Here is a 56,592-nt window from a genome sequence, read left to right on the forward strand (position 1 = left end):
TCGGCCCGGGAAATCGTCTCGATGCTTCTTCTCGAGGCGCGAGCCTGCCATCTGCAGCTCGGGACGCGGATCACGGGGCTTACGCATGACGGGACGTTCTGCGTGGAGACCGATCGGGGCGTTTTCCGTGCCCGCTGCGTGGTTCTGGCCACGGGCGGTCTCTCGATTCCCAAGCTCGGCGCGACCGATCTCTCCCTCCGGCTCGCGCGGCAGTTCGGGCTTGCGGTCGTTCCTCCGGCACCGGCTCTGGTCCCCCTGCTTCTCGAGACGCCCTTGCCCGATCTGGCGGGCGTCTCGCTTCCCGTGCGGACGCAGTTCGGCAAGCATGGCTTTACCGATGGCATGGTGTTCACCCATCGCGGTCTCTCCGGTCCCGCGATCCTGCAGATATCGTCCTATCTCGACGCGGCAGCCGACGGGATGCGTATCGACATGCTCCCGGGGACGGATGCGCGTGCGCATCTTCTCGCCGTCAAGCGCAGCCGTCCCCGCGCCGAGCCTCCTGCGCTGCTCGGCGCGCTGCCCCAGCGTCTTGCGCGCCATCTGATCGGACAGTCTTTGGGTGAGGACGCAGGCACGCTCGCCAATCTGCAGGACCGGCGTATCGCCGCCCTGGCCGGAATGCTGAGTGAATGGAAACCGGCCATCGCCGGAAACGAGGGCTACGCCAAGGCCGAAGTCATGCGCGGGGGGATCGATACGCGCGCCCTGTCTTCGCGGACCATGGAAGCGCGCGACGTTCCCGGTCTCTACGCGGTGGGCGAGGCGGTTGATGTTACCGGATGGCTCGGCGGGTATAATTTCCAGTGGGCCTGGTCGAGCGGCTATGCCGCCGGACGGGCCATAGCCGCACGGTCCTGACCCCCGGAGCGGTCCTTCGCGTCATCGCGAGGGATCGTCCTGCCCGCGTCGTCCGGAAGCGCCGCCGGGAAATGCCGGTACGCGATACGGGGGAGGAAATGACGAACCCGGGCGCTCGTGATGCGTCTTGGCAAGAAGACCGGCGTGCAAGGCGCGTCGTGACTGTCTTGCATCCGGGGAGAGGAAACCGATGACGAAATGTGTGGCCATACTGGCGACGAACGGTGTCGAGGCATGTGAGCTCGCCGAGCCGCGCAAGGCGCTCGAGGCGGCGGGGATCCGGACCGTTCTCGTCGCTCCCGAAAAGGGGACGATCCGCGCCATGGAGGCGGATGTGAATCCCGCAGGTACTTTTACGGTCGATGCCACGATCGGAGATGCCGCGGACATGGCGTTCGATGGCGTGATCCTTCCCGGTGGAACGACCAATCCCGACGCGCTTCGCATGAACGAGGCCGCCGTCGCTTTCCTGCGGGGGTTCGTCTCCGAGGGCAAGCCGATCGCCAGCATCTGCCATGGCGCATGGACTCTGATCGAGGCCGGCGGGGTCAAGGGCAGGACCCTGACCTCATGGCCCTCGCTCCAGACGGATCTGATCAATGCGGGCGGTACATGGGTCGATCGTGCCGTTGTCGTGGACAGGAACCTCGTCACGTCGCGCTGTCCGGACGATCTGCCCGGATTCTGCGAAGCAGTGCTCGCCCAGTATGGCTGACCCTCATGCGCGATGAGGCATCGCGCATTCTTACCCGGAACAAGCAGGAATCGACTTCCATGACGCAGAATCTTTCCCGAGTCAGGGCAATCGGCGGTCTCGCCGGACTTCTCTTCCTCGCCGCCTGCGAGGGAACGGCCGCGCCGGGGCCGACACCGCCTGGCACGCAGGTGGTCGGCTACGGCTATACCTGCAAGGCTGGCATCTATACCTGCAAGATGCCGACCCAGGTGCCTCTGGGCAATCCCTGTTCCTGCCCGGGAATCGGTGCGGCCTCCTATGGAAACATCCATCAGCCCTGAGGCTGAAGGACGCTTCCGCAAGGTCTTGCGAGCACGGGGAAAGCCGACGGGGGCGGCTTTCCTTATTCCTATTTTGTTCTTATAGACGGAACAAAGAGGGAGTCGCGTGTGTCGCCTGATTTCATGAGTGTTTTTCCCTGGCTCGTCACCGTCATGGCGCTGGCCAGCGCATTGTTCTTCTGGTCGCGCCTGTCGCGCAGGGCGGCTGACCGCGATCTTCTTTCGCGCATCTATATCCTGCTCGAGCGGGAGGCGGCCGGGCGGGCCGCAGATCTGGATTTCCAGAGAAACGCCCTGTACGAAACGGAGCGGTCGCTCGGCGCGCGCATCGAGCAGCAGCGCGGCGACCATGCCGAGCGTCTCGCGACGCTCGGTCATCGCCTGACCCGGGATCTGGCCGAAGCGCGTCTTGCCCAGAGCGAGGCGCTGCGCGACATGATGAAGGAGAACGCGGAGCAGCTGGCGCAGATACGCGCATCGGTCAGCGAACAGCTTCATCTTACGGTCGAAAAACAGATGCAGACCTCGTTCCAGCGCGTCGTAGAGCAATTCTCGGCCATGCAGAAGGCGATCGGGGAGGTCTCGGCGGTGACTGCCCAGATCGGCGATCTCAAACGCCTTTTCGGGAACGTCAGGACGCGCGGCGGATGGGGCGAGGCGCAGCTGCGCGCCATACTCGACGACATCCTTCCTGCCGGATCCTATGACAGCAATTTCCGGATCGGCGATGGCGGGGAGAGCGTCGAATTCGCCCTGCGCATGCCGGTGCGCAGCACGGTGCCGCCTCGTCTGGCGATCGACAGCAAGTTCCCGACAGAGGCCTATGAGCGGCTGATCGATGCCGCTGACCGCGCCGATCCGGGCGCGGAACGCATCGCCCGGCGCTCTCTCGAGAATGCGGTACGGCTCGAGGCGCGGAAGGTGTCTGAGAAATACATCCATCCGCCGCTAACCGTCGAGTTCGCCGTGCTCTATCTGCCCACGGACGGGCTCTATATGGAGGTGGCGCGTATCCCCGGCCTGATCGACGAGGTCGGTCGGCTTCACCGGGTCATCGTCATGGGGCCGTCCCTGATGCCCGCGTTGCTGCGCACGGTTCATCTCGGATATGTCACCCTGGCGCTCGAGGAGCGGACCGACGCGATTGCCCGGCTTCTGGGCCTGACACGACAGGAAATGCTGCGCATGGATGCCGTGCTCGACAAGCTGGCACGCGGCGCGGGTGCCATGAGCAACACGATCGAGGAAGCGCGCCGCCGCACGCGGGTATTGGGACGCAGATTACGGGGTCTGGACGGGCATCACGACAGCGAGGACCCGGAAACCCCCGACGAGCTTTAATCCGATTTTACTATCGAATTCTTGCGAGTTTGGGCACAGAGACGGTCATGACAACGGATACCGGCTTCTCTTCTGCATCGAGCGAAACCCCGACCAGGGCACGGCTTCTGTTTGTCGAGGATGACGACACCCTCGCGCGCGAGGTCGTCGAGGAGCTGACGGCACGCGGTTTTTCCGTAAGCCACGCATCGAACGGTCAGGCCGGGCTGGAAGCCGCGATCCGCGAATCCTACGATCTCATGGTGCTCGACCGGATGCTTCCCCTGCTGGACGGGCTGAGCGTGATCGAGACCCTCCGCAGCCAGAACGTGCAGGCACCTGTTCTCGTCCTTTCGGCGCTCTCGGCCGTGGACGATCGCGTAACCGGGCTCAAGGCAGGCGGGGACGATTACCTCACCAAGCCTTTCGCGATGGACGAACTCGTGGCGCGGATCGAGGCGCTCTTGCGCCGGCCCAACGATACGCGCGCGACCACCCTGCGCGTCGGACCGCTCTCGATGGATCTGATCGATCGTACGGTCACCCGCGACGGGCGCGAGATCGAGCTGCTCCCCCGGGAGTTCCGGCTGCTCGAATATCTGATGCGTCGCCCCAATCAGGTGCTCACCCGCACCATGCTTCTCGAGGATGTCTGGAATTACCGCTTCATTCCGCAGACCAATCTGGTGGACGTGCATATCGGCAAGCTGCGTCGCAAGGTGGACGCGACAGGGGAGACGCCCCTGATCCAGAGCATTCGCGGGTCCGGGTTCATGTTGCGTGTCCAGACCTGACAACCCGCGTTTCGGCGTCCTCCGGACAGCCACCTTCCGGCTGACACTGGCTTTCGTGGCAGCGATCATCGGAGGCATGATCCTCCAGATCGTCCTGCTCTTCGTGCAGATGACGCATTTCGAGTCGGCCCGTTCGAGTGCGATCCTGCATCGCGAGGCCGATATCCTCGTGCAGGAGACGCCCCAGCATCTGGAATACCAGGTGCGCGAGCGCGCGACCAACGATCTCAGGGTTGTCATCAACTGGGTGGGGCTGTTCGACGGTCACTATCATCATATTGCCGGCGATCTGAAAACCTGGCCCGAGGGGCTGCGCGTGGATGGCAAGGTGCATCGTCTCACCCTCTCTCCGGGAGATGACCTTCCTTACGAGATGCGGTTTCTGGCCGTCCGGGTGAGGGGCGGGCGGATTCTCGTTCTCGCCCATTCGCTGCATCTCCTGTCCGAGCTGCAATACATGATCCGTCGTGGCGCGCTTCTCTCGGTCTTTCCCATCGTCGTCTTCGCGCTCCTGACCGGCGTGGTGCTGAGTCACCGGGCGCTGGCCCGGGTCAAGACCATGCATGAGGCGATCGACCGGATCATGCAGGGCGACGTGCACGAACGTCTGCCCGCCGCCAGGGAGCGGGACGAGCTCGAGCGTCTCGCTGGCTCGGTCAATCGTATGCTGGATCGTCTCGAGCATCTCATGGACGAGGTGCGCGACGTGGGCAATGATATCGCGCACGATCTCAGAACGCCTCTGTCCCGCGTGCGCGCGCGGCTGGAGCGGGCGACCTCGAGCCCGCATGACGCCGATCACCTGAATGCGGTGATCGAGCGGGCCACCCAGGATCTCGATCAGTGCTTTTCCGTCATCACGGCCTTGCTGCGTATCGGCGAGATCGAGAATGGTCGGCGCCGTGCGGGATTTGCCCTTGTCGATCTGACCGATCTGGTCGCCGATATCGTGGATCTCTACGAACCGATCGCCGAGACGAACGGTCTGGTGCTGGAGAACGCCATGCCCATCGACGGGCCTCTCGTGGTGTTCGGCGACCGGGATCTGCTGATCGAGGTTCTGGCCAATCTTCTGGACAACGCGATGAAGTTTACACCCCAGGGTGGACGTGTCACTGTTTCGGCGGAGTCGGGGCCGGGGGCAATCCATCTGAGGGTCTGCGATACCGGGATCGGCATCCCCGATGCCGAGCGCGACGCGGTTCTCGGGCGTTTCTACCGGTCCGACAAAAGCAGGCATGTGCCGGGCAGCGGTCTCGGTCTCAGCCTCGTCATGGCAATCCTGAGGCTGCACGCTGCGGAACTCGCGATCCTGACAGGGCCGGGAGAGGGCGACCTGCCGGGATGCTGTTTCGATATGCGCTTTGCTTTCCCTGTCGGGGCCGAGACGGCGCGTATCGAGGGGTATGGAACTTAAAAGGAAATTTCCTTGTCGGATCTTGGCGGTCCTGTATCTCTGACCGTGATCGCGAAAAGGACCGACCCGGATTGAGACGCTGCGCGCCCGTCCGGGGCGTCAGCCCGGGCGTAGCGCAATCCGGGCTGCGCCATCGGGACCAGGAAGTGCGGATTTCCGGTCCGGATGCCGGATCCGGGCGCAGATGGCGGGATCGTATGCGAGGATGGGAGATGTCATGAGAGGGTGCAGGTGCGCTGAATGAATCAGGTTGTCGTTACCGCGCTCAAGCGGCCCTACACATTCGTCGTCCTGTCCATTTTCATCGTCATTTTCGGCGTCCGCTCGGTTCTCAGGACGCCGACCGATATCTTCCCCAATATCAATATTCCGGTTGTCGCCGTCGTGTGGTCCTATATCGGGCTCATGCCGGAAGATATGTCTGGTCGTATCGTCTATTACTACGAGCGTGCCGTTACCACGACCGTAAACAACATAGAACATATCGAGAGCGGATCGTATTACGGTCGCGGCATCGTCAAGGTGTATTTCCAGCCGGGAACGGATACCTCGGTCGCGCAGACCCAGATCACGTCGGTTTCCCAGACCGTGATCAAGCAGATGCCCACCGGCGCGACGCCGCCTCTGATCCTGACCTATAACGCGTCGCAGGTGCCCGTTCTCACGCTGCAGATCAATTCGGACAAGCTTGGCGGCTCCGAGCTGTACAACATGGCCTCGAATCTGATCAGGCCGCAGCTCGTCTCGGTCAAGGGCGTCTCGATTCCGAGTCCCTATGGCGGCCTCGCCCCCTATATCACGGTGGATATCGACCCTTCGAAACTCATGGCGCACAACCTCTCCGCCGTGGATGTGTCGAATGCCCTGAACAAGCAGAACATCGTCCTGCCCGCTGGCGACCAGAGGGTCGGCCCGTTCGATTACATGGTCCGGACCAACGCCCAGCCGCGCGAGGTCGAGACGTTCAACAACCTGCCGATCAAGCAGGTGGGCAATGCGGTGGTCTATCTGCGCGATGTGGCGCAGGTTCACCGCGGCGGTCCTCCGCAGACCAACATGGTTCTCGTGAAGGGACATCAGGCGGTCATGATGGTTATCATGAAAAGCGGCGATGCCTCGACACTCGACGTGGTGGCGGGGGTCAAGAAGCGCCTGCCTCAGGTGATCGAGACCCTGCCCGAAGGCACGTCCATCAAGGTGCTCACCGATGCCTCGGGCTTCGTCAAGGAATCGGTGACGGATGTGGTGCGCGAGATGTGTATCGCGGCGCTTCTCACCAGTCTGGCCGTTCTTCTCTTCCTCGGCTCCTGGCGCTCGACCCTGATCGTGGCAACCTCGATCCCGCTCGCCATTCTCTGCTCGGTCATCGGTCTCAGCCTCGCCGGACAGTCGATCAATGTCATGACGCTCGGTGGCCTCGCGCTTGCGGTCGGCATTCTCGTCGACGACGCAACGGTCATGATCGAGAATATCGATGCCCATCTCGAGACGGGCAAGGATCTCGAGATGGCCATTATCGACGCGGCCAACCAGATCGTCATCCCCACTTTCGTCTCGACCACCTGCATCTGTATCGTCTGGCTCCCGCTTTTCGAGCTGACAGGCGTTGCAGGATGGCTCTTCATGCCGATGGCGGAAGCGATCATCTTCGCCATGATCGCCTCGTTCATCCTCTCGCGCACGCTGGTGCCCACCATGGCGAGCTGGATGCTCGCGGCGCAGGTGGCCGCGCATGACGCCGCCGACCCGCATCGCGAGCCGGGTTTCTTCGGTCGGTTCCAGCGCGGCTTCGAACGCGGCTTCACCCGCTTCCGCGAGCGCTACAAGATCGTGCTTTCGGGGCTGATCGAAGAGCGGCGCAAATTCGTTCCGTTCTTCATGGTTCTCTCCCTTGCCTCGACCGGACTGTATTTCTTCGTCGGGGAGGATTTCTTCCCCGAGATCAAGTCGGGAACCCTGCAACTGCACATGCGTGCACCCATCGGCACGCGTCTGACCGAGTCCGGTAAGATCTCCGTCCTCATCGAGCGCAGGATGCGCGAGATCCTGCCCGGAAAGATCGAATCCGTTCTCAATAATTGCGGCCTGCCCTATTCGCAGCTCAATCAGGCATTCATTCCGTCCCCGACCGTCGGTACGGAGGATTGCGACATCACCGTCTCGCTCAATGACGAGGCCAGTCCCACAGCGGAATATCGCCGCAAGCTGCGCGCGGGGCTGATCGAGGCGTTTCCCGGAACCCAGATCACCTTCCAGCCTGCCGATCTGACCGCCAAAATCCTCAATTTCGGTCTGCCGGCACCGATCGACGTTCAGGTCGTGGGCCGCGATCTGTACGGAAACTTCGCCTTTGCCAGAAAGCTGCGCCGCAAGCTCGCGCTCATTCCCGGTATCACCGATGTGGCGATCCAGCAGCCGATGACGCAGCCGACCCTGAGCATCAACGCCAAGAGAAGCTTCGCGCTCGGCACGGGCATTACCGAACAGAACATCGCGCAGAATGCCCTGATCGTGCTCTCGGGCAGCGCACAGGTCGGGCAGGTCTATTATCTCAACCATTCCGGCGTATCGCAGCTCATCGACGTTCAGACGCCCGCCAATTATCTCCAGACACTCAACGATCTCGAAACCGTGCCGGTCGACCGGGGGGACGGGAATCCGACAAATGCCCAGCCGCAGCTTCTCGGTGCGCTCGCGGATATCGAGCAGACCGGCACGCCTGCGGAAGTCGCGCATTACAACATCATGCCGGTTTTCGATATCTATGCCTCGAACGAGAATATCGATCTCGGCACCGTTGCCCGCTCCGTGCAGAAGGTTGCGGATTCGATGCGTTCGGATCTGCCCCGAGGTTCCCATCTGGTCGTGCGCGGTCAGGCCGTGACCATGACCGACGCCTATTCGCAGCTGATCGTCGGCCTCGCGATGTCGATCACGCTCGTCTATCTGATCATCGTCGTGAACTTCCAGTCCTGGCTCGATCCGTTCGTGATCATCACGGCGCTGCCCGGCGCCCTGGGTGGAATCGCCTGGAGCCTCTTCCTGACCCATACCTCGCTTTCGGTTCCCGCACTGACGGGCGCCATCATGTGTATGGGAACGGCCACGGCCAACGCCATTCTCGTCGTCGCCTTCGCGCGCGAACGCATGGAGATCCACGGCGATGCGCTCAGGGCCGCGCTCGAGGCGGGATACGAGCGTATCCGCCCCGTTCTCATGACGGCGCTCGCGATGATCATCGGCATGGTGCCGATGTCCATGAGCAATTCCGACAACGCGCCGATCGGCAAGGCGGTCATCGGTGGTCTGCTGGTCGCCACCGTTGCGACGCTTCTGTTCGTCCCCTGTGTTTTTGCCATCGTCCATTACAGAAAGCCGCATGAGCGCGGAGAAGAGGGAACACACGCATGACCCAGCGCAACACGGCAGGAGCCGGTTCATCCCGTCGGCGCGGGCGCCTCGTCATCCTCCTGCTTCTGTGTGTGGCCGTCGTGCTCGCGGTCTGGGGGATTGTCGAACGTGCAGTGCATTACGGCACGCTTCAGGATCAGGCTGACGATCTGGCGCGTGCCCGCGTGACCCTGATCTCTCCCCAGCCCGGCCCTGCGACGCGCCATCTCGATCTTCCGGCCAATCTCGCGGCCTGGTATCAGGCGCCGATCTACGCGCAGGTCTCCGGCTATGTGAAGATGTGGTACAAGGACTATGGCGCCCATGTGAAGGCCGGCGATCTTCTGGCCGAGATCAGCACGCCGAGCCTCGATGCCCAGTACGAAGCCGCGAAGGCGAATTACAATGTCGTTCTCGCCCGCTACAAGCTGGCAGTGATCACGGCCAAGCGCTGGGCCGATCTGCGCGATACGCAGGCGGTCTCGCGTCAGGAAGTCGATGTGCAGGCTGCCAATGCCGCCGCCCAGAAAGCCCAGGTGGATCAGGCCCAGCATGAGGTCGAGCGTTACGAGGCGCTCGAGAACTTCAAGCGGATCGTGGCGCCCTTCGATGGCATCGTGACGTCGCGTCTCGTCAATGTCGGCGATTACGTCAATGCGGGTGGAGGCGACCTCAATTCCCGGGGCAATGCGTCCGAGCTCTTTACCGTGGCGGATACGCACCGGATGCGCGTCTTCGTTTCCGTGCCGCAGGATTATGCCGCGGTGATCTCGGACAAGCTCGATGCCGAGCTGACCCTGCCGCAATTTCCGCACCGGGTTTACAAGGCCAGTTTTCTGGCGACGGCGCAGGCATTCAACGCCGCGACCCGTACGGTCACGACCGAGCTCGAGCTGGGCAATGAGGACGGGTCTCTCTGGCCCGACTCCTATGCGACCGCACATTTCAAGGCGCCCGGAGATCCGGGGGTGCTGATCGTGCCCGTGAATTCCCTGATCTTCCGCGCGCAGGGGACGCAGCTCGCCACGGTGATCAACGACCATATCCACCTGATCGACGTGAAGACCGGGATCAATTATGGCATGACGATCCAGATCCTTGGCGGCATCGCGGCCAGTGACAAGATCGTGGCCAATCCGACGGCCGACATGCTGGAAGGCGACGCAGTGAAAGTTGTACCCTCGACACGCGGCTACAATGACGTGACGGCAGCGCCGCGCAAGAACGTGGCACCGAAGCCGCATGTCGAGCACGCCATACCCGAAGGGGATGACGGCGCAGAGGAAACCGGGGCACGCCGATGAGGCCGGGCGGGAGAAGGCGGGCATATGATGTCTGCGGGATGCTCCTTGCCGCGACCCTTCTGAGCGGGTGCGATCTCGCGCCGCGTTACGAGGCGCCGCATTTCATCTATCCCGATGGCTGGAGCGGCAAGGGGGTTCTCGTCGACGGGAAGCCTGCCGACGCCGTTCCGAAGGGAAAATGGTGGAAGGTCTTCAACGATCCGACGCTCGATGCGCTCGAGGAGAAGATGCTGGCATCCAATCCGGATCTGCAGGCGCAGGCGGAAGCGTTCACGCAGTCGCGCGACATCGCGCGCGAGACCGAGGCCCAGCTCGCGCCGCAGCTGAACGGTTCGGCCGGTATGTCGAACAACAAGACCTCACGCACCCGCCTGTGGCGCGGGACGTCGACCAACGCGCCCGTTACGGAATCGAGCGTCTTCTATAGCGGTGCCGCGACCTGGGAGCCGGATTTCTTCTCGCGCATCCGCAACACGACACGCATGCAGAAGAATCTCGCCCAGGCGAGCGCGGCCGATTATGCCAATCTGCGGCTCCTGCTCGAGGCGGAACTGGCCTCGAACTATCTCGGTCTGCGGGGGCTGGACGCGCAATATGTCGTCTATGACGATTCGATCCGGTACTATCGCACGGCCGTGAAGATCACCCGCCTTCGTCAGGCGGGGGCGATCGCGGCAGGGCTCGATGTCTCGCGTGCGGAAAACCAGCTTTTCGCGACGATGGCGGCACAGAGCAACGTCAGGGCGCAGCGTCAGGTGCTGGAACACGCGATAGCGGTTCTGGTCAATACGGTGCCGGGCAGCTTCCACATCGCTCCGACCGATCATCAGGTGCTGCCCTATGCGACCTTGCGCGTTCCTGCGGGCCTCCCTTCGCAGCTGCTCGAGCGCCGGCCCGATATCGCATCCGCCGAGCGCGATCTGGCCGCGAACAGCCGCGCGATCGGCGTGGCGCGGGCCGCCTTCTATCCGGATGTGACGTTCAGCCTCAATGGCGGCTTCATGAATAATGGGTTCGACCTCGCCAGTCTGGGGAACTCGCTCTGGAGCTATGGCGTACAGGCGGTCGAGCCGCTGTTTACAGGCGGGTTGCGGCGGGCTGCCCTGCAACGGGCATGGGCGCAATATCGCGAGAGTGCCGACCGCTATCGCGCGACCATTCTCTCGGCCTTTCAGGATGTCGAGGACGGGCTGTCCCAGACCAGCGCCTTTTCCGATCAGCAGAAGCAGCAGGCCGCTGCGGTCGACGCCGCACTGCGTACCCAGCGCATGACCATGGCGCTCTATACCGGAGGGCTGACGAATTATCTCGATGTCGTGGTGGCGCAGCAGGCCGCTCTCGTCGCCCGGATCGACGCCGTTCAGGCCCAGACGATCCAGCTGCAGGCGACGGTGCGTCTGATCCGCGCTCTGGGCGGAGGGTGGGACCGCTCCGCGCTTCCTTCCGTCAAGGCGATCAACCCGTTCGGGATATTGCAGTATGACGGGCTGCATCATCCCCGTCCGGCGGGGGACGTGGACACACGCACGCGGCCCGGAGACCTGGATCTGGGCGGCGACAACGCGGCGGAGTCGGGCACGAAAGGCTTGACAGTGCCCGCCCGGGAGCGTTAAGGGGCCGCTCCCATTCGGAACGCGGGAGAGGTCGTGCAGGGCAATGCCCCGGCTTGTGCCTCACTGGAACCGCGGTTCGGGCAAACCATCAAGGAGTCCCGGATATGGCCAAAAAAGTCGTTGGCTACATCAAGTTGCAGATCCCGGCAGGCAAGGCGAATCCGTCTCCGCCGGTCGGCCCGGCCCTGGGTCAGCGCGGCCTGAACATCATGCAGTTCTGCAAGGAGTTCAACGCCAAGACGCAGACACTCGAGCCCGGCATGCCGATTCCGGTCGTGATCACGGCCTATGCGGATCGCACGTTCAGCTTCGTCACCAAGACCCCGCCGAACACCTACTTCCTGCTCAAGGCCGCCAAGATCTCCAAGGGCAGCCAGACGGTCGGCAAGGCTGCGGCTGTCGGTTCGGTCACGACCGCGCAGCTGCGCGAGATCGCTGCCGAGAAGTTCAAGGATATGAACGCCAACGATATTGACGGTGCCGTGCGCATGCTCGCCGGCTCCGCGAAGTCGATGGGTCTGAACGTGGTGGAGGGCTGAACCAATGGCCAAGAACAAGAGGCTGAACGCGGCCCGCGCAACGGTAGACGATGCGAAGATGTACGACATCGACGCAGCTGTCGCTCTGGTGAAGAGCAATGCGAAGGCGAAGTTCGACGAGACGATCGAGATCTCGCTGAATCTCGGCATCGACCCGCGTCACGCCGACCAGATGGTCCGCGGTCTGATCTCGCTGCCGAACGGCACGGGCAAGACCCTGCGCGTTGGCGTGTTCGCCCGTGGCCCCAAGGCTGAGGAAGCCAAGGCAGCCGGTGCGGAAGTCGTCGGTGCGGAAGATCTGGCCGAGAAGATCCAGAACGGTGAAATCGAGTTCGATCGCTGCATCGCGACCCCGGACATGATGGCTCTGGTCGGACGTCTGGGCAAGATCCTCGGCCCGCGCGGTCTGATGCCGAACCCCCGTCTGGGCACGGTGACCATGGACGTGAAGGGTGCCGTTCAGGCAGCCAAGTCCGGCCAGGTCGAATACCGCGCCGAGAAGGCCGGTATCATCCATGCCGGCGTCGGCAAGGCCTCCTTCGAGGAAGGCAAGCTGGTCGAGAACATCAAGGCTCTGGTCGATGCCGTCCAGAAGGCGCGTCCGACGGGAGCCAAGGGCACCTATCTGAAGAAGGCGGCCCTGTCTTCCACGATGGGCCCGGGCGTGCGCGTCGACGTGGCGTCGTTCACGGCCTGATCTGAGAGATGACACCGCGCGGTCTTGCCGTGCGGTGGCGCAGGGGCGGGAGACTATCTCCCGCTTCCGAACCTGTCCGAGACCGGGCGTGCTGTTTTACGGAACGGCCTAAGGGATCCTGAGAGGGATCCGCGAGCGGGAGACGGGGCGCCAGCAGACAGGGCAGGGTAACCTGCCGGAATGCTGGGTTCCGATTGAATGGACAGGCGAGCGGTACTTTCCCGGTTTCGGGGAGGTGCCATGGGTAACCCGGTCCGGGAACCAAAATTTCCGGACTGACGAGGAGAATGGATTTGGACCGTCAGGAAAAACGGGCCTTCGTCGAATTCCTCGCCAACGTGTTCAACAGCACGTCCATGGTTGTCGTCACCGAAAACAAAGGTCTGACGGTTGCTGATGTGACGGAGCTGCGTCGACGCGTTCGTGCGGCGGGTGCGACGTACAAGGTTGCGAAAAACCGGCTGGCCAGCCGCGCTCTGGATGGGACCCAATTCGACGGGATTCTTCCGCTGCTGAAGGGACCGACCGCGCTTGCGTGGGCGGATGATCCGGTTGCAGTTGCGAAGGTGATCGTCGAGTTCGCCAAGACGAACGACAAGCTTGTGGTGCTCGGTGGCGCCCTTGGTAGCCAGACGCTCAATGCGGATGGTGTCAAGGCTCTTGCCGCACTGCCGTCGCTGGACGAACTGCGTGCGCAGCTGGTGGGTATGATTTCTACCCCCGCTACGCGTATCGCAGGCGTTGTCCAGGCTCCGGCCGGCCAGCTTGCTCGCGTCTTCGGCGCCTATGCCAAGACCGGCGAAGCCGCCTGAATTGTCTTACGCAGCGCCGCTCCTCTTCAGGAGCGCGGGTTGTGAATCGAAAACCAGTTACCATATAGGACCATCATCATGGCCGATCTGAACAAAATCGTTGACGAACTGTCCGCTCTGACTGTTCTCGAAGCCGCTGAACTCTCGAAGCTGCTCGAAGAGAAGTGGGGCGTTTCCGCTGCTGCTCCGGTTGCCGTTGCTGCTGCTGGCCCGGCTGCTGCCGCTGCTCCTGCTGAAGAGCAGACCGAGTTCACCGTGATCCTCGCCGAAGCCGGCGAGAAGAAGATCAACGTGATCAAGGAAATCCGTGGTATCACGGGTCTGGGTCTGAAGGAAGCCAAGGACCTGGTCGAAGGCGCTCCGAAGACCGTCAAGGAAGGCGTGTCCAAGGACGAGGCCGCCAAGATCAAGAAGGTGCTCGAAGACAACGGCGCCAAGGTCGAAGTCAAGTAATCAAGCTCACGACCCGCGCTTCGCCTTCACGCGAAGCCGGTTGTGGATTGAGACAGGTCAGGGCGGAAATCCTTCCGGGTTTCCGCCCGATTTGCCGTTGCGGACAAACCCTGTATAAGGGCCGGTTGTCACGCAACAGCTTTACGAAATCACGGTGCCGGTCGTTCCGGTCGCCCGCCATGGCAGTCTTCCTGTCATGTGGACGACCCGAAGGTCTGGTGCGAGAGGGCAGGGATAGATGAACGCAATCACCAAATCGTTCACAGGACGCAAGCGGATTCGCAAGAGCTTCGGGCGGATTCCCGAAGTCGCGCCGATGCCCAACCTGATTGACGTGCAGCGCGCGAGCTATGAGACGTTCCTTCAGATGAACGTGGCGCCTGACAGCCGTCAGCAGACGGGTCTTCAGGAAGTGTTCCGGTCGGTCTTTCCGATCAACGATTTTGCGGGACGTGGCCGTCTCGAGTTCGTTTCCTATGAACTCGAGGAGCCGAAATACGATGTCGAGGAGTGCATCCAGCGCGGCCTGACCTTCGCGGCGCCGCTGAAGGTCATCCTGCGTCTGATCGTCTGGGACGTCGATGAGGATACGGGCTCGCGCTCGATCCGCGATATCAAGGAACAGCCGGTCTATATGGGCGACATGCCGCTCATGACCGATAACGGCACATTCATCATCAATGGCACCGAGCGTGTCATCGTGAGCCAGATGCATCGTAGCCCCGGCGTGTTCTTCGATCACGACAAGGGCAAGACGCATTCTTCCGGCAAATATCTCTTCGCTGCCCGCGTCATTCCGTATCGTGGTTCGTGGCTCGACTTCGAGTTCGATGCCAAGGACCTGATCTATGTGCGTATCGATCGCAAGCGCAAGCTTCCGGTCACGACCCTGCTCTACGCGCTCGAGGGCGAGCATTCGATTGCAGCGCGCGCGGCGAAGGCCGCCGAAGGGGGCGACGTCGAGTCGATGACGGTCCGTGGCATGGATCAGGATGAGATCCTGGCCTATTTCTACGGCACCGTGCCCTTCACGCGCATGCCCAAGGGATGGGCGCGTCCGTTCGACCCGGAGGCGTTCCGCGGGCTCAAGCTGCTCGAGCCGCTTTACGATGCCGATACCGGCGAGGTGGTGGCCGAGGCCGATGCCAAGCTCACGGCGCGCATGTGCCGCAAGATCGCCGAAACGACGAAGGACGTGCTGGTCGGCCGCGCCGATCTTCTGGGCCGTTTCATCGCCCAGGATCTCGTCAATGAGGATACGGGCGAGATCTACGCCGAAGCGGGCGAAGAGCTGACCGAAGCGCGTCTCGAGGCGCTCGAGGAATCGGGCGTTACCGAACTGCCCATGCTCGCGGTCGATTCCTCGCACGGTCCCTGGATCCGCAATACGCTGGCCGTGGACAAGAACAATCGCCGCGATGAAGCGCTGATCGATATCTATCGCATCATGCGTCCCGGCGAGCCGCCGACTCCGGAAACGGCAGAAGCCATGTTCCAGGGCCTGTTCTTCGATGCCGACCGCTACGACCTCTCGGCCGTGGGGCGCGTCAAGATGAACATGCGTCTGGAAGTCGATGCGCCGGACACCATGCGCGTGCTGCGCAAGGAAGACATCCTGCGCACCGTCAAGATCATGTGCGAGCTCAAGGACGGTCGCGGCCAGATCGACGATATCGACAATCTCGGCAACCGTCGTGTCCGCTCCGTCGGCGAGCTGATGGAAAACCAGTATCGCGTCGGTCTGCTCCGTATGGAGCGCGCCATTCGCGAGCGTATGGGCTCGGTCGATGTCGATACGGTCATGCCGCATGACCTGATCAACGCAAAGCCTGCCGCTGCTGCCGTGCGCGAGTTCTTCGGTTCCTCGCAGCTCAGCCAGTTCATGGACCAGACCAACCCGCTCTCCGAAGTCACGCACAAGCGTCGTCTCTCGGCGCTCGGCCCGGGCGGTCTGACCCGCGAGCGCGCTGGCTTCGAAGTCCGTGACGTTCATCCGACGCATTACGGCCGTATCTGCCCGATCGAGACGCCTGAAGGGCCGAATATCGGTCTGATCAACTCGCTCTCGACCTATGCCAAGGTGAACAAGTACGGCTTCATCGAGACGCCGTATCGCCTCGTTCAGGACGGCGTGCTCCAGGCCGGCTGGAAATACCTCTCCGCCATGGAAGAGGACAAGCTGATCGTTGCCCAGGCCGATGCCGCGCAGGACAAGAGCACGGGCCGTCTGACCGACGAGCTGGTCTCTGTCCGTCGTTCGGGCGACTTCCGCCTGGTGCCGCCCGAGCAGGTCACGGCTTGCGACGTGTCGCCCAAGCAGCTCGTTTCGGTCGCCGCTGCGCTCATTCCGTTCCTCGAGAACGATGACGCCAACCGCGCATTGATGGGCTCGAACATGCAGCGTCAGGCCGTGCCGCTGGTGCGCGCCGATGCGCCGCTGGTCGGAACGGGCATGGAAGCCGCCGTGGCCCATGATTCGGGTGCGACCATCGTTGCCAGGCGCAATGGTGTGATCGACCAGATCGACGGTGCGCGTATCGTCGTGCGCGCCACCGACGAGGCCGGTTCGACCCAGGGCGTCGATATCTATCGCCTGCGCAAATACATGCGTTCCAACCAGTCCACCTGCATCAACCAGCGTCCGCTGGTGCGCGTGGGTGACACGGTTCATGCCGGTGACATCATCGCCGACGGTCCGTCCACCGAGCTGGGCGAACTGGCTCTGGGCCGCAACGTGCTCGTCGCGTTCATGCCCTGGAACGGCTACAACTTCGAAGACTCGATTCTCATCTCCGAGCGTATCGCCCGTGATGACGTGTTCACCTCGATCCATATCGAGGAATTCGAGGTCATGGCCCGTGACACCAAGCTGGGTCAGGAAGAAATCACCCGCGACATTCCGAATGTCGGCGAGGAAGCCCTGCGCAATCTCGACGAGGCGGGTATCGTCTATGTCGGCGCCGAGGTGAATCCGGGCGATATCCTGATCGGCAAGGTCACGCCGAAGGGCGAGAGCCCGATGACGCCGGAAGAGAAGCTTCTGCGCGCCATCTTCGGTGAAAAGGCATCCGACGTTCGCGATACCTCGCTCAAGCTGCCCCCGGGCACGAGCGGCACGATTGTCGATGTGCGCGTCTTCTCACGTCGCGGCGTGGACAAGGACGAGCGCGCCATGGCGATCGAGCGCGCAGAGATCGAGCGTCTGACCAAGGATCGTGATGACGAGCGCGCCATTCAGGAGCGCAGCTTCGTCAACCGTCTGCGTGAGCGCCTGCTAAACCAGACGGCGGCTGCCGGGTTCAAGGGGATCCGTGCGGGCACCGTTATCACGGATGAGGTTCTGGACGAGCATCCGCGCGGCGCATGGCGCAATATCGCGGTCAGCGATGACAGCGTCATGTCCGAGCTGGAGACGCTGCGTCGCGAATACGACGCCGCCATCGGCAAGATCCAGGCCCGTTTCGACAGCAAGGTCGAGAAGCTGCAGCGCGGCGACGAGCTGCCGCCGGGCGTGATGAAGATGGTCAAGGTCTTCGTGGCGGTGAAGCGCAAGCTTCAGCCGGGTGACAAGATGGCCGGTCGTCACGGTAACAAGGGTGTCGTCTCGCGCGTCGTGCCGGTCGAGGACATGCCGTTCCTCGAGGACGGCACGCCGGTCGATCTCGTGCTGAACCCGCTGGGCGTGCCGTCGCGCATGAATGTCGGTCAGATTCTCGAGACCCATCTGGGCTGGGCCTGCGCCAATATCGGCCAGAACATCGGCAAGATCGCCGATGACTACCAGCGCACGGGCGAGCGCAAGCTCGAACTGCTCGAGAGCCTGCGCGACGTCTATGGCGATGCGGTGTTCGAAAGCGATATCGCGACCCTGCCGAACGAGCAGCTTCTCGAGCTGACCGGTAACCTCCGCAAGGGCGTGCCGATCGCGACCCCGGTGTTCGACGGTGCGTCGATCCCCGATATCGAGGACATGCTGGTCAAGGCCGGTGTGGACAAGTCGGGCCAGTCGCAGCTGATCGACGGTCGTACGGGCGAGGCTTTCGAGCGTCGCACCACGGTCGGTTACATCTACATGCTGAAGCTGCATCACCTTGTCGACGACAAGATCCATGCCCGTTCGATCGGTCCGTACTCGCTCGTCACGCAGCAACCGCTGGGTGGTAAGGCGCAGTTCGGTGGCCAGCGCTTCGGTGAGATGGAAGTCTGGGCTCTTGAAGCGTACGGTGCCGCCTACACCCTGCAGGAAATGCTCACGGTCAAGTCCGATGACGTTTCCGGCCGTACGAAGGTCTATGAGGCCATTGTGCGCGAGCAGGACGATTTCGAAGCCGGTATCCCCGAGAGCTTCAACGTTCTGATCAAGGAACTGAAGTCGCTCGGCCTGAATGTCGATCTGGAGCAGAGCGCGATCTGATGCGTTCTGTCTCTGCCTTCTCCGTGTTTGTTGCTAACGCGGGCGCGGCCGGTCTCCCGGCCCGCTCCGTGAAATGGGATTTCGGCGCATGAACGAACTCATGAAGATCCTTGGTCAGACGGGCCAGACCCAGTCCTTCGACCAGATCAAAATCCAGCTCGCTTCATCCGAGCAGATCCGCTCCTGGTCTTACGGTGAGATCAAGAAGCCCGAGACCATCAATTACCGCACGTTCAAGCCCGAGCGTGACGGCCTGTTCTGTGCGCGTATCTTCGGTCCGATCAAGGACTATGAATGCCTGTGCGGCAAGTACAAGCGCATGAAGTTCCGCGGCATCGTGTGCGAGAAATGCGGCGTGGAAGTCACGCTCGCAAAGGTGCGCCGCGAGCGCATGGGTCATATCGAGCTGGCTTCGCCGGTCGCGCATATCTGGTTCCTGAAGTCGCTGCCGAGCCGCATCGCGACGATGATCGACATCACGCTGAAGGATCTCGAAAAGGTCCTGTATTTCGAGAGCTATATCGTTCTCGAATCCGGCACGAGTCCGTTCAAGCGCTATTCGCTGCTGTCGGAAGACCAGTATTTCGACGCCATGGACGACTATGCCGATGAAGGCCTGGAAGTCGGTATCGGCGCCGAGGCGGTCAAGAAGATCCTGTGGAAGGCGCGTCTGCTCTCCACCGAGACCGATCGTCCGGGTCTGATCGACCGTGACGGTCGCGACCAGGACAAATCCGACGGCGATCTGCTGCGCGAGGACCTGCGTGAAGCCACTTCGGAGGCCAAGCGCAAGAAGCTCGTCAAGCGTCTGAAGCTGTTCGAAGCCTTCGCCGAAAGCGGCTCGCGTCCGGAATGGATGATCCTGGACCTCGTCCCAGTGATCCCGCCCGAGCTGCGTCCGCTCGTGCCCCTGGATGGCGGTCGTTTCGCGACGTCCGATCTGAACGATCTCTATCGTCGCGTGATCAACCGTAACAACCGACTGAAGCGACTGATCGAGCTGCGTGCGCCGGACATCATCGTCCGCAACGAAAAGCGCATGTTGCAGGAGGCCGTTGACGCCCTGTTCGATAACGGCCGTCGCGGTCGCGCCATCACGGGTGCCAACAAGCGTCCGCTGAAGTCGCTGTCCGACATGCTCAAGGGAAAGCAGGGCCGCTTCCGTCAGAACCTTCTCGGCAAGCGCGTCGACTATTCGGGCCGTTCGGTCATCGTGGTCGGACCCGAGCTGAAGCTGCATCAGTGCGGCCTGCCCAAGAAGATGGCGCTCGAGCTGTTCAAGCCCTTCATCTACAGCAAGCTGGAAAAATACGGTCACGCCACCACCAACAAGGCTGCCAAGCGCATGGTGGAAAAGGAGCGTCCGGAGGTCTGGGATATCCTCGAAGAGGTCATCCGCGAGCATCCCGTGATGCTGAACCGCGCCCCGACCCTTCACCGTCTCGGCATCCAGGCCTTCGAGCCCGTGCTGATCGAAGGCAAGGCGATCCAGCTGCACCCGCTGGTCTGCACCGCGTTCAACGCCGATTTCGACGGCGACCAGATGGCCGTTCACGTGCCGCTGTCGCTCGAGGCGCAGCTCGAAGCCCGCGTGCTGATGATGTCGACCAACAACATCCTCAGCCCCGCGAACGGCAAGTCGATCATCGTGCCGTCGCAGGATATCGTGCTCGGTTTGTACTATCTGAGCCTCGAGGTTCCCGAATATCATACGACGCCCGATGTGGCCGAGTATGATGCAGAGGGGCGTCTCGTGAAGGCCGGTCCGTCCGCCTATGCGTCGGTGGCCGAGATCGAGCTCGCGATGAACGAGGGCACGCTCAAGCTGCACGACAAGATCCGTCTGCGCATGGAAACGCAGGATGCCGACGGCAAGTCCGTCCGCCAGACCCTGCTGACCACGCCGGGCCGCGCGCTGATCGCGCAGATCCTGCCGCGCAACGCCGCCATCCCGTTCTCGCTGGTCAACAAGCAGCTGACCAAGAAGAACGTGTCGGACGTGATCGACGCGGTTTATCGTCACTGCGGCCAGAAGGAAGCGGTCATTTTCTGCGACCGTCTCATGGGCCTCGGTTTCCGCCACGCTGCGCGCGCCGGTATCTCCTTCGGCAAGGATGACATGATCATCCCGGTCGAGAAGCAGGAGCTGGTCGAGCGCACGCAGGCCGAGATCAAGGAGTTCGAGCAGCAGTATCAGGACGGTCTGATCACGGCCGGCGAGCGCTACAACAAGGTGGTCGACGCCTGGTCGCGCTGCACGGACGAAGTCCAGGCCGCGATGATGAAGGAGATCTCGCGTCAGGTCATCGGCAAGCCGACGAACTCGGTCTGGATGATGAGCCATTCCGGTGCGCGTGGGTCGCCAGCCCAGATGAAGCAGCTCGCCGGTATGCGCGGTCTGATGGCCAAGCCGTCGGGCGAGATCATCGAGCAGCCGATCATCGCGAACTTCAAGGAAGGCCTTTCGGTTCTCGACTACTTCACCTCCACCCACGGCGCCCGTAAGGGACTCGCGGATACGGCTCTGAAGACGGCGAACTCGGGTTACCTCACGCGTCGTCTCGTCGACGTGGCGCAGGACTGCATCATCGTCGAGAACGATTGCGGCACCGAGCGTGGCCTGACGATCCGTGCGGTCATGGATAGCGGTGAGGTCATCTCCTCGCTCTCCGAGCGGATCCTGGGGCGTACCCTCGCGGCCGATGTCGTCGATCCGGCGAATGGCGCGGTTCTCTATCCGCGCAACACGCTGATCGAGGAAGCGGAAGCCGAGATCATCGAGAAGGCCGGTGTGGAAAGCGTCCAGATCCGTTCGGTCCTGACCTGCGACAGTCGCGTCGGCGTCTGCGGCCATTGCTACGGTCGCGATCTGGCCCGGGGCACGCCGGTCAATATCGGCGAGGCTGTCGGCGTCATCGCGGCGCAGTCGATCGGCGAGCCGGGAACGCAGCTCACCATGCGTACCTTCCATATCGGCGGTGCCGCGACCCGCGGTGCCGAGCAGTCGATGGTGGAGGCCTCGCGCGACGGCAAGGTGACCATCCGCAATCGCAACGTGGTGCAGAACAGCCAGAACATCCCCATCGTGATGTCGCGTAACTGCGAGATCCTGCTGACGGATGAGAAGGGTGTCGAGCGTGCGCGCTATCGCGTTCCCTACGGCGCGCGTCTGATGGTGACCGAGGGGCAGACTGTCGCACGCGGTCTCAAGATGGCCGAGTGGGATCCGTACACCCTTCCGATCATCACCGAGCAGGCGGGAACGGTCGAGTATCTCGACCTGATCGATTCCATCACGCTCGTCGAGCGTATGGACGAGGTCACGGGCCTGACCTCGAAGGTGGTCGTCGACTACAAGCAGGGCAGCAAGGGTGTGGATCTGCGTCCGCGTCTGCAGCTCAAGGATGCGGCCGGCAACGTCGTCAAGCTCGCGAACGGCAACGAGGCACGGTACTTCCTGTCGCCCGATTCGCTTCTGTCGATCGAGAACGGCGCGACGGTCCATGCCGGTGACGTGCTGGCGCGTATCCCGCGCGAAGGCTCGAAGACCCGTGACATTACGGGCGGTCTGCCGCGCGTGGCCGAGCTTTTCGAGGCCCGTCGTCCGAAGGATCACGCGATCATCGCGGAAACCGAGGGCCGGATCGAGATCGGCAAGGACTACAAGTCCAAGCGATGCATCATCGTGAAGAACGACGAGACCGGGGAAGAGACCAACTATCTCATTCCCAAGGGCAAGCACGTCTCGGTGCAGGAAGGCGACTTCGTGCAGAAGGGCGATCCGCTGGTCGACGGGCCCCGCGTGCCGCATGACATTCTCAAGGTCATGGGCGTCGAGGCGCTGTCCGATTATCTCGTCAATGAAATCCAGGACGTCTATCGACTCCAGGGTGTGAAGATCAATGACAAGCATATCGAGGTCATTGTTCGCCAGATGCTGCAGAAGGTCGAAATCCTGGAGCCGGGCGATACCACCTATCTGATCGGCGAGACGGTGGACCGCATCGAGTTCGAGGTGGAGAACGAGAAGCGCGTCAAGATGGGCGAGGAACCCGCACGGGGCATGCCCATCCTGCAGGGCATCACCAAGGCCTCGCTGCAGACGCAGTCCTTCATCTCGGCGGCCTCCTTCCAGGAGACCACGCGCGTGCTGACCGAGGCGGCGACAGCCGGCAAGGTCGATACGCTGAACGGGCTGAAGGAGAACGTGATCGTCGGTCGTCTGATCCCGGCGGGCACGGGCAGCGTCATGAACAAGCTGCGTGCCATGGCGGCCTCTCAGGACCGTCAGCGGGTCAGTCGGGCCACCCCCGGCGTCACCGACGACGCGGCGGAGTGAGGACGCCGGAGGCTCCGGAAAAACCTGTTTACGTTTGAGATCGGGCGGGCTATGACCCGCCCGATTTCGTATCCGGCGATTCGAAGCGGGATTCGGGTGAGAATCGGGCATAACCCTAGACAATGCTTGACTTCCCCCCGGAACGGTCATAGGGTCCGCGCCCTCGGCTACCCCCGTCTCCAGAGGCGTCTGAGCCGTTGATAGACAGCATCAAACGCTAACGGTGCCGCCGCCTTCGGGTGAGGCTCAGGCCGGTAGTGAAAGAGTCGAAAGCGGGCGATATTCTGTCGCGCGCTGAATTTTGTTGGAAGCGAGCAGATCGGGCCTTGGCTCCGATCTGGCATAAAGCAAGGATCGGGAAGGGCGTATGCCGACCATCAACCAGTTGATCGCCAAAGGCCGCGAGCCTGCCGCCAAGCGGAATAAAGTGCCGGCCCTTCAGGGTTGCCCCCAGAAGCGCGGCGTTTGCACGCGCGTCTATACGGTTACCCCGAAAAAGCCGAACTCGGCCCTGCGTAAGGTGGCAAAGGTGCGCCTGACCAACGGGTATGAGGTCGTCAGCTACATTCCGGGTGAAGGCCATAACCTGCAGGAACACAGCGTCGTGCTGATCCGCGGCGGCCGTGTAAAAGATTTGCCGGGTGTGCGTTATCACATCCTGCGCGGCGTGCTTGACACGCAGGGCATCGCCAAGCGTCGTCAGCGCCGTTCGCTGTACGGCGCGAAGCGTCCGAAGTAAGAGGAAATTCAGGCATGAGTCGCCGTCATCGCGCTGTAAAGCGTGAGATCCTTCCCGATCCGAAATTCGGAGATGTCGTCATCACGCGTTTCATGAACGCCCTGATGTACGACGGCAAGAAGTCCACAGCAGAAGGCATCGTCTATGGTGCGCTGGACTCCGTCACCCGCCGCGGCGGTGCGTCGGCAGATCCGGTCGCCATGTTCCATGCGGCTCTGGACAACGTGAAGCCGGCCGTAGAGGTCCGCTCCCGCCGTGTCGGCGGTGCGACCTATCAGGTCCCCGTCGAAGTCCGCGCCGAGCGCCGTCAGGCTCTCGCGATCCGCTGGCTGATCGACGCCTCGCGCAAGCGCGGTGAGAACACGATGCAGGAACGCCTTTCCAACGAGCTGATGGACGCGATCAACAATCGCGGCTCCGCCGTCAAGAAGCGCGAAGACACGCATCGCATGGCTGAAGCGAATAAAGCGTTCAGCCACTATCGTTGGTAAGCTTTACAGGCTAACCGGTTTCCCCGGGATCCCTTTCGGGGTCCCGGTACGAATTAGCAATCTTCCCCGCCGCACCTTCGGCGGTGGGTTATGGAGAGAATGATGGCTAAGGCTAAATTTGAGCGGACGAAGCCGCACTGCAACATCGGCACCATCGGTCACGTTGACCATGGCAAGACCTCACTGACGGCTGCGATCACGAAGACGCTCGCCAAGACCGGCGGTGCGACCTATCGCGCCTACGACATGATCGATGCGGCTCCCGAAGAGCGCGCACGCGGCATCACGATCTCCACCGCTCACGTCGAGTATGAGACGCAGAACCGTCACTACGCTCACGTCGACTGCCCGGGTCACGCCGACTACGTCAAGAACATGATCACCGGTGCCGCCCAGATGGACGGCGCGATCCTGGTGGTTTCTGCTGCTGACGGCCCGATGCCCCAGACGCGTGAGCACATCCTGCTCGCACGTCAGGTCGGCGTTCCGGCGCTGGTCGTGTTCCTGAACAAGGTCGATCAGGTCGACGACGCCGAGCTGCTCGAGCTGGTCGAGATGGAAGTCCGCGAGCTTCTCTCGTCCTACCAGTTCCCCGGCGACGATATCCCCATCATCAAGGGTTCGGCCCTGGTCACGCTCGAAGACGGCGATGCCGCGATCGGCGAAGACCGCGTGCTCGAGCTGATGGAAGCTGTCGACACCTACATCCCGCAGCCGGAGCGTCCGGTTGACCGTCCGTTCCTGATGCCGATCGAAGACGTGTTCTCGATCTCCGGTCGCGGCACGGTCGTCACGGGTCGCGTCGAGCGCGGCGTCGTGAACGTGGGTGACGAAGTCGAGATCGTGGGTCTGCGCGACACCGTCAAGACGACCGTCACGGGCGTCGAGATGTTCCGCAAGCTGCTCGATCGCGGAGAGGCTGGTGACAACATCGGTGCCCTGGTTCGTGGCACGAAGCGTGAAGACGTCGAGCGCGGTCAGGTTCTGGCCAAGCCGGGTTCGATCACCCCGCACAAGAAGTTCAAGGCTGAGGCATACATCCTGACGAAGGAAGAAGGCGGACGTCACACTCCGTTCTTTACAAACTATCGTCCTCAGTTCTATTTCCGCACCACCGACGTCACGGGCGTCGTTCAGCTGCCGGAAGGCACGGAAATGGTCATGCCGGGCGACAACGTTGCCATGGATGTCGAGCTCATCGCTCCGATCGCCATGGACGAAGGTCTCCGCTTCGCTATCCGTGAAGGCGGTCGTACCGTCGGTGCAGGCGTGGTCTCCTCGATCAGCGCCTGATTGTAAGCACGGACCCTGATCTTGCGGGCCCCGGTCGGAGAGATCCGACCGGGGTTGGCTTTCGAAGGGTCCAGAAGGGAGCAGGGTAGTACCCGAACCCCATTGAGTTGGACGATTGGTAAGATGGACAACCAGAACATCCGCATTCGCCTGAAGGCGTACGATCATCGCGTGCTCGACAACAGCACGAAGGAAATCGTAAACACGGCGAAGCGTACGGGTGCGCGGGTTCGGGGTCCTATCCCGCTACCGACGCATATCGAGCGGTTCACCGTGAACCGTTCCCCACATGTGGACAAGAAAAGCCGCGAGCAGTTCGAGATTCGGACTCATCGCCGCCTGCTCGACATCGTCGAGCCAACACCGCAGACCGTGGACGCCCTCATGAAGCTCGACCTCGCCGCTGGCGTTGATGTCGAGATCAAACTTTAAGGTCCAGACGATGCGTACCGGATTGATCGCAAAGAAGCTGGGTATGACCCGGCTGTTCAAGGAAGATGGCACACATGTGCCGGTCACAGTGCTGCATCTCGACGAGGTCGAGGTGGTGGATGCCCGCACGCAGGAGCGTGATGGCTATTCCGCAGTGCAGATCGGACTCGGCAAGGCGAAGGTGAAGAACGTCACCAAGCCCATGCGTGGCCATTATGCTCGCACCAAGGTGGAGCCGAAGCAGAATCTCGTGGAGTTTCGCGTGGCGGAAGACGCCGTGCTCGAGGCAGGAACGAAGCTGTCGGCCAACCATTTCGTCGTCGGCCAGAAGGTCGATGTCACCGGCACCAGCAAGGGCAAGGGCTTCGCCGGCGTCATGAAGCGCTGGAACTTCGCTGGTCTTGAAGCCACCCACGGCGTGTCCATCAGTCATCGTTCGCATGGTTCGACGGGTCAGCGCCAGGATCCGGGCAAGGTCTTCAAGGGCAAGAAGATGGCCGGTCACATGGGTGACGAGCGCGTCACGACGCTGAACCTCGAAGTGGCAGCCGTTGATGTCGAACGCAACCTGATCATGGTTCGTGGTTCGATTCCGGGTGCCAAGAATGGCCTCGTGTTGATCCGCGATGCGATCAAGAAGGCTCGCCATGCAGATGCGCCGTATCCGGCAGCGACTGCGGCGGCCGCCGGTTAAGGACTGAGGGCGATGGAATACGATATCAAAACCCTCGATAATGGCAGCGCCGGAACGGTGACCCTGCCAGAGGAGCTGTTCGGCGCGACACCGCGTACGGACATCATGGCACGCGTCGTGCACTGGCAGCTGGCGAAGCGTCGCGCGGGAACGCACCGTACCAAGGGTATGGGCGAGATCTCCGGCACGACCAAGAAGCCGTACCGCCAGAAGGGCACGGGTTCGGCTCGTCAGGGCTCGCTGCGCGCACCGCAGTTCCGTACGGGTGGCGTGGTTCATGGTCCGGTCGTTCGCGATCACGGCTATGACCTCCCCAAGAAGGTGCGTCGCCTCGGCCTGATCTCTGCGCTTTCGCAGAAGGCCGCCGCTGGCAAGCTGATCGTGATCGATCAGGCCGCCGGTGTGACCAAGACCCGCGAAGCCGCTGCGAAGCTGGCCGCGCTGGGCTGGTCCTCCGCCCTGATCGTTGACGGAGCCGTCGATGTGGCTTTCGGTCGCGCCGTGCGCAACCTGCCCCGCATCGATGTGCTGCCGACGATCGGCGCCAATGTGTATGACATTCTGAACCACGACGTTCTCGTGCTGACGCGCGCTGGACTCGAGGGTCTCAAGGAGCGCCTGGCATGACCGCTGGCAACGTTCTTGCGCGCCGCACGAAGGCGCAGCGCATGACGCGCGAGACGATGTTCGACATCGTCCGTGCGCCCATCATCACCGAGAAGGCGACGACCCTCTCCGAGCGCAACCAGGTTGTTTTCCGCGTGGCGATGACCGCCGCGAAGCCGGAAATCAAGGTTGCGGTCGAGACGCTGTTCGGCGTCAAGGTCGTGTCCGTCAACACGCTGGTGCAGAAGGGCAAGACCAAGATGGTCAAGGGCCGTCCCGGTCGCCGCTCGGACATCAAGAAGGCGTATGTTCAGCTTGCGGAAGGTCAGTCCATTGACCTCACCGCGAAGCTGGGCTGACGCGGGATAGGATACCATGGCACTCAAGCACTTTAATCCCACGACGCCGAGCACGCGTGGCACGGTCCTGATCGACCGCAGCGAGCTCTACAAGGGCAAGCCGGTCAAGCAGCTGACCGAGGGCAAGAACAAGTCCGGCGGTCGCAACAATCACGGTCGCACCACGTCGCGTTTCCGTGGCGGCGGGCACAAGCAGTCCTATCGCTATGTCGATTTCAAGCGCCGCAAGTTCGGTGTCATCGGCACGGTGGAGCGTCTGGAATACGACCCGAACCGCACCGCGTTCATCGCCCTCATCAAGTATGAGGACGGCGAACTCGCCTATATCCTGGCGCCGCAGCGCGTGAAGGTGGGCGATCAGGTCGTGGCCGGTGAGCGTACCGACGTGAAGCCGGGCAATGCCATGCCGCTGGGCGCGATGCCTGTCGGTACGATCGTGCACAACATCGAGCTGAAGCCCGGTGCTGGCGGCAAGATCGCACGTTCGGCCGGCAACTATGCCCAGCTGGTCGGCAAGGATGCGGGCTATGCCCAGATCAAGCTGCAGTCGGGCGAGCTGCGTCTCGTTCGCGGCGAATGCATGGCCACTGTTGGCGCGGTTTCGAACCCCGACAACATGAACCAGCATCTCGGCAAGGCCGGTCGCAACCGCTGGCTCGGTCGTCGTCCGCATAACCGTGGCGTCGTCATGAACCCGGTCGACCATCCGCATGGTGGTGGTGAAGGTCGCACTTCGGGCGGTCGTCATCCGGTTACGCCGTGGGGCAAGCCGACCAAGGGCTACAAGACTCGTGTTAACAAGAAGACGGACAGCCTGATCATCCGTCGCCGCAAGACCGGCAAGTAAGAAGGGGGCAAACAGAGATGGCACGTTCCGTCTGGAAGGGCCCGTTCGTTGACGGGTACTTGTTCGGCAAGGCCGAAGCATCGCGCGCTTCGGGTCGCAATGAGGTGATCAAGATCTGGTCGCGTCGTTCTACAATCCTGCCGCAGTTCGTCGGACTCACGTTCGGCGTTTATAATGGCCACAAGTTCCTGCCGGTGCAGGTGACGGAAAACATGGTCGGGCACAAGTTCGGTGAGTTCTCGCCGACGCGCACGTTCCCCGGTCATGCTTCCGACAAGAAGTCGAAGCGGGGCTGATCATGAGCAAGCCGAAGCACATTCGCACTCTCGCTGATACGGAAGCGCAGGCCATCGCCCGCAACATCCGCGTCAGCCCGCGCAAGCTCAACCTGGTTGCGGCGATGATCCGCAACCAGCCGGCCGACAAGGCAATCGCAGCGCTGACGTTCTCCCGTCGCCGCATCGCGCAGCAGGTTCGCAAGACCCTGGAAAGCGCCGTGGCCAACGCAGAGAACAATCATCAGCTCGATGTCGACCAGCTCGTGGTCAAGACGGCCGAGGTTGGCAAGTCGATCGTCATGAAGCGTTTCCACGCTCGTGGCCGTGGTCGTTCCTCGCGCATCGAGAAGTTCTTCAGCCATCTGAAGATCGTCGTTGCCGAGCGCGCTGCAGATGAAGCGCCTGCGCCGAAGGGCAAGGGCAAGGACGCAGCAGAGCAGAAGGCAGCCTGATATGGGACACAAAGTCAATCCGATCGGGCTCCGGCTCGGCGTTAACCGCACCTGGGATAGCCGCTGGTACGCCGGCAACGACTATTCCCGTCTGCTTCATGAAGACCTGATGCTGCGCGCCTATCTGCGCCGCAAGCTGTCGGGTGCAGGCGTCTCCCGCGTTGTGATCGAGCGTCCGGCCAAGAAGCCGCGCGTCACGATCTATGCAGCGCGTCCGGGCGTGGTCATCGGCAAGAAGGGCCAGGACATCGATGCGCTGCGCAAGGATCTGAGCCGTCTGGCGAAGACCGATGTTGCACTGAACATCGTCGAGATCCGCAAGCCCGAAATCGACGCGACCCTGGTCGCCGAGAATATCGCGCAGCAGCTCGAGCGTCGTGTGGCTTTCCGCCGTGCGATGAAGCGTGCGGTCCAGTCCGCCATGCGTCTGGGTGCACAGGGCATTCGTATCAACTGCTCCGGTCGTCTCGGTGGTGCGGAAATCGCACGCATCGAGTGGTACCGCGAGGGTCGCGTGCCACTTCACACGTTGCGCGCCGACATTGATTACGGTATCGCCACTGCCAAGACGACCTATGGTACGTGCGGTGTGAAGGTCTGGATCTTCAAGGGTGAAATCCTTGCCCATGATCCGATGGCTCAGGACCGTCGTGCAGCGGAACAAGCGCCGCAGCGCTGAGCAGTAGATTAGGACAAGCGCCGCGAGGCGCATGAGGATACGACACCATGCTTTCCCCGAAGCGGACTAAGTTTCGCAAGGCCCACAAGGGCCGCATTCACGGGTTGGCCAAGGGCGGAACGACGTTGAATTTCGGCGCGTTCGGCCTCAAGGCTCTCGAACCCGAACGTATCACGGCACGCCAGATCGAGGCTTCCCGTCGCGCCATCACGCGCGCCATGAAGCGCGCCGGTCGCGTATGGATCCGGATTTTCCCGGACCTGCCGGTTTCCACCAAGCCTGCCGAAGTCCGCATGGGCTCCGGCAAGGGCTCGCCCGAATTCTGGGTGGCGCGTGTGAAGCCCGGTCGCGTGCTTTTTGAAATCGAAGGCGTGCCGCCCGAGGTGGCGCGCGAGGCACTGGCTCTTGGTGCGGCGAAGCTGCCGATCAAGACCAAGTTCATCACCCGGATCGGGGAGGCTTGATCATGGCAGACGCTTACAAGGTTGCCGATCTGCGCGCCAAATCCGCCGATGAACTCGATGCCCTTCTTCTGGATCTGAAGCGTGAGCAGCTGAACCTCCGGTTCCAGGCTGCAACGGGACAGACCGAGGGAGTCGGACGTGTTCGCGTTCTCCGTCGTGCGATTGCTCGCATCAAGACGGTGGCGCATCAATCGAAGAACAAGGCGGGCGCAAAAACGTCCGCCGCAGAGTCCTGAGAGGAGACGGACGATGCCAAGGCGCGTCCTGACAGGGCGAGTGACGAGCGACAAGATGGACAAGACGGTTACCGTCCTTGTCGATCGTCGTATCATGCACCCGCTCTATAAGAAGTTCATTCGTCGTTCCAAGAAGTATGCGGCGCATGACGAGCTGAACGAGTGCAAGATCGGAGACACGGTGCGCATCGAGGAATGCGCGCCGATTTCCAAGCGCAAGACCTGGACCGTGGTCACCCGCAATGGCGCCGCCCTCGAGGCAGCTCCGGCGGCTCCCGTCCAGGCGTCAGCGTCGTAAGAGGGGACTGAGAAATGATCCATCCCGAGACCAATCTCGACGTGGCCGACAATTCCGGCGCGCGTCAGGTGCAGTGCATCAAGGTGCTGGGCGGTTCCAAGCGGAAGACCGCCTCGGTCGGCGACGTGATCGTCGTGTCCGTCAAGGAAGCGATTCCCCGCGGCAAGGTGAAGAAGGGTGACGTGCATCAGGCCGTCATCGTTCGCACGTCCTATCCCGTCCGTCGCGCTGACGGCAGCGCCATCCGCTTCGACAAGAATGCCGCTGTGCTGATCAACAAGTCGATGGAGCCCATCGGCACCCGTATCTTTGGCCCGGTGGTCCGCGAACTGCGTGCGCGCAAGTTCATGAAGATCATCTCCCTGGCTCCGGAGGTGCTATAATGGCTGCTCGTATCAAGAAGGGTGACCAGGTTCTGGTCCTTTCCGGCGCATCGCGCGGCACGCGTGGCGAGGTTCTCGCCGTTCTGCCCAAGGTCGAAAAGGCGATCGTGCGCGGCGTTGCCGTCGCAAAGCGTCACCAGAAGCCGACCCGCATGAACCAGGAAGGCGGCATCGTCTCCAAGGAAATGCCGGTTCATATCTCCAACCTGAAGCTCGTCGATCCTAAGAGCGGCAAGCCGACCCGTGTCGGTTTCCGTCAGCTCGAGGACGGCCGCAAGGTCCGTGTCGCCAAGGTGACCGGCGAAGTGATCGAAGGCTAAGGGGCGACCATGAGCGAGACCATTACCCGCATCCAGCCCCGCCTGCAGCAGCGTTATAACGATGTTCTGCGTGACCAGCTGCGCGAGCAGTTTGGCTACAAGAACGCGATGCAGGTCCCCAAGCTGGAAAAGATCGTGCTGAACATGGGCGTTGGCGAAGCCGCCGGCGACCAGAAGAAGCTCGATGCCGCCGTTGCCGAAATGGCTGCCATCTCCGGTCAGAAGCCCGTCAAGACCGTCGCCCGCAAGGCGATCGCCGGGTTCAAGATCCGTGAAGGCCTGCCGATCGGCTGCAAGGTGACCCTGCGTCGCACGCGTATGTACGAATTCCTCGATCGTCTCGTGACGATCGCGATGCCGCGCATCCGCGACTTCCGCGGTCTGCCCGCCAACAAGGGCTTTGACGGCCGTGGCAACTTCGCCATGGGCATCAAGGAACAGATCGTGTTCCCGGAAATCGACTACGACAAGATCGACTCCGTACGCGGCATGGACATCATCTTCGTCACCACGGCGAAGAGCGATGAAGAGGCAAAAGCGCTCCTCAAGGCGTTCGATCTGCCCTTCACTGCCTGATTTATCGGGTTGAGCCGGGTTTTTTCCTTTTCAAAGGGAGCCCGGCTCCCTATATACACACGCTGTTTGGAAAACCGTTGGGATTGGCCCGACAGGTTCCGGGAGAAGATTTAGCATGGCAAAAATCTCCGCCGTGAACCGCAACGCCAAGCGCGCCTATATGGCGCAGCGCGACAAGGCGAAGCGGACCGCGTTGAAAGATATCATCAAGGACCGGAGCCTTCCGGTAGAGGAGCGTTTCGACGCAACCCTGAAGCTGGCAGAAATGCCGCGCAACGGGTCGCGCGTTCGTTTCCGTCTGCGTTGCAAGGTTTCGGGACGTCCCCGCGCGAACTATCGCAAGTTCGAGCTGAGCCGTATCGCGCTGCGCGACCTGGCCTCCACCGGCCAGATCCCCGGTATGGTCAAGTCGAGCTGGTAAGGTAGAAGCGAATGTCCCTGTCCGATCCGTTGGGTGATATGCTCACCCGCATTCGCAATGCCCAGCGTGCACGTCACGCGGCTTGCATCGCACCGGCTTCGAAGCTGCGTGCGAACGTTCTGGAAGCGCTTCGTCGCGAAGGCTATATCCGTGGCTACACCACGGAAGAGCTGCGCGCCGGCGTCTCCCAGCTGCGCATCGAGCTGAAATATGCCGACGGCCAGCCCGTGATCAAGGAAATCCACCGCGTGTCCAAGCCGGGCCGTCGCGTGTATTCCAAGATCAAGGAGCTGCCGCGGGTTTATGCCGGTCTCGGCGTGTCGATCCTGTCCACCCCGCGCGGTATCCTTTCGGATATCGAGGCTCGCGCCGCGAATGTCGGTGGCGAAGTCCTCTGCCGCGTCTTCTAAGGAGGATCCCATGTCACGAGTAGGCAAGTATCCTGTCGCCATCCCGTCGGGTGTGGAAATCTCCATCGCCAACGGCTCTCTCACGGCCAAGGGCAAGCGCGGCTCGCTGAGCATGCCGCTCTCGCGTTTCGTGGAAGCCAAGGTCGAGGATGGCAAGGTTTCTGTCCGTCCCCTCGGCAACCGCTCGCGCGAGACCTGGACGATGTGGGGCACGACCCGCGCCATCGTCGCGAATCTCGTCAAGGGTGTCTCCGAAGGCTTCACCAAGACTCTCGAGATCACCGGCACCGGTTTCCGCGCCAGTATCCAAGGATCGAATCTGGTGATGAATCTTGGGTATTCCCATGATGTCGTCTATCCGATTCCCGCTGACGTGAAGATCACGACGCCTCGTCCCACGGCCATCACGGTCGAAGGGAACGACAAGCAGCGCGTGGGTCAGGTCGCTCTCGATATCCGCAGCTTCCGCAAGCCGGAACCCTACAAGGGCAAGGGCGTGCGTTACGAGACCGAAGTTCTCCGTCGTAAGGAAGGCAAGAAGAAATAATGGCTACGCAGCATGGATTGCAGGAACGGCGCCGTCAGCGGCTTCGCTTCCAGCTTCGCCGCAAGAGCGGTGGCCGGCCGCGTCTGTCGGTCTTCCGTTCTGGCAAGAACATCTACGCCCAGGTGATCGACGATGCGCAGGGTCGTACCCTTGCAAGCGCGTCGACTCTCGAAAAGGCTCTGCGCGATGTCGGCAAGACCGGCGCGAATGTCGAGGCGGCTTCCGTTGTCGGCAAGCTGGTCGCGGAGCGCGCCGTTGCCGCCGGTGTGAAGGCTGTCGTCTTCGATCGCGGTGCCTATCTCTATCATGGCCGCGTCAAGGCGCTGGCCGAAGCTGCCCGCGAGGGCGGCCTTTCGTTCTAAGGAAGGATCACACATGGCACGTGAGCCAAGAGAAGGCGGCCGTGGTGGTCGCGAGCGGGAACGCGAAGGCGACGATCTGGTCGACAAGCTGGTAACGATCAACCGCGTTGCCAAGGTGGTCAAGGGTGGACGTCGTTTCGCCTTTGCTGCCCTGGTTGTGGTTGGCGACCAGAAGGGTCGCGTCGGTTACGGCGCGGGCAAGGCCCGGGAAGTCCCCGAAGCGATCCGCAAGGCGACGGAGCGCGCAAAGCGCACCATGATCCGCGTTCCGATGAAGGAAGGTCGCACGCTTCATCACGATTCCTACGGGCATTTCGGTGCCGGCAAGGTCGTGGTCCGTGCAGCCGAAGCCGGTACGGGTATCATCGCTGGTGGCCCGATGCGCGCGGTTTTCGAATCGCTGGGCGTCAATGACGTGGTTGCGAAGTCCCTCGGGACCCGTAACCCGCACAACATGGTGAAGGCGACATTCGCCGCGCTCGAGCGCTGCAGCAGCCCCCGCGCTGTCGCGAGCCGTCGTGGCAAGAAGGCGTCCGAACTGTTCGCCAAGCGCGATGTCGCCTCTGAAGAGGCAGCGGAGGCGGTCAATGGCTGAGAACAAGACTGTTCGCGTCAAGCAGATCGCGTCGGCTATCGGGCGCAAGCCCGGCCAGGCGGAGACCCTGATCGGTCTCGGCCTGCGCGGCATCGGCACCGTGCGCGAGCTGGAGGACACCCCTTCGGTTCGTGGCATGATCCGCAAGGTTGCCCACCTCATCCAGGTGGAGGGTTGATATGAACCTCAATGAACTGCGCGATAATGCCGGTGCGCGTTATCGCAAGAAGCGCCTTGGCCGCGGTATCGGCTCGGGCAAGGGCAAGACCTCCGGTCGCGGCGTCAAGGGTCAGAAGGCCCGTGAAGGCGTCTCGCTCAATGGCTTCGAGGGTGGTCAGCTTCCGCTGTACCGTCGTATGCCGAAGCGCGGATTCAAGAACATCTTCCGCAAGGAATTTGCTCCCGTGAATCTCGGTGCGATCGATCGTGCTCTTGCCGACGGCAAGCTGCAGGCTGACGCGGTCGTGACCGAAGAAGCGCTTCGTGCGGCAGGGCTGGTCGGTACCGGCAAATATGCCGGTGTGCGCCTTCTGGCCAAGGGTGAAATCACCCGTGCTGTCACGGTCGAGGTTGCCGGAGCTTCGGCTTCTGCAATCGCTGCGGTCGAGAAGGCCGGTGGCTCCGTCAAGGTTGCCGCCAAGGCTGAAGCTCCGGCCGAAGCTTGATCGCCCGTTCCGAACGTCATGCACCTTTGCGTGCGTGACGATAGACGGTAATCCAGAACAGCGTCCCGCGCCTGCGGCGACGCTGTTTTTGTTGAAAGGACCGGTGGATGGCCTCCGCAGCTGAGCAGCTTGCCGCCAATCTCAATATGAGTTCGTTCGCCAAGGCGACCGAGCTTAAAAAGCGCATCTGGTTCACGCTGGGCGCGCTCATCATCTATCGCCTCGGAACCTATATTCCGGTGCCCGGTGTCGATGCCACGGTCATGGGGCAGCTTCTGGCCCAGAACCAGGGTGGCATCATCGGCATGTTCGACATGTTCACCGGTGGTGCGCTCGGTCGTATGACCGTCTTCGCACTCAACATCATGCCCTATATCAGCGCCTCGATCATCGTGCAGCTGCTCTCGACGGCGTTGCCTTCGCTCGAGGCGCTCAAGAAGGAAGGGGATCAGGGACGCAAGAAACTCAATGCCTATACGCGTTACCTGACGGTCCTGATCGCGCTGTTCCAGGCCTATGGCATCGCCATGGGACTCGAGAACATCACGAGTCATGGCGCCTCCGCGGTGGTGAATCCCGGGCCGTTCTTCATCCTGTCCTGCGTGGTCACGCTGGTCGGTGGGACGATGTTCCTGATGTGGCTCGGCGAGCAGATCACCTCGCGTGGCGTCGGAAACGGGATTTCGCTCATCATTTTCGCGGGCATTGTCGCCAATCTCCCCCATGCGCTCGCGAGCCTGTTCCAGCTCGGCTATACGGGGGCGCTCTCGCCGTTCTTCGTGCTGCTCTTCCTCGTCCTTGCGGCAGCGACCATCGCCTTCATCGTGTTCATGGAGCAGGCGCAGCGCCGTGTGGTGATCCAGTATCCCAAGCGACAGGTCGGAAGCCGCATGTTCGGTGGCGACTCCACCCATATGCCGCTCAAGGTGAATACAGCCGGTGTAATCCCGCCGATCTTCGCCTCTTCGGTTCTGCTGATTCCGGTCACGATCTCGGGCTTCATGAATGGCAAGGGCATGCCGGGCTGGCTCAGCACGCTCGGTCAGGAGTTCGGCCAGGGGCAGCCGCTCTACATGCTGTTCTATGCGGCGATGATCCTCTTCTTCTCGTATTTCTATGCAGCCGTCACATTCAATCCTGAGGAAACGGCGGAGAACCTGCGCAAGCAGGGCGGCTTCGTTCCGGGCATCCGGCCGGGGTCGAACACCGCCCGCTATTTCGACAGGATCCTGTCCCGGCTCACGACCATCGGCGCGCTGTATCTCGTGGCGGTCTGTCTGCTGCCCCAGATCCTGATCAGCCGGTACAACGTGCCGTTCTATTTCGGTGGGACGAGCCTGATCATCATCGTCTCGGTCACGATCGACACGATGACGCAGGTTCAGTCGCATCTGGTCGCGCATCGTTACCAGGGGCTCATCCGCAAGCAGCGCGGCCGCGGCAACGGACGCCCTGAACAGGGCAGGGGAGGACGGCGTCGATGAATATCATCCTTCTCGGCCCTCCCGGCGCTGGAAAGGGCACCCAGGCCCAGATGCTCGAGCGGGATTTCGGGCTCAAACAGATCTCGACGGGTGACATGCTGCGTGCCGAGATGGCCGCGGGCACCCCGCTCGGTCTGAATGTCAGATCGATCGTCGAATCCGGCCAGTTCGTTCCGGATCCGGTGATGATCGCCCTGATCGAGAACCGGACCCTGCAACCCGATTGCGCCGGCGGATTCATCCTCGACGGGTTCCCCCGCACCGAGAGCCAGGCGGAGGCGCTGGACGCGATGCTTGCGGCACGCGGCAGCAGAATAGATGCCGTTCTTCTGCTCGAGGTCGATGTCGAGCAGATTGTCGCACGTCTGGCGGAGCGTCGTGCGCCTGACGGGTCGCGTCGCGCCGATGACGAACCGGAGACGGTAAGGCGTCGTATCCAAGTCTATCGCGATCAGACCGCCCCGATTCTCCCTTATTACGAGAATGCGGGGCGCCTGCGCCGGATCGACGGGATGCAGAGTGTCTCTGCCGTGCACGAGGCGATCGTCTCGGCGCTCGGACTGGAAAAGTGACGGTCGGGCGGCATATCACGAAAAAGTGATCTGTTTTGTTTGACTCAAGGGGGGCGCTCGTTATATTGCGCGCCCTCGACACAGGTGCTGTCAGACGCGGCAATTGGCCCCTCAGGGGTGCCCGATTCTTCGGCGGATTGAACAGTTTCGATTGAACTGGCCCGATATTCAGGGTCGAAGCAGAAAAGAGAGCCCGGCCTTCCGGCCTGGCAGGGAGTGAGTGGCGTGGCGCGTATTGCCGGCGTAAATATTCCGACGAACAAGCGGGTAGTCATTGCCCTGAGCTACATCTACGGCATCGGTCCGTCGACGGCGAAGGCGATCTGCTCCAAGCTTGAAGTTCCCGATGCGAAGCGAGTCAATGAGCTGAGCGACGACGAGATCGTGAAGATCCGCGAGCTGATCGACGGCGAATACCGCGTCGAAGGCGATCTTCGCCGCGAGACGGCGATGAACATCAAGCGTCTGATGGACCTTGGTTGCTATCGCGGTCTGCGTCATCGCCGTGGTCTGCCGGTGCGTGGCCAGCGGACGCACACGAATGCCCGTACCCGCAAGGGCAAGGCCGTGGCGATTGCCGGCAAGAAGAAGGCGACGCGCTAAGTCGCGCATCTCAAGCGGATCGTGGCGTTTGACGGCCTGGTGGCTGTCTTCCGCCCTCTGCTCATTGCAAAGTTTGACAGGACGACCTCATCATGGCCAAGGCCGCAGCTCCGCGTATCCGTAAGAAGGAGCGCAAGAACATCATCTCCGGTGTCGCGCACGTTCTTTCGACGTTCAACAACACCATGATCACCATCTCCGATGCGCAGGGCAACTCGATTGCCTGGTCGTCGGCTGGCGCGCAGGGCTTCAAGGGCTCGCGCAAATCCACCCCGTATGCAGCGCAGGTTGCTGCCGAGGATGCAGGCCGCAAGGCGCGCGACCACGGCATGGAAACGCTGGAGATCGAGGTTTCGGGTCCGGGTTCGGGTCGTGAGAGCGCCCTGCGTGCTCTCCAGGCTGTCGGATTCTCCATCACGTCGATCCGCGACATGACCCCGGTGCCGCATAACGGCTGCCGTCCGCGCAAGCGTCGTCGCGTCTGATTGACGCTGGCCCCCCACGGGGCCGGTTGTCCGTCACCACCCGTCCGTAGGTGGCCTGTCTTCCGGGAGAGGCCACCGGCACGTTCTGACCGCGCTCCGGTGCGGTTGAAGTTCCGTTGGTCCCCAGCGGGACAAGTTGTTTGAAAGGCCACGACATTGGTCCTCCAGAAGAACTGGCAGTCCCTTATCAAGCCGGAAAAGCTGGAAGTCGCGCCCGGCTCCGTGCCCACGCAGACAGCTACGGTGATCGCCGAGCCGCTGGAGCGTGGTTTCGGCATGACGCTCGGCAATGCGATCCGTCGCGTGCTGCTCTCCTCGCTTCAGGGTGCTGCTGTCACCGCGATCCAGATCGACGGCGTGCTGCATGAATTCTCGTCCGTGCCGGGCGTCCGCGAGGACGTGACGGATATCGTGCTGAACATCAAGCAGCTTGCCCTGCGCATGCATGGTGAAGGCCCCAAGCGCATGGTGCTGACGGCCACTGGCCCCGGCGAGGTGCGCGCAGGCCAGATCCAGGCCGGCCATGATATCGAGATCATGAACCCCGATCTCGTGATCTGCACGCTCGATGACGGCGTGAAGCTCGGCATGGAGTTCACGGTCAACATGGGCAAGGGCTATGTCCCCGCCGCTGCGAATCGTCCGGAAGATGCGCCGATCGGGCTGATCCCCATCGATGCGATCTATTCCCCGGTTCGCAAGGTGTCCTACAAGGTCGAGCCGACCCGCGGCGGTCAGGTCACGGATTACGACAAGCTGCTGCTCACGGTCGAGACGAACGGTGCTGTCACGCCGGAAGACAGTCTGGCTCTGGCTGCCCGCATCCTGCAGGACCAGCTCCAGCTCTTCATCAACTTCGACGAGCCGCGCCCGGTACGTCAGGAAGAGCCGCGCGACGATCTGCCGTTCAACCGCAACCTGCTTCGCAAGGTTGACGAGCTCGAACTGTCCGTCCGTAGCGCCAACTGCCTGAAGAACGACAACATCGTCTATATCGGCGATCTGGTTCAGAAGTCCGAGCAGGAAATGCTGCGTACGCCGAATTTCGGCCGCAAGTCGCTGAATGAAATCAAGGAAGTCCTGACTTCCATGGGTCTGTCGCTGGGCATGAATGTTCCGGCCTGGCCTCCCGAGAACATTGAGGATCTGGCAAAGCGTCTCGACGAGACGTTCTGAGCCCTATCCGGTAGAAAGCAGAGTAAGGAAACCCGATCATGCGTCATGGTGTTGCTGGGCGTAAGCTCAATGTTACCTCGACCCACCGCGCAGCCATGTTCCGCAACATGGCCGTGGCGATTATCAAGCACGAGCAGATCACGACGACGCTGCCCAAGGCGAAGGAAATCCGCCCTGTCGTCGAGAAGCTGATCACCCTCGGCAAGCGCGGCACGCTTCACGCCCGCCGCCAGGCCTTCGCCCAGCTGCGCGACGAGACCATCGTCGCCAAGCTGTTCTCGACCATTGCAGAGCGCTATCAGGGCCGTTCGGGCGGCTACACCCGCGTGCTCAAGGCCGGTGTGCGCTATGGCGACAATGCCGACATGGCCGTCGTCGAAATGGTCGATCGCGATGTCGATGCCAAGGGCAAGGATAGCGGTCCGGTGATCAACCAGTCCGGCGAAGAGCCCATGGCTGCCTGAACCGCCTGATACCATCAGGTTGGACCTAGGTTACCGGAAAGCCGGGCAGGCAACTGCCCGGCTTTTCTCGTTCCGGTTTACAGGCACCTGTCCTTCAGGTTATCACCACGTCACCAAACCGGACCCGATCATCCCGCCCGCCTCGCGTGGGATTTTTGATCATTTCCGGAACCGGTCGATTTTCGTTTCGATCGGGAGTCGGGATGCATAGGATGAGACGCTTCAGCGTTTCCACTTCCCGACTTCTCACACGGTCCGAGCACTCTCGTAGGGCCAGTCACCACGCTTCCCATGCCGCTCCGGGCAATGAGGTCCGGTACGCTCGCGTCGCGTGAAGATACAGGAGAGCTTCTTTGTCTGAGGCAAGCACCACCCAGAGACGCGGCATAGCCGAACTTCTAGGCATCCCACGCCCCCTGTTTTTCGGGTTCGTGGGTCTGCTCCTTTTCATGATCGGCGATGGGGTCGAGGCCGGTTACCTCGATACCTTCATGCTCCATAACGGTCATACCCAGGGCGACGTGAATCTGCTGTTCACGACATATGGCATCACCGTCATGATCTCCGCCTGGTTTTCCGGCCCGCTTTCGGATCTTTACGGCCCCAAACGCGTGATGTGGATCGGCCTGATTCTCTGGTCCGTCCTCGAGGTCGGTCTGCTTGCTCTCGGTCTCGGGCCGAACAATTTCACGATGACCCTGACCTTCTACACCCTGCGCGGCTTCGCCTATCCGCTTTTTGCCTATGGGTTCCTTGTCTGGATCGCTGCCGCCACCCCGGCCACGATGCTCGGCTCGGCCGCGGGCTGGTTCTGGTTCTCGTTTTCGGCCGGTTTGCCGACGCTCGGCTCCCAGTTCGCCCGTTACGCCATTCCGGAAATCGGGGAGCTGGCGACATTCTGGTGCTCGCTCGGCCTCGTCATTCTGGGCGGTCTGGTGGCGCTGCTGTTCACGCATGAGCCGACAGGCAAGAAGCGCCTGTTGCCCGACCATGTGAGCACACGGGATATCTTCTTCGGCTCTGTCAGCATCATGTGGCGTGAGCCCAAGACCCTGATCGCTGGCATCGTGCGCACGATCGATACGTCGTCCGAATATGCGTTCCTAGCGATCATGCCTGCCTTCTTCATCGATCATCTCGGCTTTACCCAGGGACAGTGGCTGAACCTGCTCTCGCTGATCTTCCTCAGCAATATCCTGTTCAATCTGGTCTCGGGCATGCTGGCCGATGCACTCGGTCACCGTTTCATCGTGGCCGTGTTCGGCGGAATCGGCGGCTTCGTCTCGATCCCGCTCTTCTATTATATCCCCGTCTGGTATCCCGGGAATTTTGCGGCTGCCGCCGCTGTCGGTATCTTCTACGGCGCGACCGTTGCCGCTTTCGTTCCCCTCTCGGGCCTGATGCCCCAGATCTGCCCCAGGGAGAAAGCTGCCGCGCTTTCGATCCTCGGTCTTGGCGCAGGAGCGAGCACATGGGTCGGTCCGGCCATCGCCGGCATCTGCGAGAGCGTGTTCGGCTTCGGCATGGAGGGCATCATCTGGGCCTTCGCCCTGATCTATCTCTCCGCCGCTGGCATGACGGTTACATTGCGCATCTCCGATGAGGCCCGCCGCTACACGCAGGAAGCTGTTGCCCGAGGCGAGAGCGTCACCGCAGTGGGACACTGAACGCTCCCCGCGTAAGATGAGGCGGCTCTGACCGGTTCGAGGCGTTGTCGACATTCGTCGACGGCGCCTTTTTATGTGAGGTCATGACTGATGCTTTCTCCGCCCTGCCTGCGGAGTGGGAGCGCCTCGAGCGCTTTTCTTTCGGCGATAGCCCGGTTTTGGCCGACGCGCTTCTCGACCTTGTTCTGCGCGGCATCAAGACCGCTACGTGCCGGGCAGCGAGCGATGGGCAGCAGACCGTCACCGGAAAGCTCAGTGTGGTCTGCGACGGACAGGACCGGCCCGGAGCGATCACCCGCACGCGCTCTCTTGCAAGAAAGCGCTTCTGCGATGTGGGCGAGGATTTCGCGGTCAGAGAGGGGGAGGGTGACAGGAGCCTGGCTCACTGGCGTCGCGAACATGAACACTATTTCCGTCGTCTGAACCCGTTCAGCGAGACGATGGCGCTCTGCTGCGAGGAATTTGTGGTCGTGTATGTGTTTCCCGAAATCCCCGTGCGAGATGCCTCAACCGGAGCGTGCAAGCGGGGCGAACTTTCATTGCGAGATCGCGTTGACCTCCGACAGAACAAAAGGGTCTCGCCATGCTCAAGCTCGCCATATTCTTTCTGATCATCTCCCTGATCGCAGGGCTTTTCGGATTCACCGGTATCTCCGCGGCGTCGGCAGGCATCGCGAAGATCCTCTTCTTCCTCTTCATTGCCCTTTTCGTGCTTTTCCTCGTCATTGCCGTGTTCGTCGGCAAGGCCGTGACCTGAGCCGTCCTGCAGGGGACGCGCCGGACTTTCATGCCCGGTTCCTGTGCCGGTCCTGTGCGGATTGAAAAAGGGGAGGGCCTTCCGGCTCTCCCCTTTTTCTGTCGGGCGTTTCCCGACCTGTCTCGAGACGTGCGATCCGGCGCCGCGGGCCGGCTGCCTATTGCTTCGTCTTCGAGATGAATTCCGGCAGAAGCGGATTATTGGTCTGGAGCGATGCCTTGCTCGGGAGCTGGGAAACATCCCATCCGCCGCCAAGGGCCACGATCAGGGCGACATGCGATGTCGCGAGAGACTGGTGGATTCCCAGGGCCTGGACCTCGTAGCTCAGGGCGTTCTGCTGGCTCGTCAGCACGGTCGTGTAGGTCTGCGTGCCGGCGAGATATTCGTTGGTCGAGACACGAACCGCCTCCTGTGACGATCTGACGGCCTCCATCTGCTGCTTGAGCTGCTGGTCCAGAATACGCAGATTGGAAAGGTTGTCCTCGACGCCCTGAAGGGCATTCAGCACGGTCTGGCGATAGCTCGCAACGGAGGCGTCGTAATCCGCCCTCGCTTCCCGCACGGCTGCCGTGCGTGCGCCGCCATTGAACAGGGTTTCGGTGGACGACGCGCCCAGAGACCAGAAACGCGTGGCCGTCTGGATCAGAGTCTGGAGCGGATTGCCGCTATAGCCATAGGACGCGCTGACGGAAATCTCGGGGTAGAAGGCCGCAATGGCCGTTCCGATCGAGGCGTTGTACCCTTCCATATTGCGCTCGGCGGCGGCGATATCGGGGCGACGCTGGAGCAGGACGGACGGGACGGCCCCGGGGACCGGCGGCAGCGTCATGGCGAGCTGGCCTTTCGGAATGCTCAGGTCCCCCGGGGCACGGCCTATGAGCACGGCGATCGCGTGTTCGTACTGGGCGCGGTTGACGCGGGCCTGCGTCGCCTGTGCCTCGGTCTGCTGCAACTGGTAGCGCGCCTGCCAGAGCGCGCTCGGATCGGTGACGCCTGCTTCGACCTGGTTCTGCACGATCGAGAGCGCCTGCTGGAAATAGCCCACATTATCCCGGTAGAGCTTTTCGAGACTGTCCTGATAGCGCAGGTTGAAATAGGCGGTGGCCAGCTGCGACTGATAGGAGAGCTGCGCATTGGCGAGATCGGCAGCGCTGGCCTGGGTAGCCGTCACCTGTTGCTGGATCTGGCGGCGTATGCGTCCCCACACATCGAGCGTCCAGGAGGCAGAGGGGCCGGTGTTCCAGGTATTGACCGTGGTCGAGCGCGAATAATCGACGACCGAGCCGGAGCTTGCGCTGCGCGAGCCGCTCCCCTGCGAATTCCGGGTGAAGCTGAAAGTTCCCGAAAGTGTCGGGAAGAGCTGCGCGCGGATCGAGTCGATCGTGGCCTCTGCCTTGCGGAACTGTGCCTCGTACTGCTTCACGTTCTGGTTCGAGATCGCGACCTGCGATTCGAGCCAGTTCAGCTGCGGGTCGTTATAGACTTCCCACCAGGCTCCCTTGGGCGCTTCGGCCAGATGCGGCCGGGCGACGCCCCATCCCGGTGGCGGCTTGGGAGCTTCCTTGAAATGCGCCGAGATGACGGCATGGGGGCGGTGATAATCCGGCCCGACCATGAAGCATCCCGCAAGCAAGGGCGTGCTGCACGCAGCGAGGAGAGCGAGGCGGCGGGTCGAGCGGGAAGGAGGCGCATTCATCCTTGGGTCTGATCCTGATGGGGCCGACGAAAAGCCAGAGACAGCCGCGTCAGACGTCGTTTTGCGGCGCGACCGGCAGCATCGAGCGTAAGAAACACGGCGGGCGTGCTGTAGAGGGTAAGCGCCTGGCTCACGACCAGGCCGCCGAGAATCGAGATACCGAGAGGACGGCGCAATTCGGCACCATATCCGTTGGCGACGATGAGAGGAACCGCACCCAGAGCGGCAGCGAGAGAGGTCATGATGATGGGGCGAAAGCGCAGGGCGCTCGCCTGTCTGATGGCCTCTTCCGGCGTTGCGCCATCGCGCTGCGCCTGCATGGCGAAATCGATGAGCATGATGGCGTTTTTCTTGACGATGCCGATCAGCAATATGACGCCGATCATGGCAATGAGCGAGAATTCCTCACCGAAGATCTGAAGCGCGAGAATGGCGCCCACGCCCGCCGAGGGAAGTGTCGAGAGGATGGTGAGCGGATGGATGAGGCTCTCGTACAGGATGCCGAGCACGATATAGACCGCCGCGAGCGCGGCAAGGATCAGAATGGGCTCGTCACTGACCGATTTCTGGAACAGGGCGGCATTGCCGGCAAAGCCGCCCTGGATATCGGCAGGAATATGGAGCCCGACCAGAGCGGCATCGATCGCGGTGACGGCATCGCCTAGGGAAACGCCCGGCCTGAGATTGAACGAGATCGTCGTGGCGACCGACTGCCCCTGGTGATTGACGCTCAGGGCGGTCTTGCCGGGCACGATATGCGCCGTGAGGGAGAGGGGAACCATTGTCTCGGCGCGCGTCGCGACGGCCGAGCCCGACGAGACGTTGCTGCCACCTGCGAGGCTGTTCGCCATCTGGTTCTGATAATTTGAGTCGGCTGTGGTGACACCGCTCGGGACCGCGCCGGTCGTCACCACCCGGATACGATTGGAGGCGACGCTTCCCGAGGCCGTTCCGCCCGCGGTGCTGATCCACACCTGGTTGAGGCTGTTCGTGTCTTTCCAGAAACGCGGTGCCGCCTCCATGATCACGCGGTACTGGTTGATGGGCTTGTAGATGACAGAGGCCGCTCGCTGGCCATAGGCATCGTAGAGAATGCTGGAGACGAGCTGCGGGGTGATCTGGAAGCGCGAGGAAAGGTCCCGGTTGATCCTGACATCGAGGGCCGAGCCGCCTTCGCTGAGATCGGATGAGACATCCATCAGACCGGGGATCTTCCGGAAGGCCGCGACGATCTTCGGAGTCAGGGCAAAGAGTTCATCGGCATCCGGGCCCTGGAGCGCATATTGATAGCTCGCATTTCCGCCGCGTGCGCCAGCGCGCACGGCACCCGGTGCCATGAAGAAGATCTCGGCGCCGACCATGTTTCTGAATCGTCTGCCCAGACGCTGTATGGTCTGCGTCACGCTGTCGTTGCGCTCTGATTTGTCCTTGAGCGAGGCGAAAAGATTGGCCTGGTTGGCCTGACGCCCGCCGAGAAAACCGACGATCGCCGCCACGTCGCGATCGCGGGAAACGGCCTTTGCGACCGTATAGGTCTTTTCGCTCATCTGGCTGAACGATGCCGACTGGTCTCCGATGATGCGGCCCATCATCATACCCGTGTCTTCCTCGGGAAAAAAACCCTTGGGCATCCTGACGAAAAGAGCGCCAGCGACGAACAATGTCAGAGGCAGGGTCGCGATCATGAGCCAGCGGTGACGCAGGGACCAGTCGAGCGAGGCGACATAGCCTTCGGTGAGCCGTGCGATCTGCTGCTCGAGAAAACGCACGATCCTGCCGGGATGCGCGCCCTCTTTCGCCGGACGCAGCAGAAGGGCGCAGATCATGGGGGTGAGCGAGAGCGACAGGGCCATCGAGATCACGAGCGTGATCGAGATGGTCATGGCGAATTCGTGGAACAACCGACCGGCGATGCCGCCCAGCAGGATGATGGGGACGAAAACCGCGATCAGCGACACGGTGATCGACACGACCGTGAACGCGACCTCGCCCGCACCGATCAGCGATGCCCTGAGGGGCGAGAGGCCCTGCTCGAGATAGCGGCTGATATTCTCGAGAACGACGATGGCATCGTCGACGACGAAGCCGGTCGAGATGGTCAGGGCCATGAGGGACATGTTGTCGAGCTGGTAGCCGAGCAGGCGCATCGCAGCGAAGGTCGAGACGATCGATGTGGGCACCACGATCGCGGGGACGAGAATGGCGGGAACGGACTGGAGGAAGACCAGCACGACCAGAACGACCAGCACGACCGCCAGAATGAGGGTCAGCCTGGTATCGTCCAGAGCGGCACGGATGGTTCTCGAGCGGTCGACTGCGATGTCCAGATCGATATCGGGGGAGAGAGCGGCGCGTATCAGGGGCAGGCGCGCCTTGATCTCGTCCGTCGTCCTGACGACATTCGCCCCGGCCTGGGCGAAGACGAGGCCGACCACCGCGCGTTTTCCGTTATAGACCCCGAGGGTACGGAGGTTTTCGACGCTGTCTTCGACTTCCGCGACGCTCGAGAGACGGACCGGCCGGGCATTACGATAGGCGATGATCAGATCGCGATAGGCCTGTGCCTTCTCCGCCTGGTCGTTCGTATCGAGCGTGAAGCGATAGCCTCCCTGATCGATGAACCCCTTCGGCGTATGGGCATTGGCCGAGGCGAGGGCCGCGCGGACATCCTCGAAACTGATGCCGAACTTGTAGAGCAGAAGCGGATTGATCTCGACGCGCACCGCCGGAAGCGCGCCGCCGCCGACCTCGACTTCCCCGACTCCCTGAACCTGGCTGAGCTGCTGCTGGAGGACGTTGGTCGCCTCGTCATACAGCATGGCAGGGGTCTTGGTGGGAGAGGTGAGCGCCATGACGAGAATGGGCGCGCCGTTCGGGTTGGCTTTCTGATAGGTCGGGTTGGTGCGCAGCGTGGTGGGCAGGTCGGCGCGCGCCGCCTGCAACGCAGCCTCGACATCGCGAGCGGCGCCGTTGATGTCGCGGGACAGATCGAACTGGAGAATGATCCGTGCCTGATTGACCATGGATTGAGAGGTCATTTCGGTCAGACCGGCGATGGCGCCGAGATGCCGCTCGAGCGGTGCCGCGATCGTGCTGGCGATCTCGGTGGGCGATCCGCCCGATTGCCGGGCCTGAACCATGATGACCGGCATATCCACGTTGGGCAGATCGGCCACCGGCAGGGTGGTATAGGCCAGCAGACCGGCAATCAGCATCGCGGCCGCGAGAAGCGTCGTGGCCACGGGCCTCAGGACGAAGGGGCGGGTGATATTCACTCGCTGCCCTGTTCGGCCAGCCGCTCCGCCATGGTTCTCAGTCCGAAACGCCGGCGTGTCGCCGCGGCAATGCGATCCATCAGCAGATAGATGACAGGGGTGGTGAACAGCGTCAGAAGCTGGGAAAGCAGAAGCCCCCCCACGATCGCGACGCCAAGGGGGCGGCGCAGCTCGGAGCCGACGCCATGCCCGAGCATCAGGGGCAGGGCGCCGAAGAACGCGGCCAGCGTGGTCATCAGGATCGGACGAAAGCGCAGCAGCGCGGCCCGGCGAATGGCCTCGAAGGGCGACAGACCCTCGATACGTTCGGCTTCGAGCGCGAAATCGATCATCATGATGGCGTTTTTCTTCACGATGCCGATAAGCAGAACGATCCCGATGATCCCCATCACATCGAGATCCATGCCGCAGAGCGAGAGCGCGAGCAGCGCGCCGATGGCGGCGGAGGGCAGGGTCGAGAGAATCGTGATGGGGTGGATGAAGCTCTCATAGAGCACGCCCAGCACGATATAGACGGCCACGAGGGCTGCGATGACCAGATAGAGTTCGTTGCCGAGCGAGGCGCGGAAGGCCGCCGCTGTTCCCTGGAAGGCGGTCTGGAACGCCGGAGGAAGCCCGATATCGGCGGCGGCATGATCGATCGCGTTCGTGGCCGCACCAAGGGAATACCCTTCCGCGACGTTGAAGGAGACGGTCGTGGCGGGAAACTGACCGAAATGCGTGATCAGGAGCGGAGCGAGACCCTTCGTGATGGTCGTGACCTGATGCAAGGGGACGAGACCAGAACTCGGCTGTCGCGTCGGCCCGGTCGAGCTCTGTCCTGCCTCGCTCGAGATTCCCGGCAGATAAAGCTGCCCGAGGCTCGCAAGATCGTGCTGGAAGCGCGGCTCCGTCTCGAGAATGACACGATACTGGTTGGACTGGGTGTAGATGGTCGAGATCTGGCGCTGGCCGTAGCTGTCATAGAGCAGGTTGTCGACCGTCTGGGGCGTGATGGAATAGCGGGCGCCGTTCGTCCGGTCGAGATTGACATGGGCCACGAGCCCCTCGGCCTGCAGGTCGGATGTCACATCGGCCAGAGCAGGCTCTTTGCGGAGCGCGGTCAGGAGTTTGGGAACCCAGGTCCTGAAGGTCTCGTAATCCGGATTTTCGAGCAGGAACTGATACTGGGTGGCGGAAACCGTGGAATCGAGGGAGAGGTCCTGAACCGGCTGAAGAAACAGCCGTGCCCCGGGCGTTGCGCTGCCGCGCTCCGTCAGACGCCCGAGTATGGCCGAAAGCGAGCTCGTACGCTGGGAGAGCGGCTTGAGGTTGATGAGCATCCGCCCGACATTGAGCGTCATGTTCTGCCCGTCGATCCCGACGAAGCTCGATACGCTGGCGACGTCGGGATCCTTGAGGACTTCGGCGATGACCGCTTCCTGATGGGATTTCATGCTGTCGAACGAGATGGCCTGTGCCATCTCGGTAATGCCCTGGATCACGCCGGTATCCTGCCTCGGGAAGAACCCTTTGGGGATGATCACGGCGAGGAGCACCGTCAGGCCGAAGGTCGCAGCCGCCACGATCAGTGTGGCGGTCTGGTGACGCAGCACGAAATCGAGCCAGCGCGCATAGGCGGCGATCAGGCGATCGATGGCATTGCCGACGCGGGCCGCGACGCGCCTGAAACGCGTGGCGGCATGTTCGTCATGCGCGCGCTCGCTCAGGAGACGCGCGCACATCATGGGAACGAGGGTGATCGAGACGAGCGCGGAAATCACGATCGTGATCGCAAGGGTCATGGCGAATTCGTGGAAGAGCCGACCGACCACGTCGCTCATGAAAAGCAGGGGGATGAGAACCGCAATCAGGGAGACGGTCAGGGATATGATCGTAAATCCGATCTCCTTCGATCCCTTCACCGCCGCGCTGTAGCGATCCTCTCCCATCTCGATATAGCGCGCGATGTTCTCGATCACGACGATCGCGTCATCGACGACGAATCCCGTCGCGATGGTGAGCGACATGAGTGAGAGATTGTCGAGCGAGAAGCCGAGAAGATACATGACCGCAAGCGTGCCCACGAGGGAAAGCGGGACGCTCAGGCTGGGGATGATCGTTGCAGGAACATTGAACAGAAAGACGAAGATGACCGCCACGACGAGCATCATGGCCATGGCCAGCTCGAACTCGACATCCTCGACGGAGGCGCGAATGGTGGTCGTCCGGTCGGTGAGGGGCGTGATCTCGATACCCGGCGGCAAGGTCTTGCGAAGCTGGGGCAGCACCGCCAGCACGTTGTCGACCACAGAGATCACATTCGCGCCCGGCTGCCTCTGGACATTGAGGATCAGCGCAGGCGTCTTGTCGGACCAGGCCGCAAGCTGGTCGTTCTCCGGGCCCTGCACCACGCTCCCCACGTCGCGCAGACGGATGGGACCGTTGTTCTGATAGGCGATGATCTGGTTCATCAGCTGATCGACCGAGGAGATCTGTCCGTCGATCCGCAAGGTGGTCGAGCGATGCGGCCCGTCGAAGGTGCCCGTCGGCGAGTTGATGTTGACCGTTCCGATCGTGGTTCGCACCGTATCGATCGCGATGCCGTAGGACGTCAGTTTCGGAATGTTGATCCTGACGCGGATGGCCTTGCGATTGCCGCCCGAAAGCGTGACCAGACCCACGCCGGAAATCTGGCTGACGCGTTGCTGGAGCCGCGTATTGACGTAGTCCTGCACCTCCGTGAGGGGAAGCGTGCGTGAGGTGATGCCGAGCGTGAGCACGGGCGTATCGGCCGGATTGACCTTGGCATAGATGGGCGGGGCGGGCAGATCGGTCGGGAGAAGCGAGTTCGACTGGTTGATTGCCGCCTGCACTTCCTGCTCGGCAATATCCATCGACATGTCGAGACCGAAGCGCAGGGTGATGACCGAGGCGCCCCCGGAAGATTGCGAGGTCATCTGCTCCAGCCCGGGCATCTGGCCGAGCTGGGTTTCGAGCGGCGCCGTGACGGAGGTTGCCATGACGTCCGGCCCGGCACCGGGATAGAAGGTCGAAACCGTGATCGTCGGATATTCCACCTGCGGAAGCGCCGAGATCGGCAGAAAACGATAGCCGAGCAGACCGGTCAGGAGGATCGCCAGCATGAGCAGGCTCGTTGCGACAGGCCGATCGATGAAGAGGCGGGACGGATTCATGGATGGCGGTCAGTGCACGGCTGGCGCGGCTGCGTTTTTCGCACCGGCGGCTTCGGTATCGGCCTTGCTCTCATCCGGGATCGTCACCTTGGCCCCGGGGCGGAGATGGTTCGTGCCATCGGTCACGACGCGCTCGCCGAGCTTGAGGCCGGATTTGATCACGGTCAGGTCGTGGCTTGCGATTCCGGTCGTTACGGGGCGGATCGCAACGGTCATGTCATCCTTGACGACATAGACGAACTGCCCTTCGGGCCCGGTCTGGAGCGCGTTGGAGGAGAGGAGGATCACGTCGTGCAGCGTATCCACGAGCAGGCGCGCATTGACGAACTGGTTCGGAAACAGATGCTCGTCCTCATTGGGAAAGATCGCACGCAGGCGGACGGTTCCGGTCGCCGTGTCGATCTGGCTGTCGAGTGCCCTGACGGTACCGGTCGCGATCCTGTTGAGATTGGCGCTGTCCCATGCTTCCACAGGGAGCGCGCCGACCTGGCGCAGCCGGTCCATGACCTGCGGCAGCTGGTCCTGGGGCAGGGTGAAGATCACCGAGATCGGCTGCATCTGCGTGAGGATGGTCAGACCGCCGGATTGTCCTGCCGTGAAATAATTGCCCATATCCACGGCACGGATGCCGACCCTGCCGTCGACCGGTGCGATGATGTGGCAGTAATAGAGATTGAGTCTGGCATTATCGACATTGGCCTGATCGAGCTTGACCGTACCTTCGAGCTGCTGGACCTTGTACTGGGCGTCGATGGCGGTCATGGCCGCGATGGATTTCTGCTTGATGAGCTTGTCGTAGCGGCCGGCATTGATCCGGGCATCGGCAAGCTGCGCCTGATCCTGCTTCAGCGTGCCGAGGGTCTGCTCGAGAGCGACCTGATAGGGACGCGGATCGATCAGGACGAGCTCGTCTCCGGCCTTGACGTGCTGCCCCTCCTTGAATTCCACCTTCATGATATAGCCGCTCACGCGCGCCTGTACCGTGACATTCGTGATCGGGACCACCGTGCCGAGTTCGGTCAGGATCTCGGGCATGTCGCCGGTCCTGACGGTCGTTACCGCGACCGGGATCGCATCGCTCTGTCCCTGTGACGCGGTTCCCCGATGCGCGCCGCGCCCGGCGTGATGTGCGGCGTTGTGCGGTCGCAGGAAAGCGAAAGCCAGAAGCAGGAGAACGACCCCGCCAATGACGAGAAGCACGCGTCGCCTGTGGCGCGGTTTTCCCGCGCCGGATGAGGATTTTGCCCCCTGGTCCAGGGAGGCGGGCGCGGTCGGGCGCTCAGGCTGGGTCCGCTCGGGACCCGTCTGGTCAGTCATTTCTTCTCGTCTTCCCCTACCCGGAACCGGTCGCATCCCCGGTCATTTCCCGATGAAAGCGTCCGGTCTGCGAGACATACTCTATCTGAGGCTGGCATAGCATGACGTCAGCTAAATTCTAGTTCAACAACGAAACAATTCTTAACAGTATCGCGTTGCGAGGCGCTTCGGACCGGCCTGGCCACCCCGTTTTTCTCAGGCATCATCCGGCACACGCCCCATTCTGCCCGTGTCGCAGGGATTTGACCAGCCGGGGTCCGGCCTGTTCATGCCCCTGCAACACCCGGCGATCGGCCCGACCGATACGCGACGAGACGCATCTCCACCCGGGAGGAGAGCGTTGCCGGAGCGGATATCCTGTCCCGTTTATGCGGGAGCGGGAAGAAACCGTTTCGTTCAGGCGCCGTTGGTCCTATCATCGCAGACGTTCTCACGTCTGTTTTGTGAAAGGATGATGACAAATGGCCGATGCAGTTGAAAAGAAGGGCGATGGTCTTCTGGATGAAGCCAAGGGACGCCTCAAGGACGCGGCCGGCGGTCTGACGGGTGATGCCAAGCTTCAGGCAGAAGGCAAGATCGACCAGCTTTCCGGGATGGCGCAGCAGGAATTCGCCGATCTCTACGACGATGCCGAGACCTCTCTCGAGAAGGCCACCGCCTTCGTGCAGGATCGTCCGCTGATCTCGCTCGGTTTCGCGATCCTGGTGGGCACCGTTCTCGGCGCGATCTTTTTCGGTCGTTCCAGAAAAAAGTAAGCCTGTCGCCTCGTCAGGCCCGTTCTGTCGCCCGGTCTTGCGGAGCGCGGCAGAGCGGTTGAGGGCTTCCGGCAACGGAAGCCCTTTTTTTGTGATTCATGTTCCGGTTTCGTGCCCGGGAAAAACGGTGCCGGTAACGGCAAGGGGGCTTTACAGCGCGATTCGCGTGATTCAAAAGCGATTCGGAAGGTCGTGCGACTCGACCCGAAGGATCAATTCCGATCGACTGACGCCTCGCAGGAGCCCATGCCGGACTATTCTCTCGAACTTGCCAGTGGCGCACCGCAAAGCCGGGTGGCAGGGATCGACGAAGTCGGGCGCGGTCCTCTTGCCGGTCCGGTCATCGCTGCCGCTCTGGTCTTTCTGGAGCCGCCCGATGAAACGCTTTCAGGCATGATCGATGACTCGAAGCGCCTTTCGGCCGCGCGGCGCCAGCGCGTTTTCGATCTCCTGACCGGATCGGACACGATCCGGATCGGACTGGGCGCGGCTTCGGTGGCCGAGATCGACCGGATCAATATCGGCAAGGCATGTCATCTCGCGATGCAGAGAGCGCTTTGCCGTCTCCCGGTCCGTCCCGATTTCGCGCTGGTGGACGGCAACCGTCTCCCCTCCCTCGCATGCGATGCGCTGGCCGTGGTGGGGGGAGACAGGAAAAGTCTCTCCATCGCGGGCGCGTCCATCGTTGCGAAAGTCGTGCGGGATCGTCTCATGACGCGTCTCTCCCTGCGCCATGATTCCTATGGCTGGGAGAGAAATGCCGGTTACGGAACGGCCCTGCACATGGCAGGGCTCCGCGAGGCTGGCGTGACCCCTCATCATCGTCGCGAATTCGCCCCCATACGCGCGCACATGGCACGCATGTCCCAAACGGCCGGAGCCATCTGATGCAGGACCTCCCTCTCAACCAGATCCTGTGCGGCGAATGCATCGAGACGATGCGCGCGCTTCCCGATGGCAGCATGGACTGCATCTTTGCGGATCCGCCCTACAACCTCCAGCTGCGTGGCGAATTGCGCAGGCCGGATGAAAGCGTCGTCGATGGCGTGGACGATGCGTGGGACAAGTTCGCGGATTATGCGACCTATGACAATTTCACGCGGGAATGGCTTGCAGAGGCGCGGCGTCTCTTGACGAAAGACGGGACGATCTGGGTGATCGGCTCGTATCACAACGTGTTCCGTCTGGGCGCCATCATGCAGGATCTCGGTTTCTGGATCCTCAACGATATCGTCTGGCGCAAGGCGAACCCGATGCCCAATTTCCGCGGGCGTCGATTCACCAACGCGCATGAAACCCTGATCTGGGCGGCGCGAGGGCCGGAAAGCAAGTATCGTTTCAATTATCAGGCCATGAAAGCGCTGAACGACGATGTGCAGATGCGCAGCGACTGGTATCTGCCGCTTTGCACCGGGAACGAGCGTCTGCGGAATGCGCATGGTCTCAAGCTCCATCCGACCCAGAAGCCCGAGAGCCTTCTTCATCGCGTTCTGATCGCATCGACGGTCGTGGGCGATATCGTGCTCGACCCCTTTTCGGGAAGCGGTACGACGGCTGCGATGGCGAAAAGGCTCGGGCGGCATTTCGTCGCGATCGAGCGTCATCCCGATTACATCGAGGCCGCGCGTGCCCGGGTGGAGGCAGAAACGCGCCTCTCTGACGAGCAGCTTGCGATCACACCGGCCAAGAGGGAGATCCCGCGGGTTCCGTTCGGCAGTTTCGTCGAACAGGGGCTCCTGCCGGCGGGCACCGTGCTTTTCGACCGGCAGCGGCGCGTGAGCGCGACGGTCATGCCCGATGGCAGTCTCGTCTCAGGGGCGCATCGCGGCTCCATTCACAAGATGGGTGCGCAGCTTACCGGCGCGCCGTCATGCAATGGATGGACTTTCTGGTTTTTCGAGCGCGAGGGCGAGATCGTGACGCTCGATATCCTCCGCACGGAACAGAGCCGGGCCCCGCTTCTGAATGTCGGCTGAGTCTCGCATCCCGGCCGGGTCCGGGCATATCGGCTGAGCGGGGGCGGAGACGATCCGCCCCGTTTCCTTGCGGGGAAACATCCGGCCTTGCCCCGGGATCGCCTGCGCGAGAGCAAACGCCCCGCGACGCGATGTCTTCCGGGAAATCTCAGCCCTTGCCGAAGCCGAGAAAGCCGATCGCGGGCTGGGCCTGGCCGCCGCTCTTGTCCCAGCGCGGCTTGTCGGCCACGGCCATGGCGGCGTTCTTGCGGCTCTTGCCGCCGATCGTCATGTGACCGTTACCGTTCCTGTCGAAATCGATACCGGTATGCGTCGTTTCGTTTGCGATCCGCCCGTCCGGATTATAGGTCCGCATCGAGAGAAGCAGGAACATGATATCCTTGCGGTTCAGATCGATCGCCATGTCGAGCGGTGTCTGGAACAGGACGTTCTTGCCGTTCGTGTCGGCACCGCGATTGAGGGCCTCCTTCGCGGCATTGAGCGAGCCGCGATTGATGGCATCGAACAGCGCTGCCGTCGGATTCAGATCCGCGTTCATGTGCCCGGCATCCTGCTCCTGCGCCTCGGCCCCGGGAAGAGCCGAAGGCGGCGCAGCCGCCTTTGCCGCACGGCGCGCTTCCGCTTTCTTCTGGGCTTCCTCGGCTTCCTGTTCGGCCTCGGCGTCATCGGCCGATTGCGCATGGGCAGCGTGCCAGGGCATGAGCAACACGGGCGAAACGGCCAGAGCCGCCGTCAGCATGACCGGAAATACGCGGGATGCGATCGTGCCGGAGGGGGTGTGTCTTGTTGCGTGCATGACATGTCTCGATTGGCGCATCGCGCGACTATAGGCGATCCTTGTCAAGGTTGCGACTCCCTATCCGCGCCGAACTTTGCCCTCGCGCCACCATCCGAGGAAGAACAGCACGAGCGCCCCCGCGAGGGCCAGCCAGGAGGGACAGAGCGCAGTCAGGCGACTGGCCGAGGACACGGGCAGGGTCTGGCGGGGAAATCCGATCCAGCCGGATCCGTGGGTCGGCCCTGAGTCCACCTGACGCAGGGCCGGTGTGGCGTCTGGCGTGTCGAGCCAGGAAACGGCGCCGCCGCTCTCCGCAGCGCGCGGAGCGAGGCGGGAGGCGGTCGCACGCAGATCCGAATCCTCGAGGGCATCGGGGTCGATCCGTGCCGCGCTGGCCATGAGACCGTTCTGACGGACGGTCCAGATCCCTTCCTGCCCCCCGGTTGCGATCGCGCCGGAAAACACGCCATTGCCTTCGGGCTCGAGAACGAGCCGCCTGTGGGCGCCATCCGGGGCCGTGATGTCCGCCGGATCGCGCAGGGTGGCCGAATCGCTGTGCCGCACGATCCGCAACTTGCCGTTCTCGAGACGCGCGTGAAGCTGGTTCTCCTCAAGATCGGGCTCCTTCATGAGCCAGTGCGAGAGGTTTTTCAGGAGTTCGGCCTGTGGGCCGCCACCGCCCTCGCCGCGCGACCAGAGCCAGAGCTGATCCGACAGGAGGAGTGCGACCCGGCCCTTTCCGACAGTGTCCAGCACGAGAAGCGGAGCCCCGTCCGGTCCTGTCAGAAGCGGGGTTCCATGCACATGGTCGGGTGCGAGCGCGCGATACCATGGCCCCCAGGGCCGGGAGAGTTTCGCGGTCACGGGATGGCGCTTTCCCGCCTCTGTCAGGGCAGGGGCGAATTTTTGTGTCCTTATGCCGTCTTCGGGCACGTGGGCAGGAAGAACACGCGCAAGGGGCGTATCCTGCAACGTGCCGTCAGCGGTGAATTCCGGACCGGCGGTCAGCAGCAGCCCGCCACCCCCGCGCACGTAATCGGCAATATTGGCCAGATAATCCTGCGGGAGGATTCCGGCATTCCGGAACCCGTCGAGAATGATGAGATCGAACTGCCTGATGCGATCCTGGAACAGCTCCTTGACCGGGAAGGGAATGAGCGCGAGGTCCGAGAGTGGCGTTCCGTCATCCTTGTCGGGCGGACGCAGGATCGTGAAATGAACGAGATCGACGGACGGGTCTGCCTTGAGAAGGCGACGCCATACGCGTTCCCCCTGATTGGGCGTTCCCGAGACC

57 protein-coding genes (2 of these 57 only partly in view) are annotated in these 56,592 nt (G+C 62.3%); 51 read left to right on the top strand and 6 right to left on the bottom strand.

The annotated features are described in order from the left end of the window. The 48 genes from SSA02_RS10805 to SSA02_RS11040 form a co-directional block, all read left to right on the top strand. Positions 1–861, top strand: the 3' portion of a protein-coding gene (locus tag SSA02_RS10805) for a BaiN/RdsA family NAD(P)/FAD-dependent oxidoreductase (RefSeq protein ID WP_147094155.1). Its footprint begins 354 nt before the window's first position; the window shows 861 of its 1,215 coding nt (coding positions 355–1,215); the start codon falls outside the window, past its left edge; it ends in the stop codon at positions 859–861. Between the two features lie 190 nt (positions 862–1,051). Continuing rightward, positions 1,052–1,576 carry a type 1 glutamine amidotransferase domain-containing protein gene (locus tag SSA02_RS10810; RefSeq protein WP_147094092.1) on the top strand — a complete coding sequence of 175 codons (525 nt, stop codon included), beginning with the start codon at positions 1,052–1,054 and terminating at the stop codon, positions 1,574–1,576. A 59-nt stretch (positions 1,577–1,635) separates the two neighbouring features. Next, positions 1,636–1,878 carry a hypothetical protein gene (locus SSA02_RS10815; protein WP_147094093.1) on the top strand — a complete coding sequence of 81 codons (243 nt, stop codon included), beginning with the start codon at positions 1,636–1,638 and terminating at the stop codon, positions 1,876–1,878. Between the two features lie 153 nt (positions 1,879–2,031). Next, on the top strand, positions 2,032–3,219 hold the full coding sequence (locus SSA02_RS10820; RefSeq protein ID WP_246103870.1) for a DNA recombination protein RmuC: 1,188 nt from the start codon (positions 2,032–2,034) through the stop codon (positions 3,217–3,219). Between the two features lie 47 nt (positions 3,220–3,266). After that, a complete protein-coding gene (locus SSA02_RS10825) occupies positions 3,267–3,992 on the top strand; it encodes a response regulator transcription factor (protein ID WP_147094095.1) in 726 nt (241 codons plus the stop codon). Beyond that, positions 3,979–5,409, top strand: coding sequence for a sensor histidine kinase (locus SSA02_RS10830; RefSeq protein WP_246103862.1), 1,431 nt, complete (start codon positions 3,979–3,981; stop codon positions 5,407–5,409). Before SSA02_RS10825 ends, SSA02_RS10830 begins: the two co-directional genes overlap by 14 nt. Positions 5,410–5,649: 240 nt before the next feature. Next, a complete protein-coding gene (locus SSA02_RS10835; RefSeq protein WP_147094096.1) occupies positions 5,650–8,820 on the top strand; it encodes an efflux RND transporter permease subunit in 3,171 nt (1,056 codons plus the stop codon). Continuing rightward, positions 8,817–10,103 (top strand): efflux RND transporter periplasmic adaptor subunit, encoded by a 1,287-nt coding sequence (locus SSA02_RS10840; protein WP_147094097.1) that lies wholly within the window; start codon positions 8,817–8,819, stop codon positions 10,101–10,103. Before SSA02_RS10835 ends, SSA02_RS10840 begins: the two co-directional genes overlap by 4 nt. A gap of 38 nt (positions 10,104–10,141) precedes the next feature. Then, entirely contained in the window at positions 10,142–11,716 is a 1,575-nt protein-coding gene (locus SSA02_RS10845; protein ID WP_246103863.1) for an efflux transporter outer membrane subunit, read from the top strand. 104 nt (positions 11,717–11,820) lie between these two features. Beyond that, the gene (gene rplK / locus SSA02_RS10850; protein ID WP_147094099.1) at positions 11,821–12,255 is read left to right on the top strand and encodes a 50S ribosomal protein L11; all 435 of its coding nucleotides are present in this window, start codon (positions 11,821–11,823) and stop codon (positions 12,253–12,255) included. Positions 12,256–12,259: 4 nt separating this feature from the next. Beyond that, the gene (rplA, locus tag SSA02_RS10855) at positions 12,260–12,952 is read left to right on the top strand and encodes a 50S ribosomal protein L1 (RefSeq protein WP_147094100.1); all 693 of its coding nucleotides are present in this window, start codon (positions 12,260–12,262) and stop codon (positions 12,950–12,952) included. Positions 12,953–13,245: 293 nt separating this feature from the next. Continuing rightward, positions 13,246–13,764: a 50S ribosomal protein L10 gene (rplJ, locus tag SSA02_RS10860; RefSeq protein ID WP_147094157.1), complete on the top strand. Its 519-nt coding sequence runs from the start codon at positions 13,246–13,248 to the stop codon at positions 13,762–13,764. 78 nt (positions 13,765–13,842) lie between these two features. Beyond that, positions 13,843–14,217, top strand: coding sequence for a 50S ribosomal protein L7/L12 (rplL, locus tag SSA02_RS10865; RefSeq protein WP_147094101.1), 375 nt, complete (start codon positions 13,843–13,845; stop codon positions 14,215–14,217). A gap of 238 nt (positions 14,218–14,455) precedes the next feature. Continuing rightward, positions 14,456–18,631 (top strand): DNA-directed RNA polymerase subunit beta, encoded by a 4,176-nt coding sequence (gene rpoB, locus SSA02_RS10870; protein WP_147094102.1) that lies wholly within the window; start codon positions 14,456–14,458, stop codon positions 18,629–18,631. Between the two features lie 88 nt (positions 18,632–18,719). Next, a complete protein-coding gene (rpoC, locus tag SSA02_RS10875) occupies positions 18,720–22,970 on the top strand; it encodes a DNA-directed RNA polymerase subunit beta' (RefSeq protein ID WP_147094103.1) in 4,251 nt (1,416 codons plus the stop codon). A 367-nt stretch (positions 22,971–23,337) separates the two neighbouring features. After that, positions 23,338–23,709 carry a 30S ribosomal protein S12 gene (gene rpsL / locus SSA02_RS10880; RefSeq protein WP_023979007.1) on the top strand — a complete coding sequence of 124 codons (372 nt, stop codon included), beginning with the start codon at positions 23,338–23,340 and terminating at the stop codon, positions 23,707–23,709. A gap of 14 nt (positions 23,710–23,723) precedes the next feature. After that, positions 23,724–24,200, top strand: a complete 477-nt coding sequence (gene rpsG / locus SSA02_RS10885) for a 30S ribosomal protein S7 (RefSeq protein ID WP_147094104.1) — start codon at positions 23,724–23,726, stop codon at positions 24,198–24,200. Positions 24,201–24,302: 102 nt separating this feature from the next. Then, positions 24,303–25,493, top strand: a complete 1,191-nt coding sequence (gene tuf / locus SSA02_RS10890) for an elongation factor Tu (protein WP_147094158.1) — start codon at positions 24,303–24,305, stop codon at positions 25,491–25,493. A gap of 123 nt (positions 25,494–25,616) precedes the next feature. Further along, positions 25,617–25,925, top strand: coding sequence for a 30S ribosomal protein S10 (rpsJ, locus tag SSA02_RS10895; RefSeq protein WP_007282720.1), 309 nt, complete (start codon positions 25,617–25,619; stop codon positions 25,923–25,925). A 10-nt stretch (positions 25,926–25,935) separates the two neighbouring features. Next, on the top strand, positions 25,936–26,619 hold the full coding sequence (rplC, locus tag SSA02_RS10900) for a 50S ribosomal protein L3 (protein ID WP_147094105.1): 684 nt from the start codon (positions 25,936–25,938) through the stop codon (positions 26,617–26,619). Positions 26,620–26,631: 12 nt separating this feature from the next. Further along, positions 26,632–27,246 carry a 50S ribosomal protein L4 gene (gene rplD / locus SSA02_RS10905; RefSeq protein WP_147094106.1) on the top strand — a complete coding sequence of 205 codons (615 nt, stop codon included), beginning with the start codon at positions 26,632–26,634 and terminating at the stop codon, positions 27,244–27,246. A 41-nt stretch (positions 27,247–27,287) separates the two neighbouring features. Beyond that, complete coding sequence (locus SSA02_RS10910; protein WP_186807771.1) at positions 27,288–27,584, top strand: 50S ribosomal protein L23; 297 nt, start codon at positions 27,288–27,290, stop codon at positions 27,582–27,584. A 16-nt stretch (positions 27,585–27,600) separates the two neighbouring features. Next, complete coding sequence (gene rplB / locus SSA02_RS10915; protein WP_147094108.1) at positions 27,601–28,431, top strand: 50S ribosomal protein L2; 831 nt, start codon at positions 27,601–27,603, stop codon at positions 28,429–28,431. A 17-nt stretch (positions 28,432–28,448) separates the two neighbouring features. Then, positions 28,449–28,727 carry a 30S ribosomal protein S19 gene (rpsS, locus tag SSA02_RS10920; protein ID WP_023979000.1) on the top strand — a complete coding sequence of 93 codons (279 nt, stop codon included), beginning with the start codon at positions 28,449–28,451 and terminating at the stop codon, positions 28,725–28,727. Between the two features lie 2 nt (positions 28,728–28,729). Further along, positions 28,730–29,161 (top strand): 50S ribosomal protein L22, encoded by a 432-nt coding sequence (gene rplV, locus SSA02_RS10925; protein WP_147094109.1) that lies wholly within the window; start codon positions 28,730–28,732, stop codon positions 29,159–29,161. A 1-nt stretch (position 29,162) separates the two neighbouring features. Then, positions 29,163–29,840, top strand: coding sequence for a 30S ribosomal protein S3 (rpsC, locus tag SSA02_RS10930; RefSeq protein WP_023978998.1), 678 nt, complete (start codon positions 29,163–29,165; stop codon positions 29,838–29,840). Between the two features lie 47 nt (positions 29,841–29,887). Then, the gene (rplP, locus tag SSA02_RS10935; RefSeq protein WP_023978997.1) at positions 29,888–30,304 is read left to right on the top strand and encodes a 50S ribosomal protein L16; all 417 of its coding nucleotides are present in this window, start codon (positions 29,888–29,890) and stop codon (positions 30,302–30,304) included. Between the two features lie 2 nt (positions 30,305–30,306). Then, positions 30,307–30,540 carry a 50S ribosomal protein L29 gene (gene rpmC / locus SSA02_RS10940; RefSeq protein WP_147094110.1) on the top strand — a complete coding sequence of 78 codons (234 nt, stop codon included), beginning with the start codon at positions 30,307–30,309 and terminating at the stop codon, positions 30,538–30,540. A 13-nt stretch (positions 30,541–30,553) separates the two neighbouring features. Continuing rightward, positions 30,554–30,838, top strand: a complete 285-nt coding sequence (rpsQ, locus tag SSA02_RS10945) for a 30S ribosomal protein S17 (protein WP_147094111.1) — start codon at positions 30,554–30,556, stop codon at positions 30,836–30,838. A gap of 14 nt (positions 30,839–30,852) precedes the next feature. After that, the gene (gene rplN, locus SSA02_RS10950; RefSeq protein ID WP_023978994.1) at positions 30,853–31,221 is read left to right on the top strand and encodes a 50S ribosomal protein L14; all 369 of its coding nucleotides are present in this window, start codon (positions 30,853–30,855) and stop codon (positions 31,219–31,221) included. Continuing rightward, positions 31,221–31,541 (top strand): 50S ribosomal protein L24, encoded by a 321-nt coding sequence (rplX, locus tag SSA02_RS10955; RefSeq protein WP_147094112.1) that lies wholly within the window; start codon positions 31,221–31,223, stop codon positions 31,539–31,541. Before rplN ends, rplX begins: the two co-directional genes overlap by 1 nt. A 9-nt stretch (positions 31,542–31,550) precedes the next feature. Continuing rightward, on the top strand, positions 31,551–32,117 hold the full coding sequence (rplE, locus tag SSA02_RS10960) for a 50S ribosomal protein L5 (RefSeq protein WP_147094113.1): 567 nt from the start codon (positions 31,551–31,553) through the stop codon (positions 32,115–32,117). Between the two features lie 115 nt (positions 32,118–32,232). Next, complete coding sequence (gene rpsN / locus SSA02_RS10965; protein WP_147094114.1) at positions 32,233–32,538, top strand: 30S ribosomal protein S14; 306 nt, start codon at positions 32,233–32,235, stop codon at positions 32,536–32,538. Between the two features lie 11 nt (positions 32,539–32,549). Beyond that, a complete protein-coding gene (rpsH, locus tag SSA02_RS10970) occupies positions 32,550–32,948 on the top strand; it encodes a 30S ribosomal protein S8 (protein WP_023978990.1) in 399 nt (132 codons plus the stop codon). A 10-nt stretch (positions 32,949–32,958) separates the two neighbouring features. Further along, positions 32,959–33,495: a 50S ribosomal protein L6 gene (gene rplF, locus SSA02_RS10975; RefSeq protein ID WP_147094115.1), complete on the top strand. Its 537-nt coding sequence runs from the start codon at positions 32,959–32,961 to the stop codon at positions 33,493–33,495. Continuing rightward, complete coding sequence (rplR, locus tag SSA02_RS10980; protein ID WP_147094116.1) at positions 33,495–33,857, top strand: 50S ribosomal protein L18; 363 nt, start codon at positions 33,495–33,497, stop codon at positions 33,855–33,857. The genes rplF and rplR overlap by 1 nt, the downstream gene beginning before the upstream one ends. A 13-nt stretch (positions 33,858–33,870) precedes the next feature. After that, entirely contained in the window at positions 33,871–34,452 is a 582-nt protein-coding gene (gene rpsE, locus SSA02_RS10985) for a 30S ribosomal protein S5 (RefSeq protein ID WP_147094117.1), read from the top strand. Then, positions 34,445–34,630 carry a 50S ribosomal protein L30 gene (gene rpmD, locus SSA02_RS10990; RefSeq protein WP_222591077.1) on the top strand — a complete coding sequence of 62 codons (186 nt, stop codon included), beginning with the start codon at positions 34,445–34,447 and terminating at the stop codon, positions 34,628–34,630. Before rpsE ends, rpmD begins: the two co-directional genes overlap by 8 nt. 1 nt (position 34,631) lies before the next feature. Further along, positions 34,632–35,117: a 50S ribosomal protein L15 gene (gene rplO / locus SSA02_RS10995; RefSeq protein WP_147094119.1), complete on the top strand. Its 486-nt coding sequence runs from the start codon at positions 34,632–34,634 to the stop codon at positions 35,115–35,117. Between the two features lie 107 nt (positions 35,118–35,224). After that, positions 35,225–36,601, top strand: a complete 1,377-nt coding sequence (secY, locus tag SSA02_RS11000; RefSeq protein WP_147094120.1) for a preprotein translocase subunit SecY — start codon at positions 35,225–35,227, stop codon at positions 36,599–36,601. Further along, positions 36,598–37,173, top strand: coding sequence for an adenylate kinase (locus SSA02_RS11005; RefSeq protein WP_147094121.1), 576 nt, complete (start codon positions 36,598–36,600; stop codon positions 37,171–37,173). The genes secY and SSA02_RS11005 overlap by 4 nt, the downstream gene beginning before the upstream one ends. A gap of 225 nt (positions 37,174–37,398) precedes the next feature. Continuing rightward, positions 37,399–37,776 carry a 30S ribosomal protein S13 gene (gene rpsM, locus SSA02_RS11010; protein ID WP_147094122.1) on the top strand — a complete coding sequence of 126 codons (378 nt, stop codon included), beginning with the start codon at positions 37,399–37,401 and terminating at the stop codon, positions 37,774–37,776. Between the two features lie 92 nt (positions 37,777–37,868). After that, entirely contained in the window at positions 37,869–38,261 is a 393-nt protein-coding gene (gene rpsK / locus SSA02_RS11015) for a 30S ribosomal protein S11 (protein ID WP_025822066.1), read from the top strand. A gap of 156 nt (positions 38,262–38,417) precedes the next feature. Then, complete coding sequence (locus SSA02_RS11020) at positions 38,418–39,437, top strand: DNA-directed RNA polymerase subunit alpha (protein WP_147094123.1); 1,020 nt, start codon at positions 38,418–38,420, stop codon at positions 39,435–39,437. A gap of 38 nt (positions 39,438–39,475) precedes the next feature. Then, positions 39,476–39,901 carry a 50S ribosomal protein L17 gene (gene rplQ / locus SSA02_RS11025; RefSeq protein WP_147094124.1) on the top strand — a complete coding sequence of 142 codons (426 nt, stop codon included), beginning with the start codon at positions 39,476–39,478 and terminating at the stop codon, positions 39,899–39,901. A gap of 353 nt (positions 39,902–40,254) precedes the next feature. Further along, positions 40,255–41,568 carry an MFS transporter gene (locus tag SSA02_RS11030; protein ID WP_147094125.1) on the top strand — a complete coding sequence of 438 codons (1,314 nt, stop codon included), beginning with the start codon at positions 40,255–40,257 and terminating at the stop codon, positions 41,566–41,568. An 83-nt stretch (positions 41,569–41,651) separates the two neighbouring features. Continuing rightward, entirely contained in the window at positions 41,652–42,179 is a 528-nt protein-coding gene (locus tag SSA02_RS11035; RefSeq protein ID WP_147094126.1) for an ASCH domain-containing protein, read from the top strand. Then, on the top strand, positions 42,152–42,325 hold the full coding sequence (locus SSA02_RS11040; protein WP_023978976.1) for a DUF1328 domain-containing protein: 174 nt from the start codon (positions 42,152–42,154) through the stop codon (positions 42,323–42,325). Before SSA02_RS11035 ends, SSA02_RS11040 begins: the two co-directional genes overlap by 28 nt. Before the next feature lie 157 nt (positions 42,326–42,482). Here the strand turns inward: SSA02_RS11040 and SSA02_RS11045 are convergent, their stop codons facing one another. From SSA02_RS11045 to SSA02_RS11060, 4 genes are read right to left on the bottom strand one after another with little or no spacing between them, the layout of a single operon-like run. Next, on the bottom strand, positions 42,483–44,021 hold the full coding sequence (locus SSA02_RS11045) for an efflux transporter outer membrane subunit (protein ID WP_147094127.1): 1,539 nt from the start codon (positions 44,019–44,021) through the stop codon (positions 42,483–42,485). Further along, positions 44,018–47,296, bottom strand: coding sequence for an efflux RND transporter permease subunit (locus SSA02_RS11050; RefSeq protein WP_147094128.1), 3,279 nt, complete (start codon positions 47,294–47,296; stop codon positions 44,018–44,020). The genes SSA02_RS11045 and SSA02_RS11050 overlap by 4 nt, the downstream gene beginning before the upstream one ends. Further along, on the bottom strand, positions 47,293–50,472 hold the full coding sequence (locus SSA02_RS11055) for an efflux RND transporter permease subunit (RefSeq protein WP_147094129.1): 3,180 nt from the start codon (positions 50,470–50,472) through the stop codon (positions 47,293–47,295). The genes SSA02_RS11050 and SSA02_RS11055 overlap by 4 nt, the downstream gene beginning before the upstream one ends. Positions 50,473–50,481: 9 nt before the next feature. Continuing rightward, entirely contained in the window at positions 50,482–51,789 is a 1,308-nt protein-coding gene (locus SSA02_RS11060; RefSeq protein ID WP_147094130.1) for an efflux RND transporter periplasmic adaptor subunit, read from the bottom strand. A gap of 461 nt (positions 51,790–52,250) precedes the next feature. Between SSA02_RS11060 and SSA02_RS11065 the strand changes: the two genes are divergently transcribed. The 3 genes from SSA02_RS11065 to SSA02_RS11075 all read left to right on the top strand — a co-directional run bounded on the left by SSA02_RS11065 (position 52,251) and on the right by SSA02_RS11075 (position 54,520). Further along, complete coding sequence (locus SSA02_RS11065) at positions 52,251–52,544, top strand: CsbD family protein (RefSeq protein ID WP_147094131.1); 294 nt, start codon at positions 52,251–52,253, stop codon at positions 52,542–52,544. Positions 52,545–52,790: 246 nt separating this feature from the next. Next, positions 52,791–53,432: a ribonuclease HII gene (locus SSA02_RS11070; protein WP_147094132.1), complete on the top strand. Its 642-nt coding sequence runs from the start codon at positions 52,791–52,793 to the stop codon at positions 53,430–53,432. Continuing rightward, positions 53,432–54,520, top strand: coding sequence for a site-specific DNA-methyltransferase (locus SSA02_RS11075; protein ID WP_147094133.1), 1,089 nt, complete (start codon positions 53,432–53,434; stop codon positions 54,518–54,520). Before SSA02_RS11070 ends, SSA02_RS11075 begins: the two co-directional genes overlap by 1 nt. Positions 54,521–54,668: 148 nt before the next feature. Here the strand turns inward: SSA02_RS11075 and SSA02_RS11080 are convergent, their stop codons facing one another. Beyond that, on the bottom strand, positions 54,669–55,316 hold the full coding sequence (locus SSA02_RS11080) for an ankyrin repeat domain-containing protein (RefSeq protein WP_147094134.1): 648 nt from the start codon (positions 55,314–55,316) through the stop codon (positions 54,669–54,671). 60 nt (positions 55,317–55,376) lie between these two features. Beyond that, positions 55,377–56,592: the 3' portion of a VWA domain-containing protein gene (locus SSA02_RS11085; protein ID WP_147094135.1), read on the bottom strand. It continues 842 nt past the right edge of the window; only the last 1,216 of its 2,058 coding nucleotides appear in the window; its start codon lies off the right edge, out of view — the gene reads right to left on this strand; its stop codon occupies positions 55,377–55,379.

Source organism: Swaminathania salitolerans, from assembly GCF_007988945.1.
In the GTDB taxonomy this organism is placed as follows: domain Bacteria; phylum Pseudomonadota; class Alphaproteobacteria; order Acetobacterales; family Acetobacteraceae; genus Swaminathania; species Swaminathania salitolerans.

Coding starts and splice junctions, on each gene's coding strand:
- SSA02_RS10810 (WP_147094092.1), top strand. CDS start 1,052: ATGACGAAATGTGTGGCCATACTGGCGACGAACGGTGTCGAGGCATGT.
- SSA02_RS10815 (WP_147094093.1), top strand. CDS start 1,636: ATGACGCAGAATCTTTCCCGAGTCAGGGCAATCGGCGGTCTCGCCGGA.
- SSA02_RS10820 (WP_246103870.1), top strand. CDS start 2,032: ATGGCGCTGGCCAGCGCATTGTTCTTCTGGTCGCGCCTGTCGCGCAGG.
- SSA02_RS10825 (WP_147094095.1), top strand. CDS start 3,267: ATGACAACGGATACCGGCTTCTCTTCTGCATCGAGCGAAACCCCGACC.
- SSA02_RS10835 (WP_147094096.1), top strand. CDS start 5,650: ATGAATCAGGTTGTCGTTACCGCGCTCAAGCGGCCCTACACATTCGTC.
- SSA02_RS10840 (WP_147094097.1), top strand. CDS start 8,817: ATGACCCAGCGCAACACGGCAGGAGCCGGTTCATCCCGTCGGCGCGGG.
- SSA02_RS10845 (WP_246103863.1), top strand. CDS start 10,142: ATGCTCCTTGCCGCGACCCTTCTGAGCGGGTGCGATCTCGCGCCGCGT.
- rplK (WP_147094099.1), top strand. CDS start 11,821: ATGGCCAAAAAAGTCGTTGGCTACATCAAGTTGCAGATCCCGGCAGGC.
- rplA (WP_147094100.1), top strand. CDS start 12,260: ATGGCCAAGAACAAGAGGCTGAACGCGGCCCGCGCAACGGTAGACGAT.
- rplL (WP_147094101.1), top strand. CDS start 13,843: ATGGCCGATCTGAACAAAATCGTTGACGAACTGTCCGCTCTGACTGTT.
- rpoB (WP_147094102.1), top strand. CDS start 14,456: ATGAACGCAATCACCAAATCGTTCACAGGACGCAAGCGGATTCGCAAG.
- rpoC (WP_147094103.1), top strand. CDS start 18,720: ATGAACGAACTCATGAAGATCCTTGGTCAGACGGGCCAGACCCAGTCC.
- rpsL (WP_023979007.1), top strand. CDS start 23,338: ATGCCGACCATCAACCAGTTGATCGCCAAAGGCCGCGAGCCTGCCGCC.
- rpsG (WP_147094104.1), top strand. CDS start 23,724: ATGAGTCGCCGTCATCGCGCTGTAAAGCGTGAGATCCTTCCCGATCCG.
- tuf (WP_147094158.1), top strand. CDS start 24,303: ATGGCTAAGGCTAAATTTGAGCGGACGAAGCCGCACTGCAACATCGGC.
- rpsJ (WP_007282720.1), top strand. CDS start 25,617: ATGGACAACCAGAACATCCGCATTCGCCTGAAGGCGTACGATCATCGC.
- rplC (WP_147094105.1), top strand. CDS start 25,936: ATGCGTACCGGATTGATCGCAAAGAAGCTGGGTATGACCCGGCTGTTC.
- rplD (WP_147094106.1), top strand. CDS start 26,632: ATGGAATACGATATCAAAACCCTCGATAATGGCAGCGCCGGAACGGTG.
- SSA02_RS10910 (WP_186807771.1), top strand. CDS start 27,288: ATGACGCGCGAGACGATGTTCGACATCGTCCGTGCGCCCATCATCACC.
- rplB (WP_147094108.1), top strand. CDS start 27,601: ATGGCACTCAAGCACTTTAATCCCACGACGCCGAGCACGCGTGGCACG.
- rpsS (WP_023979000.1), top strand. CDS start 28,449: ATGGCACGTTCCGTCTGGAAGGGCCCGTTCGTTGACGGGTACTTGTTC.
- rplV (WP_147094109.1), top strand. CDS start 28,730: ATGAGCAAGCCGAAGCACATTCGCACTCTCGCTGATACGGAAGCGCAG.
- rpsC (WP_023978998.1), top strand. CDS start 29,163: ATGGGACACAAAGTCAATCCGATCGGGCTCCGGCTCGGCGTTAACCGC.
- rplP (WP_023978997.1), top strand. CDS start 29,888: ATGCTTTCCCCGAAGCGGACTAAGTTTCGCAAGGCCCACAAGGGCCGC.
- rpmC (WP_147094110.1), top strand. CDS start 30,307: ATGGCAGACGCTTACAAGGTTGCCGATCTGCGCGCCAAATCCGCCGAT.
- rpsQ (WP_147094111.1), top strand. CDS start 30,554: ATGCCAAGGCGCGTCCTGACAGGGCGAGTGACGAGCGACAAGATGGAC.
- rplN (WP_023978994.1), top strand. CDS start 30,853: ATGATCCATCCCGAGACCAATCTCGACGTGGCCGACAATTCCGGCGCG.
- rplX (WP_147094112.1), top strand. CDS start 31,221: ATGGCTGCTCGTATCAAGAAGGGTGACCAGGTTCTGGTCCTTTCCGGC.
- rplE (WP_147094113.1), top strand. CDS start 31,551: ATGAGCGAGACCATTACCCGCATCCAGCCCCGCCTGCAGCAGCGTTAT.
- rpsN (WP_147094114.1), top strand. CDS start 32,233: ATGGCAAAAATCTCCGCCGTGAACCGCAACGCCAAGCGCGCCTATATG.
- rpsH (WP_023978990.1), top strand. CDS start 32,550: ATGTCCCTGTCCGATCCGTTGGGTGATATGCTCACCCGCATTCGCAAT.
- rplF (WP_147094115.1), top strand. CDS start 32,959: ATGTCACGAGTAGGCAAGTATCCTGTCGCCATCCCGTCGGGTGTGGAA.
- rplR (WP_147094116.1), top strand. CDS start 33,495: ATGGCTACGCAGCATGGATTGCAGGAACGGCGCCGTCAGCGGCTTCGC.
- rpsE (WP_147094117.1), top strand. CDS start 33,871: ATGGCACGTGAGCCAAGAGAAGGCGGCCGTGGTGGTCGCGAGCGGGAA.
- rpmD (WP_222591077.1), top strand. CDS start 34,445: ATGGCTGAGAACAAGACTGTTCGCGTCAAGCAGATCGCGTCGGCTATC.
- rplO (WP_147094119.1), top strand. CDS start 34,632: ATGAACCTCAATGAACTGCGCGATAATGCCGGTGCGCGTTATCGCAAG.
- secY (WP_147094120.1), top strand. CDS start 35,225: ATGGCCTCCGCAGCTGAGCAGCTTGCCGCCAATCTCAATATGAGTTCG.
- SSA02_RS11005 (WP_147094121.1), top strand. CDS start 36,598: ATGAATATCATCCTTCTCGGCCCTCCCGGCGCTGGAAAGGGCACCCAG.
- rpsK (WP_025822066.1), top strand. CDS start 37,869: ATGGCCAAGGCCGCAGCTCCGCGTATCCGTAAGAAGGAGCGCAAGAAC.
- rplQ (WP_147094124.1), top strand. CDS start 39,476: ATGCGTCATGGTGTTGCTGGGCGTAAGCTCAATGTTACCTCGACCCAC.
- SSA02_RS11035 (WP_147094126.1), top strand. CDS start 41,652: ATGACTGATGCTTTCTCCGCCCTGCCTGCGGAGTGGGAGCGCCTCGAG.
- SSA02_RS11040 (WP_023978976.1), top strand. CDS start 42,152: ATGCTCAAGCTCGCCATATTCTTTCTGATCATCTCCCTGATCGCAGGG.
- SSA02_RS11045 (WP_147094127.1), bottom strand. CDS start 44,021: ATGAATGCGCCTCCTTCCCGCTCGACCCGCCGCCTCGCTCTCCTCGCT.
- SSA02_RS11055 (WP_147094129.1), bottom strand. CDS start 50,472: ATGAATCCGTCCCGCCTCTTCATCGATCGGCCTGTCGCAACGAGCCTG.
- SSA02_RS11060 (WP_147094130.1), bottom strand. CDS start 51,789: ATGACTGACCAGACGGGTCCCGAGCGGACCCAGCCTGAGCGCCCGACC.
- SSA02_RS11065 (WP_147094131.1), top strand. CDS start 52,251: ATGGCCGATGCAGTTGAAAAGAAGGGCGATGGTCTTCTGGATGAAGCC.
- SSA02_RS11070 (WP_147094132.1), top strand. CDS start 52,791: ATGCCGGACTATTCTCTCGAACTTGCCAGTGGCGCACCGCAAAGCCGG.
- SSA02_RS11075 (WP_147094133.1), top strand. CDS start 53,432: ATGCAGGACCTCCCTCTCAACCAGATCCTGTGCGGCGAATGCATCGAG.
- SSA02_RS11080 (WP_147094134.1), bottom strand. CDS start 55,316: ATGCACGCAACAAGACACACCCCCTCCGGCACGATCGCATCCCGCGTA.